The organism is Turicibacter sp. H121 (assembly GCF_001543345.1).
Taxonomy (GTDB): Bacteria; Bacillota_I; Bacilli_A; order MOL361; family Turicibacteraceae; genus Turicibacter; species Turicibacter bilis.
In genome coordinates this window covers 230,687-288,357 of record NZ_CP013476.1, presented here as the reverse complement: position 1 = coordinate 288,357, position 57,671 = coordinate 230,687, and the positions used below count along the sequence as shown (strand labels likewise).

Below are 57,671 nucleotides of genomic sequence, written 5' to 3'. Positions count from 1 at the left end.
ATTCCTATTACGATTGTGGCGTTCTTTAAAAAAGTGGAGTGGCAACCGATTGAACATAGCCGTGCCAAAACATTGGCTGAGATTAAAGAAGGGTAGGCGTAGATGATGATGAGTCAGTTGGGATCATTATTTTTTGCTCCGTTAGATGCTTATCCCGCAGCGGGGATGTTTACAACCCCACATTTAATTTCACTCGTTGTTTGTTTAATCATCCTATTAGTGGCTTTAAAAGCCTCGTTAAAGAAATCATGGGAGCAAGTGATGAAACTGACACGTGTGATAGCCATTGTTGTGACGATTTTAGAAGGGGTGAAAATCGCCTATAACTTCTACTATGGTTATACATGGTTAGATGCGTGGTTTCCATTATCGTTTTGCTCATTATTCATTTATGCCACATGGTTCAGTGGTTTTGGAAAAGGGACTATCAAAAAAGTAGGGGATGCCTTTATTGTGATGGGCTGTTTACTCGGCGGAATTGGTTTCTTATTATTACCAACCACCTCACTGATGCGATATCCAATCTGGCATTTCTTATGTTTATATAGTTTGTTTTTCCATATGCTGATGATTTATCTAAGTGTTTTATACCTTTGGCATCGTTGCGTGCCGATCAATCGTTACACGTATGTTTATTTTAGTGTGTATTTCTTAATTTCAGCTTTAATTTGTATTGGATTAAATACGATTTATGACTCTAATCTCATGATTCTTCGTGAACCTTATAACGTTCCATTTAAATTTATTCAGGAGATTAAAGCTCAAAGTCAAATGGCTTACACGTGTTTAGCCACGTTAGCTTATCTCATCGGACCAGGATTATTTGCATTTGGAATAAGTGCTTGGTTGAAAGCAAAAAAAGTAAAGAACCAAACAAGTGACTTTTCTTATTAAGGAAGTCACTTTTTGAATGGTTTAATTCTTCAGTAAAAATGAAAGGTAATACGTTAGAAGTAGAAGGCATGTCTAGGCTGATCTCATCTTAGTAGAAGCATCTTATGTGGGATATGGATTTGGACTTAGTTGGTGTGAAAATGAGGGATGAGGAGGATTTTTCCTAAATGATGATGGTGAGAGGTCAGAAGAGAAGGAATTAATTGAAGTTCAGATAACACCAAGAATTGTTCAAGGTAGTTGCGCTAAATGGTTATATTTAAAAATCATACGTTTAACGATGAACGAAGAACGCAGAGTAGAAACTGTGACTCGATACTTCATCTTTTAAAGTGGCTGTCTTTTGTGGACAGCCTTTTAGATAGGTGATAAAAAACAATTGATGCGGTTAAAAACAGTATTGTTTACCAAAATTATGCTATAATAAATGTATTAAAAAGAAAATAAAGGGGTAAAATGAATGAAAAAAACAACTACTATTTTAATTGGAGTTTTTGTGATTATTCTATTAATTGCAGGTTATTTTATTTCTAGTTATAACGGAATTGTTGCAGCTGAAGAGGAAGTTGATGCTCAGTTTGCAAAAGTTGAGACACAATTACAACGCCGTTTTGATTTGATTCCTAATTTAGTCAGTGCGACACAAGGTTATATGCAACATGAAAAAGATGTATTCACAGCTATTGCTGATGCGCGTTCAAAATTAGCAGGAGCGACAACTGTCAATGATAAAGTTGAAGCGTCTAATGAATTAGAAGGAGCGTTATCTCGTTTATTAGTGGTAGTAGAAAATTATCCAGAATTAAAAGCTGATAAGCAATTTACAGCCCTAATGGATGAACTAGCTGGAACTGAAAATCGTATTGCAACAGAGCGTAATCGATATAATGAATCTGTTCAAACGTTCAATGCAAAAATTCGTAAGTTTCCAACTAGCTTTATTGCAAGTATAATGGGTGTTGAAAAACGCGATTATTTTGAAGCTCAGGCAGGTACAGATCAAGCACCAAGTGTTAATTTTTAAGAAATAAAGGAAAGGGTTGCGAAGTTTGCAGCCTTTTTCAATATTTAAAAGGGTGAAAAGTATGGAACAAGTCATAAAGAAGTGTAGCCGATATAAGAAAATAAAGTTTACGTTGTTACCGAAGTTATTTTTATTGATCGTAACATTAGTTGGTCTTTTTAATCTGAGTTCGTTAGACATACAAGCAGTTGTGAATCCAGATCAAAGTTTTTATGTCACCGATAAAAGTCACGTTTTAACTCATCAAACAAAAGAACATATTTTAGAGATTAACTATGTGTTTGAAAAAACAAAGGAACGGCCACAAATTGCAGTTGTCATCATTCCAACACTGGATGGCAGTGATATTGAAACCTATGCGGTTAAGCAGTTTGAGAAAATGAAAATAGGGAATGAAAAATATGACAATGGGGTTCTTATTTTACTAGCAACGGAAGATAGGGAAATCAGAGTCGAGGTTGGTTATGGACTTGAAGGGGCTTTACCTGATGGAAAAGTTGGCCGAATTCTCGATGCGTCTATGGAAAACTTAGCATCAGGTCATTACTCGCAGGCGATTGAAGATATCTTTAATCAAATTGTTTTAGTTATTCAAGATGAATATGGCTATGAAGATGTCTTTAACGGGACTGTTCCTAAAGTTGAATCCGAAGAAGTAAGTGAGTTACCTATTTTGGGGATGATCATTGGTGTCATTGTTGTTTATTTTATCGTCTGCCGAGTGATTGGGATTAACTCAGTCGATGCGCTAATCTTACTGATTAACCTTCTTTCACAAGGATCAAATCATTCTTCATCATCGCATCGATCAAAAGGTGGAGGCGGTCGCTCTGGAGGTGGCGGTGCCTCACGAAACTTTTAAAAAATAAATTAAAACGAGATTTTTACTTATGAAATGATTAAACAAAGTCAATGAAAGGAGCTATCTTTTACGAAGATAGCCCCTGTTCTATATACAAACAGAAATGTTTTCTACATTTAATACAGCAACCGAAATATGAGATGGTTATGCCGTGCAAGGCAGACTATAGTCCAGCTAAAAGTTTTTACGATGTAAAAAACTTATCTGGACTTATATAGTGACTAAACTAACAAGAATAAATGGAGTGTATTAAAAGGTTGAAGCTTGTTAAAGTCAGCTTTCTTTGACTCCATTAAATGAAAATTATCACAACGTATTCATATCATGCTTCAATTCTGTGTTCTATTTTAATTGATTGATGAGATTGAAGTTCAAAATGGATAAAATTTAAACAAAAATAAGTAAAAAGTGACTTTTCCTATTAGGAAGGTCACTTTTTTGATGAATTAGTTTTCTAACGATGTTTTTAAGATAGATGGACTTTGAGACACGACACATGCTTCTTCGCGTTGTTTCTTCAAGGTCCAGAAAAAGGTTAAGCTAAATGAAACCGTCATTGAAATAATAATACAGATGATCGCATTGATTAGGTTAGATAATCCATCCTCCCCAATGTAAACTGGTAATGATAAAATCCCAGAAGTCGCTGAAACATAAGTTCTGACATTGGTTAATCCAGCCCAAATTCCAGCACAACCTCCACCAATCATAGCCGCAACAAGCGGATATTTTAATCGTAATGTCACGCCATACATGGCAGGCTCTGTAATCCCCATAAAGGCGGTTAAGCTACTAGGTCCAGCAATCGCTTTTAATGAACGATCTTTTGTTTGACAATAAATTGCAAACGTTGCAGCAGCTTGTGCCATATTTGAAGCAAACATTGGTAATCCCATTAACGTTGCATAACCGAGTGTGGCATACTGAGCAAGTTGAATTGGTAGTAAACTGTAGTGCATCCCTGTCATGACAAGTAACGGACAAATCATACCCATCATAATTGGTAAAATCCATCCCACTTTCTGGTCCAAGATTTTAAACAGACTGGCTAATAAATCACCCGCCATCGTTCCCAGTGGACCAATGGCAAGTAAAGCAAGCGGCGCCATCACGAGAAGAACGACCATTGGGACGAAAAAGATTTCAATGGATTTTGGTGTGTAACGTTTGACGGTTTTTTCAACGAAAGACATGACCCATGTAATTAAAATCATCGGAACAACAGATGCCGAATAAGAAGCGAGAACCATTGGGATTCCTAAAAAGGTAACGGCTTCACCTGCTGATTTCAGTTCGACGAGGTGAGGATGAAGTAAGATACCTGCTAATACGACGGCTAGATAGGCATTACATTTAAATTGCTTAGCAGCCGACATCGCGAGTAAAACCGGCATGAAATAAAAGGCCGCATCTCCAATAAAGTTTAAAACATAGTTATTTTGTCCTGTTTTATCAATCAGATTGGCTGCTACTAATAACGCGAGTAACGCTTTAATCATCCCGGCACCAGCAATGGCACCAATCACAGGCGTAAAAATACGAGAAATCGTATCAAGTATTTGAGAAATCAATGATGTTTTACGTTGATGAGAGGAGATGACCATAGACGGAGTAGACTGATCCCGTAAGCGTTCTAATTGTTCATACACTTGTTGAACTTTTGGCCCAATGACAATTTGAATTTTCGTCTGTTGAAGCACTACATTAATCACGCCATCTAATGTTTTTAATTGATTAACCTTCACGACATCCAGATTTTTCACATCTAAACGTAAGCGCGTCATACAATGCGACAAACTGAAAATGTTGCTACTTCCCCCTAACGCCTCTAAAATCATAGAGGCTAAATCATTTGTTTGTATTCTTTTCATTCTATGCTCCCCTTTTAATCTAAATATTATTTTCCATTTTAACACGATAAGGTAAAAATGGAATGTTATGGATAAAAGTGTAAAATAGCGATCGTAATATTAAGATAGGGCTAACGTGAATGAAATAACCGGTGAGAGGGATAAGCGTAAATAGAAGGAAAGAGAGTTCAGATCCAGTGGCATTTCGATAAGTCACGATGAAACTTTTTATTGTGATTTATATATTTATGATTAATAAATGATTGGGGGAGAATAAAAAAATCAATGTAAGAAAGTTTGGAGAAGTTAAGAGAAGAAATAAAAGATTAAAGGGACTATCTCGTATCGAGATAGTCCCTTTAACTATAGGTTAGCTTTAAATCAAATTAAAAGTATTTCATCAGACTTAACGTATTTAAGAATGGGGGGAAAGTTAAGTTGAATGGTGGTGTATAACGGGATATAACGCTAATTCTTTTAGTTATCGAATATTTAAAAAATAAAGGAAATCGATTATAATATAAGCATGTAAGCAGAATCGATTTCAGAAGGAGTATCCTATCGTGAAATCAGGTGTTAAATCAGTTAAAGAATTAAATTTAGAGGATGACTTTTTATTTGCAAAAGTCATGACCGATGAGTCTATTTGTAAAATAGTTTTAGAAAAAATACTAGCCATTGAGATTAAAGAAATTAAGATGCCAGAAGAACAAAAAGTAATCAATATTCTTTCTGAAAACAAGGGAATTAGACTTGATATTTATGTAAATGATGATCAAAATATGGTGTACAATATTGAGATGCAAAAAGGTAGAGATACAGAACTTGCAAAGCGAAGTAGATATTATCAAGGAAATATTGATATCAATATGATTACAAAGGGTAGTAAATATTTTGAATTACATAAAAGTTTTATTATCTTTATTTGTACCACATTTGATCCATTTAATGAAGGAAGACACTTATATACGTTTGAGAATCTATGTAACCAAAATCCTTCATTACGTCTAGGCGATGAAACAAGTAAGGTCTTTTTGACAACGTGTGGGACACTCGATGATGTAGATCAAGAAATGTTAGAATTTTTAGCTTATATTAAGAACTCAACTGACAAAGTAGCGTCTGAATCTAAAAGTCAATTGGTTCATAAAATTAATGAGAAAGTACAATCAATCAAAGAAGATAAACGAACGGAGGTAGAATATATGACATTACTTGAGCGTGATGAAAGAAATCGTGAAGAGGGTAGAAATGAGGAAAGGCGCTCTGTTGCTAAAAATTTACTTCAAAGAGGTTTGGACGATGAATTTGTTTTTGAAACAACTAACTTATCTCTGGATGAGATTAAGAAATTAAGACAGGAATTGGAGCTTAATTAATAGAAGAAATTTAAGTTCAGAAGGTAAACGAACGGAGGTAGAATATATGACGTTACTTGAGCGTGATGAAAAGAACCGTGAGGAGGCGAGAAATGAAGAGCGTATTCGCTTCGCTCAAAAGTTAATTAAACGTGGTTGTGATGATGATTTTATTTTAGAAACAACAGAGCTATCAGTAGAAGTAATTAAAACATTAAGAAGTGAATTAGGTATGTAATTAATAAAGATAAAAGTCTTCTTACAGCTTTGTTTACTAAGGAGATTTTTTTATGTGATAACATTTTGGGGTAATAAAAAGTATTTAAGCTATTTCAGAAGTACGTGTTGCATTTGTATGGGAAATTTGTTATACATAGTAAAAAATCAAAGCAGCCATTGTATGAGATGGCCTATGATGATATCAAAGTATTATATCAAACAGAGTACTTACAACTAAGAGAGTTGAGCAACCACTTAATGAAGCAGTTAAAGAAAGAGGGAATTTAGATGAGTATTGCCTTACAAATATTATTAAATGATGAAGAAATCGATGGAAAAAAGACGGTCTATGTAGCCAACCGTGACATTCGTTGTGAGTATGTTCCAAGACACAAAGTCTCAACGTTTAAATCTGATTATGTCGCTGTTTATTTATTAATAGGAAGTGATGAGGAACAAGGAGATCTCATTTATGTAGGAGAGACAGAAGAAGCAGCAATACGCTTACTGAATCATGATAAGAAAAAAGAGTTTTGGGATTATGCTTATTTCTTCTTTAGTAATACCCATAACCTGAATAAAGCAGATGTTAAGTTTTTAGAAGCTAAAATTTATCAAGCAATTAAAGAAGCGGGTCGTTATAAACTAGAAAATGCAAGTATTCCAAAAGAAAGCCATGTTCATGACATTCGTCAAAGTGAACTGATGGATATGTTTAAAACGATTGAATTTATTTTAGGGGGAGCCTTTAACCTATTGCCGTTTAAAAAAGTTGATCTTCAATTAGAAGTTAATGAGACAAAAGAGAAAATTAATCATCTACAGCAACAACTTGATGAACTTGAAAAGGAAACATTTTATATGACCCAAAAAGGAGCAGACGCCAAAGGATATCTACTTGGAGAAGGAAAAAAGTTTGTTGTGTTAAAAGGTTCAAAAACAGCCTCTATTGAAAAAGCGGCAAATAGTTTTAAAGAGATAAGTGCAGCTACAAACTTAGAACGCTTAAAGAAACAAGGAGTGTTACAAGAAATTGATGGATACTATCAATTTAATGAAACTCACATCTTTAATAGCCCCTCAGGAGCATCCGATCTTATCTATTTAGGAGCTACAAATGGATGGAAAGAATGGAAAAATAAAGAGGGAGAAAGTCTAGAGAAATTAAGAGAATAGATTGAAAAGGTGGTTCGAAGAGAACCACCTTTTTAAATGAAAATATCCATACAAAACTAAAAAGGGTTAAGTACAATATCCACTTAACCCTTCAAGTATAAGTCTCAAAACTTATATCCCGCTTCTGTAATTATACAATAAATTGACAATATGCAATATTTTTATGAAAAATAAGTTTAATTAATTGAAGTAGAGGGTGTCCCAAGCGGACTTAAAAATTGATTGATAAGTTCTTATATTTGATTTTTAGGTATTTCTAGCTTAATTAGGTCCAAGAAACAAGAATAATATAATCTACGATTGATTTGAAAATTTTTTAACAATCCTCAATGAAACGAGGATTGGTAGCTATTTTTGTATTCTTATCCTCCGATTTCTCACGTATTTTTATTTGAATAATTTCATACAAGTCTTTTTTCTTCTCAGCTGGTAGAGATAGGTTGCTAGCGTTTAATTTTAAGGATGCTAGTAGTTTTTGATATTTCCAGGTTTCAAAAGTTATCTCTAAGGCTGAAAAAGCACCTAATTTCTCAATTAAGGAAATAACTTTGTCGTAAGGATAAACAGTATTTTTAATTTCTTCGATAAGCTTTTGATGTTCATGGGGATAAAACCAATTTTCTTTTAATTGATCGCATTCAATAATTTCTGAGAAACGTTCATAGCGTTTAATTTTAGTGTTCAAGAGACTTAGTAATTTACTGTCATTCAGGGTTGGCCGCATATCTAAAATATCATTCATGATAAAACGTTGCTCTTCTACAGAAGTATTCTTTTTAATACTTTGGATTTCATCTAATTCAAAAGAGATATTGCAAATTGTTTCTAATATTTTAGCGTCTAGTTTTAAATTAGCTGATTCAAAAAAAATATTTTCTAAATAATTAAGCATCTCTACAGGATTAGGTGATAGTGTGACGAGATGATTACGTGATACTGTCTTTAGTGAATCATGAGTTTGGAGTGTTTGATACAAAGTATCTAGTAGCATGTTAATTTTTTGCTTTTGAAGTTCTTCAAAGTCTACCTCTTGTTCATGATTAGTTCCTGTTATGTCTATTCCGTCAAAAGTATCTAACAGGTCATGATCCCAAATTAAGAGATCACTTTCGACATTAAATTTATAATTTTTATATATGTCCTGATATTCAGCATAAGCGGGTGCTGTTAAGTTGCTACTACCTATGATAGCTATTACTGGAGTTTTATTAGTAAGTTTCATTGCGATTTTGGCGTGCCAATTTGGATTTTTAGGCTTGTAGTAAGTCACTTTATAGCCTAAATAAATTAAATATTTTATAAACCCCTCAAATTGATATTGATTCTTTAAATTAGAATCAAACATTCCACCAATGATAATGATTTCGGTATAGGGAAAATTTTTAAATCCGTCATTGATGGCATTAAAAAAATCATCGTGATTGTAATCATTAAATAAACTGCTACTAATATAACCTGTACTTAGAATAAGTGTTTCGCCACGAGTAGACATGAGTTGATTTAATGCCCTTCTAAAATTAGACCTATGTTGGTCTGATCGTAAGAAAAACTGCATCCCCATCTAAAGCTCCCCCTATTGAGTAAATGTCTATTAACTATACGAGGAGAAGTTTTTTAATAGAATGGAACGGCAATTGTTTTCAAAACTAGATTAATAATCAAAAAAATCTGGTTAATTTATAATTTATCGATTGTTATTATATGGCTGTTCTTGTAATGGGTTCAAACTAGTTTTAAAATATTGTTATAAAGTATCAGTCTTAGGAGGAAAAGAGAATGGCTACAATTGGTTTTGAAGAGAAGCTGTGGCAGGCAGCAGATAAATTACGTAATAATATGAATCCATCGGAGTATCAGCACGTGGTACTTGGATTGATTTTCTTAAAATATGTGTCAGATACATTTAATGAGCGTTATGTGGAGTTATTAGCAGATGATCCAGAGTTTGCTGAAGATCGTGACGAATATATTTCTGAAGGTGTATTCTGGGTTCCAGAACATGCGCGTTGGAGTTATATTTCTGACCATTCTAAACAACCTGAAATCGGTCAGATAGTGGATCAGGCTCTTGATTCAATTGAAAAAGAGAATGACTCATTACGTGGGGTGCTTCCTAAAAATTATTCACGCCCAGAACTTGATAAACGTATTTTAGGTGAAATCATCGACTTATTTACCAATATTAATGTGGGTGGTGAAGACGCTCGTGATAAAGACGTCTTAGGTCGTGTTTATGAATATTTCTTAGGGAAATTCGGAGCGAATGAAGGTGGAGAATTCTATACGCCAAAATCTGTCGTTAAATTAATGGTTGAAATGATTCAGCCGTATAAAGGTAAAGTTTATGATCCGGCTTGTGGGAGCGGGGGAATGTTTGTTCAATCGTATAAATTTGTCAAAGAGCATAGTGGAAATACGTTTGATATTTCCGTTTATGGACAAGAGTGGAACCCAACGACTTGGAAGTTAGCGAAGATGAATTTAGCGATTCGTGGAATTGAAAATAACTTAGGGTCTAAAAATGCGGATACGTTTGGCGAAGATTTACATCCAACGTTAAAAGCAGATTATGTGTTAGCCAACCCTCCATTTAATGATAGTGATTGGGGAGGAGCTTTACTTGAGAATGATGCGCGTTGGAAATGGGGTGTTCCACCAGCTGGAAATGCCAACTATGCTTGGTTATCACACATGGTTGATAAGTTAAATCAAAATGGAATTGCAGCAACGGTTCTTGCGAATGGATCTCTTTCAAGTAATACATCAAATGAAGGGGTCATCCGTCAAAATATGATTACGGCTGATTTAGTAGACTGTATTGTGGCTTTACCAGATAAATTATTCTATTCAACGGGAATTCCAGTTTGTATTTGGATTATGAACAGAAATAAATCTCATAAAGGGAAAACGTTGTTTATTGATGGTCGTAAACTTGGTACGATGGTGACACGTCGTTTACGAGAATTAACAGACGAAGAAATTAGAAAAATTGCCGATACGTATATCAACTACAAAAATGATGAGAACTATGAAGATATTCAAGGATTCTGTAAAGCTGCAACTCTTGATGAAATTAGAGAACATGACTACATTTTAACACCAGGTCGCTACGTTGGGATTGAAGAGGCAGACGATGATGGAGAACCATTCGAAGAAAAAATGGAACGTTTAACACAACAACTAGCTGAGCAATTCCAAAAATCTAAAGAGTTGGAAGAGGAAATCAGAAAACAACTTAATAAAATAGGAATTTCTATCTAAGGGAGGGCTATCTATGAATAAACAAACATTTTTATGGGGTAGTATTCCTTCTGAATGGACTATTCAAAATCTAAATGAATTAACTACATATATATCGAGGGGAAAACAACCTAAGTATGTAGACTATAGTGAAATTAGAGCCTTGAATCAAAAAGCAATTAGATGGGGATTTATAGACAATTCAGTATTGAAGTATCATAACCCAGAGGTAAAAGTAGATGAAAAACATTTTATTAAAAAAGGTGATGTTGTAATAAACTCTACTGGGACGGGAACAGTAGGGAGAACTTACTATTTTGGTTATAGTCCAGAACAAATATTTGCTGATTCACATGTTACATTGGTTAGGACAAATTCAGAGGTCTTAAATCCTCAATTCCTAATGTATCAATTATCTACTAAAGCTTATCAACATTTTATTGAAGGATCATTTTTAGCAGGAAGTACCGGACAAGTAGAGTTTAATAAGTCTAAGGTACAACAGTTGCCTATATTACTTCCAACAATTTCAGAACAAAATTCTATTGCTAATATTCTTTCTTCTTTAGATGAGAAGATTGAGTTGAATAATCAGATGAATGAGACGCTTGAAGAGATAGCGGAGGGGTTATTTAAGCGATGGTTTGTTGACTTTGAATTTCCAAATGAAGAAGGCCAACCCTACAAATCAAGTGGTGGAGAAATGGTCGAAAGCGAATTAGGAATGATTCCTTATAATTGGAAATCAGGGGTATTAGGTGATTTGATTTATGTACAAAATGGTTATGCTTTTAAAGGTAAGGATTTAATGGAACATGGTGAAGTTGGGATAATAAAAATTAAAAATATTAGTAGTAACACAGTGGATATTATTAATACTCAATACATTTCTGAAATATTAGCTAGTAAAGTAGATACTAAATTTAAATTGTGTGGAACAAATTTACTAATTGCTATGACAGGTGCAGAGGTTGGGAAAATAGGATTAGTTCCACTTAATAAAAAAGAATTATATTTAAATCAACGTGTCGGTTGTATTAAAGAGCTAGTTCCAGGTGGAGAGAGTTATGCTTATAATTATTTGCTAAGACCTGAGGCACAAGAAATGATACAGGCTAAAGCCGTAGGTAGTGCACAACCTAATATTTCAGGAGGGTGTAAGATAAAGTGTGTAAACTCTTAGAACAGTTACCATAATAAGTTAACTATTTCAAAGGAGTTTATTATTTATGACAAGAAAAGCTACGATGAACCAATTATTTAATCTCCTCCAAGATGAATACAACATTAAATCTGCTAGTGATATTGAAGCTGTTTTATTAGACATGTTTGGAGGCTTTATTGAACAAGCATTAGAAGCTGAATTAGATCAACATCTAGGATATAGCCGATATGATTTTCGTAATAAATCAACTTCAAATGCACGAAATGGACGTCAATCTAAAACCATTCAAACGCGTCTTGGTGAAACAACGATTCAGACTCCTAGAGATAGAGAAGGATCATTTGAACCTCAAATCGTGCCTAAACGTCAAACCAATGTCATCGGAATTGAAGAAAAGATTCTATCGCTTTATGCTAAAGGTTTATCAACGCGTGATATTTCTAAAACATTAGCAGAGATTTATGGCTTTGAAACGTCACATGAAACGATCTCTGCTGTAACTGATAAAGTGATTCCACTGATTCAAGATTGGCAACAACGGCCTTTAGAGCCTGTTTATCCTATCATTTATTTAGATGCGCTTCATGTCAAAGTGCGTGATGGAATGAGTGCCTCAAACAAAGCAGTTTACTGTATCATAGGTGTGTCTTTAGATGGTCGCAAAGATGTTTTAAGCCTCTCTATCGGAGAAGCAGAAAGTGCCTCTTATTGGATGAGTTTATTAGATGAATTAAAGGCTCGCGGAGTGCAAGATATTTGTATTGCCTGTGTGGATGGTTTAAGTGGCTTTAAACAGGCCATTCAAGCTGTTTTTCCTCATGCCCTCGTTCAACGTTGTTTAGTTCATTTAATCCGACAATCAACGAAATTTGTTTCTTATCAAGATAGAAAATCATTCTGTTATGATTTAAAACAAATCTATCAAGCGATTAATCGATCAGTAGCAGAACAAGCCTTTGAGACCTTTAAAAATAAATGGAGTCCCCTGGTACCTTTAGCCGTTAGAGTGTGGGAAAATAACATCGAAGAAGTTTATCAACTCTTTAATTTTCCTAAAGAAATTCGAAAAATGATTTATACGACAAATGCCATTGAAAGCTACAATAGCCAATTAAGAAAAGTTCTAAAAGGAAAAGGAGCTTTTCCAAATGAAACATCGGTGATGAAATTAATCTATCTTCAAACCATGGAAGTTACTAAGAAGTGGCGACGTCAACTTTCAAATTGGAGTCAAATATTAAATCAATTATTAATCTTATACCCAGATCGTTTAACACCCTATCTATAATTTTTAAAAATTAGTTTACACACTTAACTTGACAAGGTCTATTTCAGCGAGTGGAATTGAAGAATTAAAAGTAGTAATCCCTTCAAATCATATTTTAAAAGCCTTTCAAAATATATGCGGTAGTTTATTGTATAATATGTGTCAACTAATAGAGGAGAATTATTTATTAATAGAGCTACGCGATACATTACTACCTAAATTGATGTCTGGTGAGATTCGTGTGAGTGATTTATGTTAGCCCTGAACCTAAAAAGGACTAGCAACTAAGAATAATTTTGAAAACATAGATAATTTCTCTGTTTTTAGATAGAGAGTTAGGAGGGAGAAGCGTTGTTTACGGAGACGAGTTTTGAGAATGTCGTGATCGACTATTTAAAAGAGTTAGGATATGAGTATGCTCATGGAAGTGAACTAGTCAAAGAAGATAAAGAAGTTTTATTGCTGGAGCGTTTAAAACAAGCGTTAATTCGTTTAAATCCGAATGTACCTATTTCAAGTCTTTCAGAAGCGATTCGTGTGATGAAAAACTTTGATACGAATGATGTGTTTACGAATAATAAAACCTTCCATCAGTATTTAACGGAAGGCATTGAAATTAGTGATTTTATTGATGGAGAAACAAAATATTATCGTGTCAACTTAATAGATTATGACAATCCTTGTAATAATGACTTTTTAGTCGTGAATCAGCTTGAAATTACGGAAGATGGGAGCAAAAAGATTCCAGATGTGTTCGTGTATATCAATGGAATTCCACTGATTGTCATGGAGCTTAAAAGCACCTCGCGCGAAGAAGTTACGATAGAAGATGCGTATAAGCAACTGATGAATTATAAAAATGTTCATATCCCTTCATTATTTTACTATAACGCCTTTTTAGTGATTAGTGATGGCGTGGAAACGAAAGCGGGGACGATTACTGCTTCATTTGATCGCTTCATGAGTTGGAAGAAAGTCAATCCTGAAGATGATAGTGTCATGTATCAAAATCGTTGGCTTGAAAGTTTAATGTTTGGTCTATTTCATCAACCAAGACTTCTGGATGTCATAAAAAACTTCATCTTATTCACGCCAAAAGCTAAGATTATGGCACAGTACCATCAATATTATGGAATGAAAAAAGCAATTTCAAGTTGTGAAAAAGCGGTTCATGGTGATGGACGAGCAGGCGTGGTATGGCATACACAAGGAAGTGGAAAAAGCTTTTCCATGACCTTCTTAGCAGGAAATTTAGTAAAAAGTCAGGTTTTAAATAACCCGACGCTATTAGTGATTACCGATCGTAATGACTTAGATGGTCAATTATTTGAGACCTTTAAATCAGCGAGTGATTTCTTACGTCAAACACCCGTCCGAATGGATTCCCGTCAAGAAGTGAAAGACTTTTTAGGAAATCGTCAAACCGGAGGAATTGTCTTTTCAACGATTCAAAAGTTTGTTGAAGAAACAGGGTTATTATCCGAACGACATAATATCGTCGTGATGGTTGATGAAGCGCATCGAACTCAATATGGAATCGATGGAAAGTTTGACTTAGACAAAGGGGAAACGAAATACGGATACGCTAAGTATTTACGTGAAGCCTTACCAAATGCGACTTATATAGCATTCACTGGAACGCCAATTGAAACAACGGATAAATCAACGTATGGTGTCTTTGGTGATTTAATTGATGTGTATGATATGACACAAGCCGTTGATGATGGGGCCACTGTTAAAATTTATTACGAATCACGTTTAGCAAAAGTTCAACTGGATGAACGAAAACTTCAAGAAATTGACGATGAATACTGGAGTATGCAAGTCAATGAAGGGGTCGAAGACTATGTTGTTGAACAAAGTCAAAAACAAATGAGCCGTATGGAACAAATTATTACCCATCCTCAGCGTATTCATGAAGTAGTGAGTGATTTAATTGAACACTATGAACAGCGCCAAGACTTAGTCGCTGGAAAAGCGATGATTGTTGCCTACTCACGAAAAGCGGCGTGGGCGATGTATCAAGAAATCATGGCTCAACGACCAGAGTGGAAAAACAAAGTACGCATGGTGATGACATCAAATAATCAAGATGAAGAAGAAATGGCGAAACTCATTGGAAACAAAAATACGCAAAAACAATACGAAGCTGAGTTTCGTGATGTGAACTCAGATTTTAAAATTGTGATTGTCGTGGATATGTGGTTGACTGGATTTGATGTGCCATCACTAGATACGATGTATATCGATAAACCGATGAAAGCTCACAACTTAATGCAGGCGATTGCGCGTGTCAATCGTGTGTATGAAGGGAAAACAGGTGGTTTAGTCGTCGATTACATCGGGTTGAAAAAAGAATTATTTGATGCCCTTAAAACGTATACGAATCGTGACCAAGATAAAATTCAAGAAAACGAAGAAGCGAAACGCTTAGCGCTTGATTATATCGAAGTGTTACGTAATATGTTCCACTACTTCGATTACAGTGACTTCTTCACAGAAAATGATCGCCGTCGTTATGAACTGATTCGTGATGGAGCCGAATATGTGCAACTCAATGAAAAACGAAAAGCACAGTTTATGGACACGACGAAACGTTTAAAAGATGTGTTTAAAATCTGTACAAGCTTGCTAGAAAAAGAAATGAAACAAGAAATTTCATACTTTATTGCGGTGCGCTCGTTTATCATGAAAACAAATAAAACAGGAACACCGGATTTAAAAGAAGTGAATAACCGTATTTCAAAAATGCTAGAAGAAGCGATTTTAGGTGATGAAGTCTTAGTGCTTTCTGAAGCGGGAAGTTCAGATAATTTTGATTTATTAACGGAAGAAAACCTTCAAAAACTTCAAGCGATGCCACAAAAAAATATTGCCGCTAATATCTTGATGCGTGTTATGAAAGAAAAGGTCGATAGCTTAAAGAAAGTTAACTTAGTCAAAAGTAAAGAATTCTCAGAAAAGCTACAACGCATCTTAGAGCAATACAATAATCGTCATGATGAAGAAGATGTGTATCTCGTATTAGAAGAATTAATTAAATTAAAAGATGCCATTTTAATTTCCATTGAAGAAGGAACTCAACTCGATTTAACTTATGAAGAAAAGGCCTTCTTTGATGTCTTAACAGAAGATTTAGAAATTTTAGAAACAATGGATCGTGAGGTACTATTAATGATTGCTAAAGACTTAGCTAAAGTCATTAATGATACCATCAAAGAAACAGGAGATGAATGGTACAAAAGTGAACGTGCGCAAGCCAAAATGCGTACCAAAATCAAACGCCTCCTAAGAAAATATGACTACCCGCCAAACAAAAGTGAACAAGCCATCAACCACGTCCTCGAACAAGCCGAACTTCAATGCATGAGTATGAGATAATTTTGGAATTTTAGTGAAGATAAAATAGTCATACTTAATAATAAAAAGTCCTTCTATAATTTAGTAAGAACTAAAATATAGGAGGACTTTTACTATGAGTATGCAGGCTTTTTTTAATAGACCAGGGACGGAAAGTAACATTAAGAATTAATTACTACATGATATTAGGCATGTGAAAGATAGCATACTTGGAGCAGTAGATGATATTTCTGATATAGATTTAATTCTTGTCAAAGTGAGAACGATGCAGTAAAAAAGGAAACTTAAATAAGGCCGCGTAAATCATATTGAAAATATGATACGAGGTGATTAATGTGAAGTGGAAAGTGAGTCCATTTAATGATTTTATTTTTAAAAAGCTATTCGGAACAGTTGGAAATGAAGAGTTATTAAAGGCATTTTTAAATGCAGTCATGAAGGATAAAAATCTTCCTCTAATTGAAGAAGTAACAATTATTGAGAAATTAGAACTCGAGAAAAATCATTTTGAAGAAAAGCTAGGAATTATTGATGTGCATGCTAAAACCGATAAAGGTGAAGTAATAAATATTGAGGTCCAACTTTGTAATGAGTATAATATAGATAAACGAACATTATTTTATTGGAGTAAATTATATTCTTCAAATATTAAGAAGGGGCAAAACTATGAGGTGCTCCCTAAAGTGATTACGATTAATATTTTGAATTTTAATTATTATCATGAAAAATGGGTTCATTTATTTTTTACTCCAACGGCTGATGTAGATTCAAATCTTAAGATGAATGAGCTCGAAGTTCATTTCATCCAGTTACCAGCGTTTCGCAAGAGACATGAGAAAAACTTTAAAACTCATGAGTTAGAACGTTGGTTAACATTTTTGACCCAATCAGCCAATGAGGAAGAGTTGGAGGAAATCGTTGCCATGGATCAAGAGATTTTTAAAGTATATGAAGAAATTAAGCATTTATTAAGTGATGAAGAAGTTTTAGCAGTAGCTGAAGCCAGAGAAAAACAATTTTTAGATTATAACAGCGCTATTAATCACGCCGAAGCCCGAGGAAGACAAGAAGGTGTGGAGCTAGGCATAGAACAAGGGGAATTTAATAAGTCTATTGAAATCGCTAAAAATTCCATTGAAAATGGTTTAGATGATGAACTGATTGTAAAAATAACAGGTTTATCTATAGAAGAAATTAAACGACTCCGAAATGAATTAAATAAGTAGTTGGTTTCAATGATTTTATAATATTGGGTGTTGCTAAATAAGCAACGCTTTTTTATATGATGAATGGTCAATACAAATTATAGTTATTTAATAAAAAAGTAGGATTATCGTCCAATGTCACTTAACTAAATGACGTTGAGACTTAACCGAGTTCTTTTTACTGTTCATCAATTAAAAACACTGTTAAATCATCTGTTGCGCGGGTTAGAGCTGTATATACACGTGCTTTTTGAAATTGATCGAAATCATCTGTATAAGGAAGTGGGATAATGACACTGAAAAATTCGAGTCCTTTAACATAGTCGATGGATGTTAGGGTGATTCGTTTCGGGTGAATCGTACCTGTACCATCAAAGACATCGATTAATTCTTTATTGCTATCATTGTTCATAAGCGGTTTTAGTAGTAGTTTTAAGAAGCTGAGTTGTGTTTTATTTAAGGCAATAATGGCACATGATTTTCCATCAGGTAAGAAGTTAATTTTTTCTAATAACCATTCTTTATTCAATATGTTACTTAATTCTTCTAATGAACTTACTCTTTGTTCGTGTGTTGGATATCCTGAGATAATACCTAAGTTTTTGTAATCGTAGTTGGTCATGAACTGATGAGCCTCTTTTACAATCGGTTTAGTTGAGCGCCAGTTATATTGTAATTCATAAAACTTTGCCTTGTACAAGCTACAAACATTATCCCAATTTGTTAAGTTATTATATCCAAAAATATTTTGATTTACATCTCCCACAAGAGTGATAAATTTTGAATTAATATGATGGAATAAATGAAGTTCGAAGAGTGAAAGATCTTGCGCTTCATCAATAAAGAAATAAGTCTGTTGATATTTTTCCTTTACACTTGGGAATAGCATAAAATAAAAATGAATCCAAAGTAAAATATTATTTTGATCAAGCTGACGTGACTGAGTTTTAAAGAATGAAGTTGGTGTTAACAGATTGACATTATCAATAAACTCAGCAATCATAGTCTGGAATGTGCTTATTTGTGATTGTGACAGAATAAACTCAGGGTTCAGCGATATGAATTGTTGTTGTTCATTTTGTAGTGTCTCTTGAATGATTGTGATTTTGTTTTGTAGGTTTTTTTTACCGATTTTAGAAGTGTTAAGTGCTTCGTTAATAGCAGTTAATTCTTTTGTTAGGGTGTTAACTTGTTCGGTTAGTTGTTGATGAAGGAAATCTGCTTTATCAAATTGTTCTTTTAAATTTTCAACTAAAGTAGTACATACATCAAGTAATTGAGTAGAAAGCTCAAATTGTTTTTTTACTCCAGAAGAAAAGAGGCTATTTAATTTAGAACTGATTTCATTGTGATTAATTTGAAAGTTTGATAGTTGATTAGAGTAATACATGTATTTCTTTTTAATAGGGAAAAACTGTTCTTCACTTTGTTTGAGTTTTTCATTTAATGCATCAAGATTTGCACTTTTTGAATGACTTTCACTTATGTTTAGTGTAATCTGTTCTAGCATTTCTTCATACTCAGTGGTAAGCATTTTAAGCTGTAGCTCGTGTGTTTGTATCGTTTCTTTAAGCCGATAGTATTGGATATTCGTATCTATTAATTTAAGCAATTGTTCTAAAGAGTTTAGTAAATCTTCTATTGATTGAATACTTGTTGTCTTTTTGAAATTGAGTAAAGATTCAATTTGATTTAATTGTTGTAAAAGTTTATCCCACGACATAAAAGTATGTAAATTTTTTGTTAATTTTTTGAAATTTTTAGTTGTATTTGTTAGAGAAGGTGAATTATTCGGTAATGAGTGACTTAAAAGAAGGGGATTTAAATTTGATTTCATTAAAAGCTCGTTAATAGTAGTTGTTTTTTCTATTATAGTTGATTGAATCTCTTTATAGTAACGAATATAAAATTCAAGCCGAGATAAAGTTTCAATATTATACTCACTTTGTATTCCTATATTACTAAGAGAATCTTCAAGAAAATGTGAAAAATGTTCATTTGGACCTAGAGCAATCGCATGTTTAATTAGTTTATTATAAAATAAGTACGATAGTCTATGAACTCCAACTGACGTTTTTCCTGTCCCTGCACCACCTTGAATAATAAGGGGGGTATCGACTTCTTCACGTATAATTTGAAATTGTGTCCCAGTCATGCTCCAAAAAATTTCTTGGAGTTCTTGGCTATTTGTCTTTAATCGTGTTTGATAGAGTTCATCTTGAGATAGTGTGTCGATAAGATATCTATCCATGTTTTCTAGTGTCATCTGAGTTAGCACATGATCAAATTTAACTTCAGTAACATTTATAACTGAATTTTTAGATGCTCCATTGAACTTGACATCACGTCGGCTTGTTATATAGTATATTTCATCATTAATTTCAATTTCGCTTTGACCTAAACGATTCTTCATTAGTAACTCCCCATAAATAGGCGAGTTAAGGGAATGAATGATAATATTAGTTCCCTCAATTTCGATTGAATAGGTACCTAGTCGAATATCGATTTCATTTGCCTCGTGTGTATAATAAAGATGGTATTTAAACGGGTCACTAAGGATTTTTTTATACTCACTTTTTTTTCGGTTAATACTTTCAACTGACTCAAAAGCTACTAGCTCATAGTACCTATCACGTTGATAGAATGTTTTATCTAAATCATCGAGCTTTTGCTGATAGCTGTTTATAATTTGATCCGCACACGCTTGTTCTTCCGCTTCCAGTGTGTCATAACTTTTAGCTTTTGATTGAACTGATTTTTTATGTTCCACCGCACTCGCTTTATCCGACATGAAGTAGGTTAAGCCTATTTTCTCTTTATGAACACTGACATCATGTGATTTATTAGGAAATTTAATTAATAAATAATCGTGGTCAATAATGTTCGTAATTTGACCAAATTTTTTTTCTCCATTTTCAAGCGTATAAACATAATCTCCAATATTCATAACGTTCCCCCAAGTAAATCTAATTTAAAACTATATATTGTAAAAATATGCATCAGAAAAGTAAATAAGAAGAGGATAGATAATTTTTTCATGGAAAATCAAGTAAAAGAACGTTTAAATTTATGATAATGTTTCTTAATTTTATTTATTAGATGGATATAATCTTTATTGTACGTATCTGAAGTATATGAATACGATAGAGTTCATCAATGAGAGTCTTAGAAAAGGAGCTATCTTCATCACCAAATGAGGATAGCTCCTTAATCAATTTAATATAAGTTATCGATAATGTGTTTAGAATCGAAATCATATAAGACAAAACACATATGACCAACAGTGGATTTCACGATCTTGGGGTTATTATAATGAATGGATTCTCGGCATCCTTTCGTGTTTTGAATACTAGTATTAATTTAATTTATTGTCTTCTAAAGAATGACGAATCTAAAAAACGTGCTTAAAAGATGCACGTTTGCCGTTTCCCAGGCGTATTTTAAAGTAGATGCTGATTGGTGGGGTGAAACGATGAAAAAGGTAGAGGAATGTAAGTTTTTGAGTGGAAGTTTTGTGGAGGATAGAATTAGGGAAGCGTTTAAGAAAAATGAGTATTGTCAGCTTTTTGAGCTGAGTTGTAAGTATCCAAAAGAGGCTGTTCAGTTTGCGCCATATCAGACGTTAAAGACGCGTTTAAAAGAACGAATTAAAGAAGACATGCGTTATCAAATACTAGATCGATTTAAAGTTGAAACGATCGAACATCTTCCATATAAATATGTAGAGGAGCTTGAAAACTTTATCAATCATGAGTATTGTCCATCAAAAGGACTAGTCAAAGAAATTTATAATTTAAGTTTATTTTATGATTCTGTTCGTCTAAGAACGGGTTTAAGGTTAGATGAAACAAGTGTGAAAGGAAATTATAAGCGTGAGCTAACCTTCTCTGAAGATTTAAGACGAATTATTGATGCAGAATTTTAAAGGCGTTAGATCGTAGGTCTAACGCTTTTTCGACGTTTAAAATTCCAATTTTATGTCATCACACACGCGAGGTTACTTGATTTGTCATAAGATAATATTACTCAAAGACACTAATAGTAAAAAATTCTCGAGGTGAAGCAGTATGGAAAGCAGTAGTCAATTAACTGAGTCTAAAATGATGCAAGTCTTAGAGTGGGGGTATGAAAAAGCAATTCAAGGACTTCCAGGTATGGAGTCGGCAGAAGAGTTAGCTAAACGTTATCTTGAAAAGTATGACACCGTTGATGAAGCCATTGATACCTTCATAAATTGGCAGTGTGCAAAATGTGCAACCAGTGGATTTATCACTGGATTAGGGGGACTATTAACATTACCAGTTGCCATTCCAGCTAACATTAGTTCCGTTATTTTTGTTCAAATTCGAATGATTGCAACTATTGCAAAAATGCGAGGATATAACCTCAAAGATGATCAGGTTAAAACATTAGTTTTTGTCGCTTTAACGGGTCAAGCTGCGACAGATATTTTAAAACAAGCAGGGATTACGATTGGCTCAAAAGTTGGGATAAATTTAATTAAAAAAATGCCAATGAAAGTCATTTACCAGATTAATAAAAAAGTCGGCTTTCGCTTAGTAACGAAATTTGGTCAAAAAGGGATCATTAATTTAGGAAAATTAGTCCCTATTGTTGGTGGTGTTATCGGTGGAACCGTTGACACCGTTGGAACCTTAACTGTCGGAAAAACAGCTAAAAAACTCTTTATTTAACTATTCAGCCCCCGTAATATGTAAAAAAATGACGCCTTGCGTCATTTTTTTTGTTTAATATTCGGTCATTTTAACGGATACAATCTGTTCATTTTCATTAATATCATTAAATAGTGTTGTAGCATCCAGTGTTTTACGAAGTTTTTTGGTTGAGAAATTGAAGGATATTTCAGTGATATCGTCATGTAAACCAAGAAGTTCTAAATCAAGAATATGCGCATGATACTTTTTTGCCGTAGCATTTAAATGCTGTAAGGTTTCATTTAATTGATGACATTGAAGATTAATCGAAAAGCGGCGATATTTTCCGAAGGGAATGAACGTGGAAGCATGTTCAAAAATGGTGAGCGTTAAGATGACAGATACAAATCCAATAACGGAGATAGCATAGGCTCCTGATCCAACGGCGAGTCCTAAACAGGCAACTACCCAAAGACTAGCGGCTGTTGTTAATCCTTTAATGGTAGTTCCTTCTTTCATAATGGTTCCCGCTCCTAAAAAACCGATGCCAGAAATGACTTGAGCACCTAAACGAGAGGGATCAACGTTAAATTCGGCTCCAATATGAGTAGCATTAAATGATCCAAGTTGCATGATGGCACAGGAACCCACCGCAACAAGCATATGAGTTCGTAATCCGGCGGGACGATGCGTACTTTCTCGTTCCCATCCGATGAGACCACCAATAAACATGGCTAGTAAAGTGCGAAAAGTAATATTGATTAAAAGTTGATAGTTCATTAGTGTTCCCCCCACATTTAAAACGGTTTATGTTTTACGATATGAAAAATTAAAGTCAAATAGAACGTGCAAGTGTTTGAAGTGATGATTTAGATAATATCTCAGATGTTTTTTTGCTTGATGAAATCAAGTATAGTTTCTTGATTCTGCTCCACACTACTTTTGAAAGGAGTGTTGTTATGCAAAATCAAACCCAAGTGGTGAATTTAAATTTTTTAAATGATCGTAAAGAAATCGTGACTTCTAATGAAAAGTATAAATGCGTCTATTTTAATTTTGAGGTCGGAGATGGTTTAGCTAAACATCGTCATGAGGGATATGCGACAGTGTTAGTGCTAAAAGGTGCGGTGAAGATGACATTTGAAACGGAGAATCTTCCACTGGCACCTGAAAATATTTTTGAATTAAGCGAGAATATGATGTTATCGTTTGATGCGCGTGTCGTTCATGACTTAGTGGCACAAGCACCGTCACAAGTACTAGTCACAATTTCAGAACGTCTAAGTTAAGAAGTGAGAGTTCTCACTTCTTTTTTTATGTATGAAGATCCGACAAAATACCACATAATAAGTGTATCTAAGCTATGGCGAGGTGGGATCATGAATTTATATAATTTTATGAATGAGATTGATGAAACCATTTTAAATCGAGGGCTTCTTTATTTTAAAGATGGTCATGTGCTAGGAACAAAAGTGTTATCAAATGGATGGGTGGAAGTGTTGGTGGTAGGGCATGATGACTATACGGTCAGCGTTCAACTAGCAGACGACGGTACCATCTTAAAGGCAAATTGTGCATGTCCGTACCGAGGAGGTCCGATTTGTAAGCATGAAGTAGCTGCTTTTTATTCCCTCTCTCATTCCTTTACTCCAAAAGAAAGTCCTTTAGCCAGTCTTTTAAAAAGTTTATCGATCGAAACATTGGTGGCAGAGCTTTTAAAAGTGGCAGATGAAAATCCAATGATTTATGAACGGTTGATGGCCTATCAGCAACCACAGGATCAATTAGCAACGTTTGAAAGACAGTTAGAGGAACTGGTGGCTAAACATATTCAGTTCGGTCATGAGATTTCAGGAAAAGCGGTACAACGCTTCGTTGATGATTTATATGAGTTGCTAGGGCAGATAAAAGAGCAAGCGTCTGTTCAATTAAAGGTCGAAATGATGCTTTTATGTCGAGAGGAATGTGAGGGAGTCGATAATCAAATTGATGATTCAGATGCCATTTTTTCTGAGTTTTTAGGGGAGTTACATGCTCAGTTGCAAAGCCTTATTTTTGCGACCATCGATTATCATCAAGACATGGATGAGGTTTATTCATTATTGATGAGTCGATTACAAAAAAATGCTACATGGGTTGATTTTGAACTCCTTGATTTATTGTCGGAGTATGGGCGAGACCCACAATACTTACAACAGATGATTGAGTATATTGAAACGATGGTTGAAGTGGTTGAAGATAAGGTGAAAGGGTCTTTGTATAAAGTGTGGTATGAATTACTGGCGAAGTATCAGGAAGAAAGTTTAGATGCGTTCCTCGAATGTCATGCCGATGTGCCAGTCTTAACAGAATTTCGAGTGGAACAATTCGTTTTGCAATCAAGGTATGAGGAAGCCATTCCGTTGATTTTAGAGCTTGAATCGTTTGAAGAAAATCGATTTGATGCGACATGGAAACTGTATCGATATACGATTTATGAAAAAATGAAAGATATAGAGGCGATGAAAAAACTGGCGTATGAGCTCTTTGTTGGAGGGAATTTTGATTACTATGCGAAATTAAAAAAACTTTATGGGGAGGCGTTTCCTTTCATTTATGAATCCCTAAAATTAGAGATGCGACGATTAGATAAGCAGGAGCTTTATTTGAAAATGATTGAAACAGAAAAAGATCAAGAGGCACTGCTGGCTTATGTGAAAGAGGACTTACGTTACATTGAAAGGTTTGCAAGTTTACTTTGGGACACATTTGAAACAGAGGTGCACCATTTATATGAGCAGTATATTAAACAGGAACTCATGAAGGTTAGTCATCGAAGTGGTTATCGTCGAATCTGTGCCATTTTCAGACGATACCGTCCCTTTACAACCGATGAGGCGTATGAGACACTTATTCATCAATTAATCGCGATGTACCCCCGACGACGAGCCTTGATTGAGGAATTACAGTGTTTACTTCACGAATTAGAGGAAGAAAGCTCAAATCAGCATGTCGAGCAACTATCAATAGATATCGCTTAAAAAAAGATGACCTGAAAAGGTCATCTTCTTTTAGTTATTCATGGTCATATAGTTAATCACAAAACTATGAACTAGCTCGTCTTCACTGGCAAATGAGGTTTTATAGTAAGTATGATAGTTAAAGGATTGAATGTAAACATTCGGGTTATCTTTCAGCCAGTTGTTGACGGTCTTCACCAAAATCTCTTCTCCTGCTGTGCTTGAAAAGATTTTAATCATAGGGACTCCTCCTTTAACAAATGAGATAATACATTATATGTGTCAAAAGTCCAAAAAATGCTTCATCTTTTGTATGAAAATGATGGATTTAGGATTATAATAGAATAATTAGTTAGAAATGAGGCGTTAGTATGAAGAAGTGGATTTGGATATTGAGTGGTTTAGTGCTATTGATCATTGGGGGTGTTTATGTTAATCGTCATCTTCCCGAATGGATGATTAAAGGTGGACTCGCGTATGTACAGAAAACGGATTATGCGTTAATTTTAGAGTCAGATAAGGTTTCGCTGAATACGGACCAAAAGGCTGTGGCCAAAGACGTGTTGCAAACAATGACCTATGATGTGAAAGGGACCCGTCTTTTAGGCGATGAAGCGTTTGTGACTGTTGAGGTGACGCTTGTTGATTTAATTCAGCTCATAGATAATGAAAAAGAAGCGATTTTTAAAAATACATTATCAGATTGGAAACAAACACTAAATGATTTATTTAATCAGCGAATAGAAGGGGTTGTCATTCGACAGTTAGCGCTTGTTTTAGAGCAGACAAGGGAGAAGCCGATGACAACTGTCACGATTGAGGTTCCGTTTGTTCGAGAATATCTATGGTGGAAACCTGTGATGACGAAAGAATGGATTGAATCCATCGTACACGATTATTTAACGCACGAATAGGGAGCGGATGTGTCGCATATGCTTTTTTAGAGGAGCGTGATGCGCATGAAATTAAGTCGCACCGATTTATTTTGGGGAATTGCACTCATAGTGATAGGAATTGGGTTTGGTGGAGAAGCGTTAGGATTATGGAATTTTGAAGTGTTTTTTAATGGCTGGTGGACGTTATTTATTATTGTGCCTTGTCTAACCAGTATGTTTGAATCAGGAATTAAGCGATCAAATACCATTGGTTTGACGATCGGTAGTTTGTTGTTATTATCGAGTTGGAATGTGGTACCAGAGGAGTTAGTTGTTCCTCTTTTATTAGTTGTCATTGGGGGTGTTTTAATTTTTATCCGTCCCTGGTCTGACAGAAATGATTAATCATTTCTGTCTTTTTTAGTTGCTTTTTAGGGACAAGGGGAGTAAGATAAACATATATTAATTAAAAATAGACACCGGTTGAAACTTTATAGAAGAGTTTCCCTATGGGAACACCGAAGGAGTCATACTCTCAGGTACTTGTTAGCAAGTGAGGACTGTAAAGTGGACGGAACTCTGGAGAGACCTATTGATTAGGCGCCGAAGGGGCAAGGCAGTGATGCTCAATCTCTCAGGCAAAAGGACAGGGATATTATCGACTTTTTTGAGACGCTTTTTTTAGCTGCCTCAATTTTTCGTTAATGCTAACTCCAGAGTCATCTTTTTAGGATGGCTCTTTTTTGTTAGTTAGGTGAATAAAAGTGCTCTTGAAAAAGAAACATCCCTTCTTTTTTAGGCAACCCTTCGGGTGTGGAAAAAAGGAGACGATCGTATGATTCAATTTTTAGACCAGTTAGATAATTTTATTTGGGGGCCCCCTCTACTTGTGTTATTAGTCGGAACAGGAATCATGTTAACCATTCGTTTAGGATTGATTCAGGTGACTAAACTTCCTCAAGCCTTAAAGCTGATTTTTAAATCTGATCATTCAGGTGAAGGTGATATTTCTTCATTTGGTGCGTTGTGTACCGCTTTAGCGGCAACGGTTGGAACTGGAAATATTATTGGTGTGGCCACAGCTTTAGCAGCAGGAGGACCAGGTGCATTATTTTGGATGTGGTTCGCGGCTTTCTTTGGAATGGCAACGAAGTATGCTGAAGGTGTTTTAGCGATTAAATATCGTCAGCTTGATGAGAATGGTCAGGTAGCGGGTGGCCCAATGTATTATATTACAAACGGAATGGGTGAAAAATTCAAACCGTTAGCGATTTTCTTTGCGTTTAGTGGGGGCTTAGTCGCGTTATTTGGAATGGGGACATTCACGCAAGTGAATGCCATTACGAGTAGTATTGAAAATACGTTACATCTTCCAGCTGAGGGAGTGGGGATCGTGTTAGCACTATTAGTGGGGATTATCACTTTTAGAGGCATTAACTCGATTTCAAAGGTGGCAGAAAAAGTGGTACCTGTTATGGCAGCCTGTTATCTTATCATCTGTGTCACCATTTTAGTGATCAATCACGCTTCACTTCTCCCAGCTTTTGAACTGATTTTTAAAAGTGCATTGACCCCAACAGCAGCGGTTGGTGGATTTACGGGAGCAACGGTAGCGATGGCCATTCGAAATGGAGTTGCGCGCGGGGTCTTCTCAAATGAGTCCGGACTTGGAAGTGCACCGATTGCAGCGGCGGCAGCGAAAACAGAGTGGGCAGCTGAGCAAGGATTAATTTCCATGACAGGAACATTTATTGATAGTTTAATTATTTGTACGTTAACTGGATTAACACTCATGGTCACAGGCGTTTGGCAAATGTCTGATGTTGCCACAGGAGCGTTAACAGAAACCGCGTTCAATACGGTTTTACCAACGATTGGAGGACTTCCATTAGGATCCGTATTATTAATGGTTTGTTTATCATTATTTGCTTTTACCACAATTTTAGGTTGGAACTATTATGGAGAGCGTTGTTGTGAGTTCTTATTCGGCGTGAAAAGTATTACACCGTATCGTTTGATTTTTGTTTTAATGGTAGGACTTGGGGCTTTTCTACAACTGGAAGCTGTGTGGTTAATTGCTGATATCGTTAATGGATTAATGGCACTACCAAATTTAATTGCGATTGTCGCTTTAAGTGGAGTCGTTGTTGCCGAGACAAAAGCTTACTATGAACATCTTCAACAATCCAAATTACAATCAGTGGAAGCTATCCAAGCGATGGAAGATTAATTTTATCATTTAATAAATAAAATCAGGTGTAGGAGTGAAAAGAACCGGATCACATTTATTAAATGTTGAGAAAGGCCTTATAAAATAAGACAAAATGACTATAAAATTTTTATGTTTGTAAAAAAAACTTGAATTTTCAAATTTATTTGCGATAATAATATCAATATTCAAAAGAGAAAAAGGAGGATGAAAGTATGAAAAAGTTACCGTTAATTGCACGCATTGCGATTTGGCTTTTAATCGGGATTAGTCTGGGGGTGATCTGTCGCACCACGGCGTTTGAACTACCGATTGCTATGACGGCAACCTTTCGTACTTTGTTTGGAGCCTTCTTATCTTTTGTTATACCGTTAATTATTCTTGGACTGATTATTCCTGGAATTGCTTCCCTTGGACGTCAGTCAGGTAAAGGATTATTATTAACAACTGGGTTAGCCTATGTGTCAACGATTTGTGCAGGATTAACTGCTTTTATGATTGGGAAGATTTTTTTACCAATGTTTACAAGTGATCTAGGCTTATTACCGAGTGAGGGTTCTTCGGTGTCACCTATCTTTACCATTGATATTCCAGTACTAATGAGTGTCATGAGTGCTTTAGTCCTCGCTTTTATTTTAGGAATTGGATTAGCTGCTAAGAAAGATAGTGTGTTATTAAAAGTTTGTCAAGATTTCAGTGAGATTATGATGGGGGTGATCAGTAAGGTGATTGTTCCTATCGTGCCACTTTATATCGGTTCCGTTTTTTCAGAATTAAGTTATAGTGGAGAAATTTTTGTAACCATCAAATCATTCTTAATGGTTTATGTTGTTTTATTCTTATTACAAGTTGGTTATTTACTAATTTTATATAGTGTGGCTGGAGGGATTAAACGTAAAAATCCATTTGCTTTATTAAAGAAAATGTTACCTGCTTATTTGACAGCTATTGGAACACAATCTTCGGCTGCAACGATTCCTGTAACACTTGAATGTACAAAATCAAATGAAGTAGATGAGGAAATTTGTGAGTTTGTCATTCCGTTATCAGCCACGATTCATATTGCAGGTGATACGATGACACTTGTGCTCACATCTATGGCGATCTTCTTTATGAATGGTCAAGTGCCAACGCTAGCACAATATATCCCGTTTATTTTCATGCTGGGTGTGATTATGATTGCTGCCCCAGGAGTACCAGGTGGAGGTGTCATGGCTGCTTTAGGTTTATTAGAGTCAATGCTTGGATTTGGAGCACTTGAAACCCCATTAATGATTGCCTTACATGCGGCACAAGATAGCTTCGGAACAGCGACAAATGTCACAGGAGATGGAGCTATTGCCATTTTTGTTGAGAAATTGATGAAACGCTCAAAAGAAAAGTCAACTCAAACGGTTGGCGTTGAACCAGTTATTCACGATTAGTGATTAAACCAGTTACGAAAAGTAACTGGTTTTTTTATGTTTAATAGATATATTTTCCTTCTTTTTCGACCATACTACGATGGAATCAATAGGAAAGGGTGGTAGGGTATGGACTTATCGAATTATGAGTCTTTACGTGCATGCTCAGCTGATGAGGTGCTTCATCAATTAAGGCAAGCAAATCAAAAGTTAGAAATTTATGCTGCGGAGATTAATCCTGAACTTTTTGTCAATTTACAATTACCAACATTTCCAAAAGCAGATGTCATCATGTCTAAAGAAGTCTTAAGCGTTTCAGATGATGAGTTTTTAGCGTTATTTCATCGTGTTTTTTATGAATCTTTACAGGTTGAAATCGATTTGAAAGAAGAGAAACGAATTAAATACTTAAAAGGTTGGTGCCTGTTAGCGATTGTTTGTGTTTCCATTTTATTTATTAGTTTTAGTCAAAACCAGGAACTCAAAGTTTTAATGTTTATCATCGTCATGGCACTTTGTGGGTGTTTATATGAGTTACTTAAACATAAAACGAAGTTATTTGTCTCAGATATTAAACGACGAACAAATTTTAAAGTGATGGCGGATAGCTTCCTTGGATTTTTACCAACCGTTTATATTATTGATCAACAGATGTACATTGGAGCTAATTTGTTAAAACGTCCATGTAGTATGGAGTTTTATTCTGTTGAATCTGAAGCTGAGCAACAGCAGCTAAAATCAATCTATGAGCATTATGTGATGGCTAATAGACGTATTCAAGATGAGTTTATTATTGGTCAATATTTCGAACGAATGCATTCGGATGAGCTGTCTAGTATGAGTTGGCAAGATTAGATTATCTAAGACCTTAAGCTACGTTGATATATAAGTCCAGATAAGTTTTTTACATCGTAAAAACTTTTAGCTGGACTATAGTCTGCCTTGAACGGCATGATCATCCCATATTTCGGTTGCTGTATTAAACGTAGAAAACATTTCTGTTTGTATATAGGCAATCTAATCAGAGACTTTTTTGATCATTAGTTTTTGTTTAAGAGGTTATTTTTGAGCGATTCATGTTTAGTATTTGCTATATTAGAATACTTTTTTGAGGAGTCGAATTAATTTATGAAAGTATTAGGTTATAAAAACTAATTATCAAATTGAATAGAAGTAAATCATTAATGAGGAAAGTAATTAAATCTATTGTTGAAAAAATAAATCCATATTTTTTATATAATGTTGAAAAAAGTCGAAATAATGTAAAGGATTAAAGGAATGAATTTAGATACTCATGTGAGGAATAAAAACAAATCGCTTGTAAAATGATATCAAATTGAGTAAACTATTATTATTTGATAAAATATATTGGAGGTTATTGCGACTCATGCAAAGTACATTTTTTACAGATTTTTTATATTTAACAGATATTAAGACGATTCTTTTTATCGTTGTGTTATTTGCTTTATTCTTTGTAATGAAGCAAATGGAGAAAAAGAAAGTTAAATTTTCAACGCGTATGTTATCTGCAACTGGAATCGGATTGGTCTTAGGACTTTTAATTCAAGTAGTCGGGGGATTCCCAGATGCACCACTTGAGGTGCCATTCATTGCAGAAATTAATAAATGGTATGGACTATTTGCTAATGGATTTATGGATTTATTAAAAATGTTAGTTATTCCATTAATTTTCGTCTCAATCATGCGTGTTATTATTAACATGAAACAAGGTGAAAATTTAGGGAAATTAACAGCTCGTACGTTAGGTCTTTTAGTTGGAACGACTGCTATTGCAGCGATTATTGGATTAGTGGTCGGTAACTTATTCCAATTAGGTGTGAATTCACACTTAGTAGCTGGAGAGGCAACGATTCGTGAAGTAAGTTCACTTGTCGATACGTTACGTGGATTATTGCCATCTAACCCAATCTCAGCGATGGCTGATGGTAATGTTGTTGCTGTTGTGATCTTTGCAGCCTTCTTAGGACTTGCTACAAAGCGTCAAACGAAAAAATATTACGATATTGTCAAGCCATTCATTGATTTAGTTGAAGCTTTCTATAAAATAATTTTAAGTGTTGCGATGACAATCATTAAATGGATGCCATATGCTGTTATTGCCTTACTTGCGAATACGATTGCAGGGCGTGGAATGGCTGCTATTGGTGAAGCTATAGACTTTATTTTAGCTACATATATAGGTGTCGCCTTAATGTTTGTCGTGCATTTAATTTTAATTGCCTTAAGTGGATTAAATCCATTCCGTTATGTGAAAAATGTTTTAGATGCCTTAGTTTTAGCTTTTACGTCACGTTCATCACTTGGAACATTACCAGTAAGTATTGAAAAGTTAACTGATAATGTGGGACTAGATAATGGGACAGCAACGTTTGTTGGAAGTTTAGGTTCAAATGCCGGAATGAACGGATGTGCTGGAATTTATCCAGCTTTAGTGGCCATTACAGTAGCCAATATGACAGGAACACCAATTGATATGACATTTATCATTATGTTAGTTATTGTCATTGCCTTAGCTTCATTTGGTATTGCTGGTTTACCAGGTTCTGCGACAATGGCTATTTCAGTTGTTTTATCAGGAATGGGAATGGGAGAATACTTCCCATTAATTGCAGGGATTATTGCGATTGATCCAATCTTAGATATGGGACGCACGATGTTAAATGTTAATGGAACATTAACAACGGCAGTTTTAGTTGGAAAATCATTCAACAAAATTGATCAGGATGTTTACTACGGACGTAAACAAGTTGAGATTTAAAATAAAGGCCATGTTTTAAAATAAAAGTCTCTCATAACCGAGAGACTTTTATTTTAATTTATTTGCTAAAAATTGTGTGTCTTTTCTTTATCTATAGGGAAGAAAAGACTTAATTTAACATTTGATAAATATAAGCGTCAAGTGATATAATCTCCTTACAAATCAATTGGAGGATAAAAACATGAATAAAGAGCTTTTTGAGTGTTCTCTTTGTAGTGAATTATATGAAGCTTGGGCAGATGCCTTTAATGAAACAGAAAGTCGCTCTGAACATGAGGACAAAGAAAATCTTAAGGATCCAGGTCATGATGGTGATAATAACTAATAACCTTTCACTTTTTAAGTCAGTGAGAGATAAAGGATAAATAACTAGATACTAAGTAGGACTATAAAAAAAGGGTTAAAATCGAGGGGGGTCCTTAGTTTTCCCTACTGATTAGTATTTTTCAAAACAAAAAGACGGATCGTTTCATTTGAAATGTTCCGTCTTTTTAGTTTCTTAGGCTTTCATTTCTGTAATTCCCATATCCAGTAATTGAAGTTTAATGGATCCAATTTTTGAATCTTTAGCTACTTCATACTTTGTTGGTTCAATGGGTTCTAAAGCACCAACGATATCGATAATCTCATGGTTATCTGATAATCCTTGTGTCGTAATCACTTTGTAGCAGGCAATGATTTCTTTATCTTCTTGATGTTCAATTTTAGTGTATTCCGTATAGCTATTGGCTGAGACTTCATTCCATGCGTGGAAGAATTCGATATTAAAGTTTAAAGCTTTTAAATGCTCACGAAAAATATCGATGCGTTCAATTAGATAGGCATCTTTTAAATCGTCTAATTCAATCGTCATTAAGTCATTTAAAAAGGTTTGTTGTTCTTCCTTTGTTGCTAAACGTGTTTGATTATCTTCATCCATCGTTAATTGTTGTTGATAACAACCATATACTTTCGTATTTAATTGGATTTTCCATTCTGCTTGCATTGGTTTAACTCCTACATCTATTAGTTTTTCTGATTGTATTTTACTATATTTTTGGTTAAATGAGTAGGGAATGTTAGTTATGAATGATGATTATGGTGATTAGTTTCTATTTAGTCATAAAATTGTGATAGGTATCCTACAAAAGTCAGTCATTTTATAGGGGGAAAGAAGTGATAGTAGATAATGATCTACTTTTATGAGTGTTTTAGAATTTTATTAAATGATATTAAAAACATCGAAACTTTAGGATTTCGATGTTTTTAATTGGTCAATGAAATTAAAGAAGCTTTGTAAGCTTGAAAGATGATGGGTTTCTGTAATTCGTCCTTTTAATCCATTGATAAATGCTTCGGTGTACATAATCGGAGCGGGACGCGACTTACTGTATCGGTATCCATTTTCTTGCATCATGCATCGTAAATAACGTTCGTGATAAAGAGATGAGGTCGATACGAGACGACGACTTAGATCATTTTCCATATATTCAGGATCACTGGAAGAGACGTTGTAATGTGTTAAAAATGGTAAAAACTTTTCACTAGGTTGCGCTGGGAAAAAGTCACGATTTCCAAGTAACCAGGTTTCGAGACACTTATTTTGAACAAAGATGACAAATGGGCAAGTTAGAGGTTTCGGATAATTTTTGATTTTTTGGGTGACGATTTCGGTTCGCCTTTCTGTGCCCTCCTCATCACCATCTAAGAAAATTAAGAGGTAGTCAATTTTTTGAGTGTCATTAATCGTCTCAATCGTTTGTCCGAGGACATTTTTTGAAGGGGACGTTGCATCGGTTCCAAGTATTCGCGGATAGCCGAGTCCACTAAAAATAACATATTGATTTTCTGTCATCTCATCGATCGTCGGTGCCCGAGTGATAGAGGGAAGTAAGAGTGGAATCCAGTGATCAATAATTTTATGGCCGGATTTTCCATCTTCAACGAGAATGTAGAGATTCATGTTATAAGACCCCCTCAAATTCTAATCGATTCATTAATTCAAAAAAGGCATCATATCTCGTTTTTCCGATTCCGAATTCTTCAGCTGATTGGGCATGGATTGTCGATTGTTCTCTTGTGATAATCTGCCATGATTCACTCGGAATATTATTGATGATATATGGATGATGACTACTTAAAATCAGTTGAAGATCTTCACGTGCGACTATTTGTTCGAGTAAAGGTCCCATACAGTTTAACCCGAGTCCATTTTCAAATTCATCAATCAAGAGTAAAGATCCAGATTCGCTTAAAATCACTTCAGTTAAATAATAAAAAGTTTTAAGCATTCCATCTGATAGAGTTTCGATGCTTAACCATTCACCACTTTTTTCTTTGAAGAAAAGGTGAAGAGCAGATTGAGGGGTACATTGGACTTGAATATCTTCAATCGAATCAAAGATAAGTTGAAAAATTGAGAGAATCTCTTCTTTTTGCTCGTTACTTGCAAGGATAAACCGTTTGGTGAATGAATTCGTTTGTCTGATTTGATTGATAGGTTTCATCAAGTTAATAGAAGGAAGTTGGGTGATTAAATCTGAGGGAGCATCTAATAATGCTTCATTGCACCAAAGTCGAATGATAACCGGATGATGATCTTCTATATAAACTAAGTAATGATAGTGTTGATGGTTTAACTCAAAGCGTAATTCATACTCTCCATCTTCAAGGTCGGATGAAGATTGCCCCATTAAAAGTTTAAAAAGGCTATCGATATAGGTCAAAACTTGACTTTTTCCAGAACCTGAGACTCCGACTAATAACGTGAGCGGATGAAATGATGAAAGATTAACACAAAGTCCCGTTGCACTACTCGCACGCAATGACTCCAATCGCACAGTGATCGCCCCCATTTTATTTTTACTTAGTATAAGATATGAAAAAATGAGTTAAAGTGTGAATTGCCCGTATTTCTTAAGATTTTCTTAATCAAGAGGCAACTGACAAAAAAATTCAAAAATCTACAAATTTGAATGTTATAATTAAGGAAAAAATTAGGAGGAATCGAGGAATGGGGAAAAAAATAAAGTAAAAATCACGCTTATAACTCTCATTGTTGTGGTAATCGGGGTTGCAGGATTTTTTATGTGGAAGAGTAGACCATCTAACAATGGATTAACCGCCTATGTAGATTCAGTTTCAATGATTACAGATCTTGGGAGTGGAACTGGATTAACTAATCGATATAGTGGGGTAGTAGAGCCACAGGAAACGATTGAAATTAATCGTAATCAAGAGCGACAAGTCAAGGAATTGTTTGTTAAAATCGGTGATAAAGTTGAGGAAGGTACAGAACTTTTTGCTTATGATACAGATGAAATAAGTTTAAGTTTAAGTCAAGCCGAATTAGAGTTAGAGCGCTTGGGGCATCTATTATAAGTTTAAATGAGCAAATTAAATTATTAAACTCACAAAAAGCTTCAGCACCCGAAGATCAAAAATTAGACTATACGTCACAGATTTTAAATACTGAAAATGACTTAAAACGCGCAGAGTATGATAAAAAAAGTAAAGAAGTTGAAGTTGCGCAATTAAAAGCGTCACTAGAAAATTCAGTCGTGAAAAGTACCGTTTCAGGAGTGGTGAAATCAATTAGTGAAAATGGATATGATATGTATGGTCAGAATGAAGCATATATTACGTTATTATCAACGAAAGATTATCGAATTAAGGGAAAAGTGAGTGAGCAAAATATTTGGCAATTACAAGCTGAGCAACCGGTTATTATTCGTTCGCGTGTGGATGAAACACAAACATGGAGTGGTATGATTACGCATGTCGATTTAGAAAATACAAAGTCTAACAACAATAATAATTACTATGATAGTAATGGTGAGAGTGGAAGCACTTATCCGTTTTACATTGAGCTTGACTCAGCGAGCGGTTTAATTTTAGGACAACATGTTTATATTGAATTAGACAATGGACAAGATGAGGTGAAAGAAGGCGTTTGGTTATATGACTATTATCTTGTCCATGAAGAAGATGGAGATTATGTTTGGGTTGCCACAGAAAATGATAAATTAGAAAAACGTAAAGTTACACTGGGTGAGCTAGATGAAGAATGGATGCGATATGAAATTTTAGATGGTTTAACAGTAGATGATTACATTGCTTTTCCAGATGACCGTTTAAGTGAAGGAATGTCTTGTGAGCGAATGCTAGGATCAGGAGGATATTTATCAATGGAGGAGTCAGATTTCGAAGAAGGATTTGAAGGAGATTTTAAAGAAGACTTCAATGAAGAAGTTGAAGGGGAGTTTAATGAAGGTATTGAATCTGAGATTATAGAAGAAACTGAGAATACAACCATTTCACCGTCTTCAACAACAAGTCAAAGTATTAGTAAACAATAGGGGGGAGGTTGAACCATGATTTTACAGTTAGAAAATATTAATAAACATTATTTACAAGATAAACTTGAAGTCCCTGTCCTGAAAAATATTACGTTTGAAGTGGAAGCGGGAGAATATGTCGCCATCATGGGACCATCAGGATCAGGAAAGTCAACCTTAATGAATATTTTAGGCTGCTTAGACCTCCCTTCATCAGGAAGTTATCATCTTAATGGATTAGATGTTTCAAAATTAAATGATGCACAGTTATCAGATTTAAGATTAAAAGAAATTGGATTTGTTTTTCAAAGCTTTCAATTGTTATCACGCCAAAGTGCGCTTGAGAATGTAGAGTTACCATTGACTTACGCTGGTGTTTCAAAACAGGAACGTCGTCAACGAGCGACGTTGGCTTTAGAGCGTGTTGGATTAGGTGAACGATTACACTTTAAACCGACTCAGCTTTCAGGGGGACAAAAACAACGTGTTGCGATTGCAAGGGCGATGGTAAATAATCCAAGCATTTTACTAGCGGATGAACCGACAGGTGCATTGGATAGCAAGTCTGGTGCGCAAATTATGTCACTTTTTAAGAAGCTAAATGAAGAAGGCGTCACAATTGTAATGATTACTCACGATCGTGCAATTGCAGACCAAGCTCAGCGAAAGATAGAAATTTTAGATGGAGAGATTGTTTATCATCCAGAGAGAGGGGGCGTGGATCGATGAAAAAAGCACCTTTAATAATTGGCGCTTCGTTGCTTTCATTTGGTTTGATTGGTGGAGGAGTTTATGCTTATCAGCAACTGAGTGGCGGCTCAGCGATTGAGGTACAACCTGTTGCGTACATTAGTACGTCATGGTGGGGCGACGTGAATGAATCAGATGGTTATGTTACATCGGATATGACACAAGAGGTCATGCTTCAAGATCGCAAGGTAATCAAAGAGGTACTGGTTCAAGAAGGACAACAAGTATCGATTAACGATCCATTGTTAGTTTATGATAGTACGTTAGTTGAGTTGGAACTTGAAATGCAGCGACTAACTATCGAAAGTTTAAAAGTAAACATTGATTCAGCTAAACGTCAGTTACAAAAATTAAATTCAACTCAACCGATTGCAAAAAGTGAAGGAAACCCAGTGACCACAATGCCCGTGTCATTAACAAGAACACGAACAACAGAAGGAGAACAAGAAGAAGTTTTAACCTATGCCACAGCGTTAACACCTCTTGAGGATGGAACTTATTCTTTAGAAGTTAAAGCTTCAGCCAAGTTAAATGTGTCATTCTTATATCGTTTAAAGGGGTTAGATGAAGTGGGACAAACTCAAATTTCACAACCGATTCAGTTAAGTTTGACTCTTTTATCGGATGATGGATCACAACCAATGATTAAAGTATTAGATGGATCAAGCTTAGAAATTCCAGCAGAGTTTATTGAAATAACAGTTAGTGACTATTTTAAAGAAAGTATACCTGATGAACCTGAACAAAACCAACCAGATCATGAGGAGAAGCCTGATCAAAAACCAGAAGAAGAACCAGAACAACCGACCTGTCCGGAGCAGCCGGTTTGCCCCGAACAGCCAATATATCCAGATCAGGAGCCTGAAGAGGAACCTGATATCTCACCAGATCTCCCTGATTTACCCCAAGAAGGGTATACTAAAGAGGAGTTAGCACAATTAATTCAGGAAAAAAAGACAGAGATTCAAACATTAGAACTTGATTATAAAGAGGCACTTCTAAAAGAAGAGAAGATTAAAAAAGAAATTGAAAATTTAACGGTTCGTAGTAGTGTTAACGGAGTGGTCAAAAAAGTTGGCGATCCAAGTGTCGGTTCGATTGAAGGATCAGCATTTATTGTTGTTAGTAGTGATAGTGGCCTTTATTTAAAAGGAACGTTAACAGAATACCAATTAAATGAGGTGGAACCTGGACAAATGGTAGAGGTGATGTCATGGGATACAGGAAATAGTTATATTGCTTCTATCACAGAGATATATCCATACCCAGTCGATGATCCGTATTCGTATGGGAATCAAAATGTTTCTAAGTATCCTTTTGTCGCTTATATTGAAGATGCCACCGATTTAAAAAATAATATGTCTGTTTCGGTTCGAGTTCAAGAAAACGTTGAAAATTCAAATGCTTTATATTTAGACATGGCTTACATTGGTGATGAAAATGGACGCAAGTTTGTCTATAAAGTTGATGAAGACTTCCGTCTGAAAAAGGAATACATTCAAACAGGGAAAGTCATTTATGGTTCGTATATGGAGATTCTTTCAGGTGTTAATGAAGATGATCAAGTGGCCTTCCCATATACTAAAAATATTAAAGATGGTGTCAAAGCTAAAGAGATGACAAATATATGGGGGACTAGATATGATAGAAAATATTCAACTATCGTTAAAAGGAATCTGGTCCCATAAAATGCGTTCATTTTTAACTATGCTCGGGATTATTATTGGGATTGCTGCGATTATCGCTATTGTCTCAACGATTAAGGGAACGAATGAACAAATTAAGCAAAATTTAATTGGATCAGGAAATAATGTAGTAAATGTAAAATTAAGCCAAGATGGTTATGAAGTCGATGCAGGACAAGTGCCTTATGGAACTCCTGTGATGACGAGTGATATTTTAGAGGAAGTTAAAGCGATTGAAAATGTAGAAAATGCTTCGTTCTATGTGAGTCGAAGCTATGCTGATAGTATTTATTATCAAAATACGGTATTAGATGGGGCATCAGTGAAAGGAATTGATGAGCATTATTTCCAAACGACAGGATATTTGATTAAACAGGGACGTTCATTTATTCCATCAGATTATGAAGAGTTTCGTAAGGTCGTTATTTTAGATCAAAATGCGGCAACAAGTATCTTCCAAGGAACTGATGCCATTGGAAAAACAATTGAGATTATGGGGGAACCATTTATTGTTGTTGGTGTTGTTTCACTACCAAGTAGCTTCTCACCTGTGATTCATTCGATTGAAGATTATTATATGTATCATCAAGATAACGGTGGAGCCCTTTATATTCCAAATGCTGCTTGGCCAATCGTTTATAGTTATGATGAGCCGCAACATTTAGTTGTTAAGGCAACTGATACGGATGCGATGGGACAAGTCGGGCGAGAAAGTGCAGATTTATTAAATATGTATTTAGGAGACAATAATGTACAATATAAAGCAACCGATGTTTTAGAACAGGCTAAACAATTACAAGAATTAAGTGCCGCAACGAATCAACAGTTGATTTGGATTGCAAGTATTTCTTTACTTGTTGGTGGAATTGGTGTGATGAATATTATGCTCGTTTCTGTTACAGAACGTACGAGTGAAATTGGATTGAAAAAAGCCATTGGAGCCCGAAAAAGTGTGATTCTCACACAGTTTTTAACTGAAGCCGCAGTATTAACAAGTTTAGGTGGTGTCATTGGGGTATTAGTCGGTGTTGGACTGGCTCAAGTCATTTCTCGAATTTCTCAAACGCCAGTGGCCATTAGTGTACCGGCTATCGTTTTATCAGTCATCTTCTCAATGATTATCGGAATTGTCTTTGGGTTATTACCATCCGTTAAAGCAGCAAACTTAAATCCAATTGATGCCTTACGGTATGAATAGTTAGTTCTAAAAGGTACTCAAATATTTATTTATTAGAATAAATTCATTCATAATAAAACACTAAAAAGCCTTAGAGAAACGAGCTGAATCGCTGTGTTTTCTAAGGCTTTTTAGTTATTTATCTTTTCTTTTTACCTAGCTTTATTTTTTCAGTCCTTCTTTTATCGTTAGTCATCGATTAAAAGGAGAAGTGAAATAAGATAGTCTGGTTATACAGTGCGTTATCAGTGGGACAACTAGCCGTTATTGAAGATAATCTTAGGACATGGAGTTAGAATAACATGACGGTAGGATACAGAAATCCTCTTTTAAGTATAGCTTAATTTATTGTTTAAAGTTTTTGATATGAGTTCTATATATAAACAGAAATGTTTTCTACATTTAATACAGCAACCGAAATATGGAATAGCTATGCCGTGCAAGGCAGACTATAGTCCAGCTAAAAGTTTTTACGATGTAAAAAACTTATCTGGACTTATATATATAAATAGATAAGTAGTCTACCTCTCAAGTAGCAAATAAAAAATACTGATCTGTTTTACCAATCAAGGCAGCCTATCGTTCAGGGGTTCCCTGGCAGTTTCACTTGTGAAACAATCCACCATTGCTAGGGAATGGGTTGCCTGGCATTTTTGGAGAGAATGTATCTACCTCTAGTATGGCTTAAAAGTTTTTATCATCTGAAAAACTGATTTGGACTTATATAGACTAGAGCCACAGTTGGTATATAATCTTGATTAAAAGAATTTTGTCTTTTCTTATATTTAAAGATAGTGAGAGGCGTGAAACGTTACTAATAAAATGATTGTTTTTTATGAGCTAGACAGGAAAATGAAAAACCACCATCTAATATGGTGGTTTAGTTGAACGCCCTGTTTAAGGGAGTTTTATTTATTCGGTTAAAGCTAACTCTTCTTCGTGAATTTTATCAATGGGTTCATCTTGTTGAACGCTATTTTCAATTTCACGGTAATGATCCATCTTTACACGAAATAATTCTCCATTTGTTGGGGGGTATAGGTAATAGCATTTGCTCCCGCTGCAATGGTTTCAAGAATTGATTCATCTGTTGGTCCGCCAGTTGCGATAATCGGAATGGTTGGGTATTGTTGGCGAATTTTACGCACAATGCTAGCTGTTTTAGAACCACCACTGACATTTAAGATATCAGCTCCAGCATCAATACGAGATTGAACATCTGTATGTTCAGAAACAACCGTCACGACGACAGGAATATCAATCGTTTCTTTAACGTATTCAATGGTTTCACGAGGTGTGGGTGCATTTAAAACGACGGCAATAGCACCTTGGAATTCGGCATGTAAGGCAATGTTTGCTGAACGCGTTCCATGTGTTAGTCCTCCACCAACACCACAAATAACAGGAATGTCTGAAACGGACATGATCGCTTGAGTAATCGTTGGTTGTGGAGTGAATGGATAGACGGCAATGACGGCATCTGCATTTGTATTTTTAATAATTGCTACGTCTGTTGTAAAGATAAATGATTTTAATCGTTTACCAAAGATACGGATTCCACTTGCATTTCGAATCACATCTGGGACACGAACGAAATTTTTACGCAAGTTACTCGTTACCTCAGGTACAAGTTTTTCGGGAATATTTACTTTATTCAAACTGTCACATCCTTTCGTAATGTCCCTAATTACAATATATTCATTATATCGAAATTGTCTGAAAAAGTTAATGATATCCGATTTTTTTTTTATAATTCTCATAGGAATTTCTCGAAATTTACGCTTTTTATAAAAATTTCGCACTCGTTTCCATTATATTTGTCGACAGGTGAAAAAACTTACGTCTGAAGGTGGTCAATTCTAATGATTAGTAGTATACTTGAAAAGGAAAAGAATCCTGTTATATTTCTTTAAAGGGTGCAAAGACTAAGTTTAATACTAGTTTTTGTTCTTTTACTATGTTTATGAGACAGTTGGAGGTGACATCAAGTGGAAGATTCCATTCCCATACGGACAATTAAATTAATCACATGGATGTCACCAAGTGTCGATGACATCGTGTGAGACTATAAGAGGTGATTCGATGAGAAGTGAAGTGAATTTCATTAATTCACTAACAAGTGGCGGGTTTGAGTGGGTTAACTTAATTAATCCCACCCATCAAGAAGTAGAAACATTATGTAAAGCACATGACTTAGAGTATGAAACAGTTATTACAGCACTTGATGAAGAAGAGCGTTCACGTGTTCAAATTGAAGATAACTTTACGATGATTATCGTCGACGTTCCTGTCTCATTTGAGTCTGATACGTATTACTCAACTGTCCCACTTGGGATTGTTAAAACAGATCGCATGCTTTTAACATTATGTACACAAGAGTTAAATGTATTTAGCAAACGCTTAAAAGTCACAACAACAAGTATCAATGCACATATTTATCAAATTTTATATACGATCTCGATTCAATACTTAGGTTATTTACGTGTTATTGAACGTAAGAGTAGCCAAGTTGAGCGTGCCTTACGTCACTCACCACAAAATGAAGATTTAATCGAAATGTTGGACTTACAAAAAAGTTTAGTTTACATGTCTTCATCCCTTCGTTCAAACCAAATCGTATTAGAACGTTTAGTCAAGCTTGAAAAAAATGATACACCGGAAGCTGAAATGTTAGAAGATGTTATCATTGAAAATAAACAGGCGATTGACATGTCAAAAATTTATGGAAACATCTTAAGTAGCAACTTAAATGTCTTTGAAACAATTATTTCAAATAACTTGAATATGGTCATGAAATTTTTAACGGTCGTCTCAGTGATTATTGCGGTTCCAACCGTCGTTTCAAGTTTCTGGGGAATGAATGTTCCCGTCCCATTCCAAGAGAATAAATACGGGTTTTTAATTGTTTCTATTATTTCAGTTATTATTACGATCTTAGCCGGTCTTTACATTAATCGTAAAGAAAACCGACGTTATAAAAATAAATAGAGGAGCCCATCTGCCTTGCAGAGGGTTTTTTCTTTCTTGAGGTGATCACATGAACTTAAATGAACAATTACAACGACAAAAATCTTATTTACATCACCACGGACCCATCTCCATTCAACAACGACTCAAGGCATTAATGCAATTAAAGCAAGCAATTAAACAGTACGAAACAGAGTTAGAAGAGGCACTGAAAAAAGATTTAGGAAAGTCTTCTTTTGAAGCTTACACCTCAGAGATTGGTTTCATTTATTCGTCCATTGATTATACGATAAAGCATTTAAAGAAATGGGCACGTCCTCGTCGTGTGAAGAGCGATATAGCCCAATTAATCGGAACATCTTCGGTTTATCCATCCGCCTACGGCGTCGTTTTAATTATTGGACCATTTAATTATCCCGTTCAACTTTTATTAGAACCATTAGTAGGAGCCATTGCAGGTGGAAATGGCGCCATTTTAAAACCTTCAGAGCTTACCCCAACCGTTGAAAAAGTATTAGTTTCATTAATAGAAACAGCCTTTAGTAATGAGTATGTTTCTATTGTAACTGGTGGAGTTGAGATTAATCAGGAGCTGCTTGATTTACCATTTGATTATATTTTCTTTACCGGGAGTGTACGAGTTGGTAAAATTGTCATGCAAAAAGCGAGTCAACATTTGACTCCAATCACACTCGAACTGGGAGGAAAGTCTCCGGTGATCATTGATGAGACAGCGAATTTGAAGCGGGCAGCTGAGCGTTTAGCTTGGGGAAAATTTATGAATAACGGTCAGACGTGTGTGGCGCCAGATTATGTCCTTGTTCATCATCAAATTTATGAAGCTTTTTTAGAGGAACTGATTCAAGTGTTGATGAGATTTTATGGTGAGAATCCATATTTAAGTGAGGACTATGGTCACATCGTAACGCTCCAGCATACGAAGCGCTTAGCTCAGCTCATTGAAGAGAACCGCGAAAAGGTCATTATTGGAGGTGAGGTAAGACTTGATGAGAGATATGTGTCTCCAACCATTTTTAAAGATGTTTCGCTAGATGATTCTTTAATGGAAGAAGAGTTATTTGGACCTTTATTACCGACGATGAGTTATCGAACGCTTGATGAGATTGATCAGTGTCTAGCTTTGCATCCTAAGCCACTTGCTTTTTATGTTTTTTCTGAAAATCAGACCTTTGCGAATCATTTGATTCAACGTTATGCCTTTGGAGGCGGATGTATTAATGATGTCGTGACACAGGTAGCATCGAATTATTTACCTTTTGGTGGAGTGGGTCCATCTGGTATGGGGCGTTATCATGGAAAAGCAAGTTTTGAGACGTTTACGTATGAAAAAGCGATTGTTAAACGTTCAACGAAGGTTTCTGTTCCACTCGTATTTCCACCTTATCACAATCGTTTACGATGGATTAAAAAAATAATGAAGTAAGTAGTCATGATTTGGCATATTATTTAATAAAGGAGGAGAAAATATGTCGTGTCTTGGAAATTTAATTTGGATGATTTGTGGCGGATTGATTAATGCTCTCATCTGGTGCTTTTTTGGAGTGCTATGGTGTCTCACTATTATTGGGATTCCAGTTGGACTTCAATGTTTTAAACTAGCTAGGTTACAATTTGCACCGTTTGGAAAGGAAGTTGTAACGGTGAATACATCGGGTGGAACTTTTGTTTTAAATATTGTTTGGCTTTTATTTGGTGGTTTAGAATTAGCCCTAGTTAATTTAGTTAGTGCGATTCTTCTAACGGTGACGATTGTTGGGATTCCGTTTGCGCGACAAGCGCTAAAATTAGCCATGTTATCCTTAATGCCATTTGGAAAAGAAGTGTTGTAAACGTCTCATATTGGGGCGTTTTTTTATTTATTTGGTAATTTTTGTTTAAAAATACAGTTCTTTTCTCATACTAAAGTAGGTGATATAATGGAAAAAAGAGTCGTTTATATAGCTTATTTGATTATTGCATTTGTCATTTTTAACTTTTTTTATGGGTTTACCGATTGGGTTGCCTCTTGGCAGATGTGGGATTGGTATCTCGTTATTTTACTGTTAACCATTGTGAGTTTACTCATCATCAAATATAAACAAAACCAACGGAAATTAGCGGTGGAGCAGTATGCAAAAGAGAATGATCGACGACGGATTCAGCTAAGTCAGTTGTTACTGTTTGAACAGTTAGATAAATTGAATGATGAACTCTTCCATGAGTTATTACAGCGTTTTTTTGAGCTTCAAGGATATGAAGAGCTTGAAGTCAGCTCGAATCCAATAACATGTGGTTACGATTTTATGATGTGGAATCAGGGACAAAAAATTATAGTAAAATATTTTAAACGCGTTCCGATGATTGAAAACTTATACACGGATCCTGAAGGATTAGATTTTGCTCTTGGCGAGCTAGTGACTTTAAAAGAAATTCGTGAGTTTTATGGAAGTATGAAAGATTATGACATTCAGGCAGATATAGCTATCGCTTTAAGTACGAGTGATTTTGAAGAAGAGGCGTTATTGTTTGCAAGTCGAAATGGTATCAAGTTGATGAATGGTCATGAATTTTATGAGGCACTTAATGGACTAAAGGAGGAAAAGACAACCATTTCGCCTTCACCACAAGTTTCAGTGTCTTGATTTGCTCCTTTGATGAACTGTTTCATACACTATATAAGAAGCAGTGCTTTTGGACATCAAAAAAAATTTGAATTCTGTCGTCATTTTTTGTGAAAGGAATTAAATGATGTTAATGGTAATGCAGCCAATAAATCTTGTAGTCGAACAAAGTAAAGGATGGTGATTAGATGTTTTGGAGTGGTTTTGTAGTTGGAAGTGCGGTGACCTTTATTGGGTTAACCATCTATAGCTGTTTAGTGGTTGCTTCGCGTGCTGATCAACAAATGGAAGAGGAACTTAACCAGGAAAATAAATAGTTTTAATACCCTTGGATAAACTAACAGTAAATTAAAGAATCCGAGGGTGTTTTTTATGAGAGTTCGATTTGGTTATGTTGCGATTGCGATGCGTTTAGATAAAGTTACAAGTTCATCTCCTGTGACATATAAGAAGTATTCATCTATTGAGTCTGAAAGAGAACGCTTAAGTTTACTTAAACGAGTGACTCAATCGAATCTAATTGATTTAATAAAAATTTTAAAGTATAACATTGAAAATGACATTCATTTTTATCGCCTCACGTCAAAACTTATTCCACTTGCCACCCATCAAGATGTGGTATGGAATTATTCAAAAGTGATTCAGACCGAATGTCAAGAAGTAGCTAAGTTAATCAAACAGTCTAATATGCGAGTCGATGCGCACCCCGATCAGTTTAATGTCTTAAATAGTGTCAATGAATCGGTTATCGAGTCTTCGATTCGTACACTTGAGCATCAATTAGATTTATTTGATTTATTTGACATGGAGCATGGAAAGCTAGTCCTTCATGTGGGAGGAAAAGCGGGTGGAAAAGAGGCGGCACTAGAACGATTTATACATACCTTTGAGCGGCTACCCTCACGTCTTCAACGGGCACTTATTTTAGAAAATGACGATAAGACCTATTCGGCTTCAGATGTTTTAGGTCTTTGTCAACGACTGCATGTACCAATGGTATTAGATATTCATCATCATCGTTGCTATAATGAAGGAGAATCATTAGAGTCAATGGTAGAATCTATTTTTAAGACGTGGGAAGCCGATTATTGGCCACCTAAAATTCATGTGTCAAGTCCGAAGGAGTTTGAGACTGATCGTCGTCATGCTGATTTTATTGAAGTAGACGATATGCTACGCTTTTTAGATTTAATTAAACCGTTAAATCAAGATATTGATGTTATGATTGAAGCCAAGCAAAAAGATTTAGCTCTCCACCGATTAGTTCATGAGATTAAACAAGCACGGCCAAAGTGGCAGTGGCTTGATCATACGACCATTGAAATTTAATAAACCACATAAAAAACAGATTGCTTATTCATGAAGTAGTCTGTTTTTTAATACAGTTTAATAAAGAGATTGAATAGAACTAAAGGAGCGAATAAATAGATGAGAAACTTAGTTAAACAAGATTTTAAAGGGGTTATTTCAATTGAGGAGCATGGAAAATGGGTTTTTAAACAAGCGTATGGAGAGGCTGATCTTGCCAATCAACGCCTCAATCGATTAGAAACAAAATTTCCTATGGCATCAGGAAGCAAAGTATTTATTGCAGTGGCCATTTTACAACTTATTGAGGGGAAGTTTATTTCTTTTGATAGCACACTTGGCCAACTCTTACCCTTTGATTGGCATCATATTGATAAAAATATTACGGTTCGTCAATTATTGACACATACGTCAGGATTACCTGATTATTTTGATGAGTCGCTTTGTACGGACTATGCGAAGTTATGGGAGAATTATCCGAATTACCGAATTCGAACGTCTCAAGATTTACTTCCCTTATTTCTTCATAAACGCATGGCATTTCCGAAGGGGCAAAAGTTTCAGTACAATAACGCCGGGTATGTAGTCTTAGGGTTAATCATTGAAGCTGTCACTAAATTACCGTTTGATCGTTATTTAGAAAAAATCATTTTTACTCCTTGTGAAATGGAGGATACTGGCTATTATGAGCTTGATCGATTACCACTTCACTGTGCAACGGGTTATTGTCTAGATGAAGAGACACAAACTTATTATAGCAATATTTATAGCCTTGATGTGAAAGGAAGCGGAGCAGGAGGAGCCTATACAACAGCAAAAGATATGGATCGGTTTTGGACCTGTTTGATGAAAGGAAGATTAATTTCTCAACCGATGGTGAATGAAATGTTATCTCCTCAAGTGAAGGAAGATTGGTATGGTTACGGCGTATGGCTTAAATCGTTAGATGATGGTCACTATCTTCCGTTTATACAAGGGAGTGATCCAGGAATTAGTTTTATTAGTTCTTATGATCGACAGAAGTGTCGAACTATGACAATGATGAGTAATTTTGCTCAAGATGTTTGGACCTTACACGGGAATTTTTATAAGGCTTTAAACAACTAAGTCTTATTTTAACCAGACGTTGGAATTTAGGATAGAACTAATGTTTGAACTCATGCGTTGTCCCTTTATTTTACGACAAACATTCGGTATAATAATAAAGTTAAGAATGTAGATAAAGGATGAAACGTATGTATTTAAAAAGAATTGAGACAATTGGTTTTAAATCCTTTGCAGATAAAACTGTCGTTGAATTTGAACAAGGTGTCACTGCCGTCGTTGGACCGAATGGATCGGGAAAAAGTAATATTTCCGATGCGATTCGTTGGGTACTAGGTGAGCAGTCAGCTAAGAGTTTACGTGGGGGGAAGATGGAAGATATTATCTTCGCCGGAACATCAACTCGTAAACCATTAAACTTTGCTGAAGTGACGCTTGTTTTAGATAACAGTTGTGGAAGTTTACCAATTGATTATGAAGAAGTCAGTATTACGCGCCGTGTTTATCGTACGGGAGATAGTGAATATTTAATTAATAAACAAAAAGTGCGTTTAAAAGATGTTGTCGATTTAATTATGGATACAGGGATTGGTCATGACTCTTTATCCATCATCTCTCAGGATAAGGTTAAGGCAATCGTTGAGGCGCGCGTTGAAGACCGCCGTGTAATTATTGAAGAAGCGGCTGGTGTATTAAAATATAAAATGCGTAAAAAAGAAGCGACTCGAAAGCTTGAATCAACAAGTGATAACTTAAGTCGTGTACAAGATATTATTTTTGAGCTTGAGGACCAGGTTGAACCGCTTCGTAAGCAATCAGAACAAGCTGAGAAGTACATGGTCTTAAAGCAAGAATGTAGTGATTCTGAAATTAGTGTGTTAGCTTATGACATTAAAACTTTAAATGATCAAATGGAGCGTTCAAAAAAGGAACGTAAAGATGTTGAATTTGAGCATGTCAGTATTAATGCCAAAATTGCTAATGATGAACGTCGTCGTGATACGTTAAAGCAAAATCAGCAAGCACAAGAGCGCCAGTTAGAGCAATTACAAGCTGATTTAGTTGAAACATCAGAATGGATTCAAAAGCTTCAAGGTCAACGCGATGTTTTAAAAGAACGTCATAAAAATGCGTCATCTAATAAAGAAGAATTAGCAGAACAACAAGCACAACTTGAATCACGTTTAGAAACTTCACAAGTCGAGTTAAAAACAGCTGAAGAGGCCATGACAAAGACGAAGACATTGTTAGAAACGAAGCAATCACAGTTACAGAAGGTCTCTGAAGAGTATCAACATTTAGAAGAAAACTTAAAGATTCAATTAGATACGACGCGTGACGCTTATTTTGAGGATGTGAATCGGTTAGCGAGCGTTAAAAATCAATATATTGCGATTAATCAGCAGATTAAGCGAACAGAGACCACGCTTGAGCGCATCAATGAGGATGAGGAAAAAGCGTTACTTGATCGTGACGCATTAGTTCAAGAGCAAGAGACATTTAAAGCGCAGTATGGAAAGTTTGAGACATCGTTAAAAGAAAAACGAGATTTATATCAACAATTATATAAAGAACATCAACAACGCTTAAAGCAGGCAGAGATGGAAACAAATCGTCATCGTCATTTAACCCATCAGTTAGATAAGATGAATAACCGTTTGCAATGGCTTGAAGATGCTCAAAAAGATTTCTCTGGATTTAATGAAGGGGTTAAAAAGATTTTAAAAGCTCGTGAACAGGGACAAGTCTCTGGGATTGAAGGGGCTGTTGCTGAGTTAGTTACGGTTCCAAAAGAGTTAGAATTAGCGATGGATGTCGTCTTAGGGCCAGTCATGCAACAGATCGTCACGACCAATGATGATTCTGCTAAAAAAGCCATTGATTTTTTAAAGAAACATCACGCAGGACGTGCCACGTTCTTACCATTAAACGTTATTAAATCACGTCTTTTACCACTGGATGTTCAAAATCGTATTCAAGGAAATCAAGATGTGGTAGGTGTAGCTTCACAATTAGTTGGGTATGATCAGCGTTATCGACAAATTGTTGAAAATATTTTAGGAAATATTATTGTAACCAAGGATTTAAATGTGGCGAAAAATTTAGCGAAACAGCTGAATTATCGTTATCGTATCGTAACGTTAGAAGGTGACGTGATTAATGCTGGAGGGGCGATGACCGGAGGGGCCGTGAAGCGTCAAGGTTCATCTTTACTTCGTCAAAAAAATGAAATTGAAGATTGCCAACGTCAAATTCAGCAATTAACGGATGAGTTAGAACAGTCAAAAGTCCTTCAAGAAGAATGGGCACAGACCGTGAAGCAATCTGAAAAAGAATTGCAAAAGGTACAACTTGCTGGTGAACGCTTAAAAGAGAAGATGTCTGAAGTGAATCAACAGAAGTTAGCGTTTGAATATCGTGAAAAATCACAAAATGAACGTGAGCAACTACTTCGTATTGAACGCCGTGAGCATGAAGCCGAATTAAAACAATTAGTTGAGAAGAATAATCAGTTAGCAGAAGATCGTTTAGTTCTAGAACAGCGTATTGAAGAGGCAAAAGCAACAATTGAGACGTTAGAAGAACAACTCGAGCAACAAGAAGAATTAAAATCTCAATTATTACAACAGATGACTGAATTAAAAGTCGATGTGGCAAAACTTGAAACGGCATTACATAATGAGTGTGCGACGTTTGAGCGTTTAAAAGGTGAAACTGAACAAGTTAGAACGCGATTAAAAGAATTATTAGATAAAATTGCTGAAAGTGAACAAGCATTACTTGGAAATGATGATGAAGTGGTTCAATTAGAAGCAAACTTAGCTGAGAAGAAAGAAAAACGTGAAGGCATCATTGAACAGATTCAAGATCAACGTGTCACGTTAACAAAAGTCAGCCAAGAATTAGAGACACTTGAACGTGAAGTTCGAGAAAGTCATAAAGTGCAACAAAAGATGGCTGAATCATTAAATCAATTAGATGTTTCAATTGGGAAAGTCGATGTTGAGATGGATATCATGATTAAAAAGTTAGAGGAAGAGTATCAGATGACGTTTGATCATGCAAATGAAAATTATCCATTGAAGGGCTCAATTGAAGAAATTAAATCACGTATCCGTAGTATTAAAGGTCAAATCGCTGCACTGGGTGAAATTAACGTTGGAGCGATTCAGGAATATCAACGTGTTAAAGAACGTTATGATTTCTTGACGACACAGCGTGATGATTTAATCGAAGCGAAAGCCACGTTAGAAGAGACCATTAATGAAATGGATCAAGAGATGACGGTGAAGTTTAAAGAAACGTTTGATCTGGTTCGTGAACAATATATGGAGATCTTTAAAAAATTATTCGGTGGTGGAAGTGCGGATTTAGTGTTGACGGATCCTCATGATTTACTTCATACAGGGGTAGAAATTATTGCTCAACCACCAGGAACGAAGTTAAAGACTTCGAATTTATTATCAGGTGGTCAAAAGGCATTAACATCAATCGCGTTATTATTTGCTATCTTAAAAGTTCGTACGGTTCCGTTTTGTGTGCTCGATGAGGTTGAAGCCGCACTCGATGAAGCGAACGTCGCACGCTATGCCAACTATTTAAAGGCGTTTAGTAATGAGACGCAATTCATTGTCATTACTCACCGTAAAGGAACGATGGAAAAAGCCGATGTTTTATATGGGGTGACGATGCAAGAGCGTGGAGTGACGAAATTAGTTTCAGTCCGCATGGATAATGTCTCAGACTATATGGATGACGAAAAATAATAGTCAGATGGCTAAAAATGTGATAGAGTAACAATAAGTAGTAGTTAACTATAATACAATATGATGATTGAGGTGGCATCTATGGGTTTATTTGATCGTTTGAAATCGATCGTTCTTGGAAAGAAAGAAGTGTCTGAGACAGAATTACGTGCTCAGCAACATTATAAAGAAGGTATGAAGAAAACACGTGGGAACTTGTTAAAACAATTACAATCAGTGTTTTCAAGTTATACAGATGTGAATGAAGAATTATTTGAAGAATTAGAAGATATCTTCATTATGGCAGATATCGGGGTTTCAACGGTTGTTGAATTCATTGATCAATTAAAAGAAACTGTTCGTGAGCATAATGTAACAGATCCAAAAGAGTTACAACGTATCATGGTTGATAAGTTATTTGAAATTTACGTCAAGGGTGAGATTGTTAACTCAAACTTACGTATGAATAAAGAAGGTTTAACAGTTATTTTATTTGTTGGGGTTAACGGTGTTGGAAAAACGACATCAATTGCTAAAATTGCTCATCAATTAAAAGCTAAAGGAAAATCAGTATTATTGGCAGCGGGAGATACGTTCCGTGCGGGTGCCATTGAACAGTTAGAAGTTTGGGGAGACCGCATTGGTGTAGATGTTGTTTCTTTAAAAGAAGGTTCAGACCCATCAGCGGTTATGTTCGATGCTATTAAAGAAGCGAAGGCTCGTAATGTGGATGTTTTATTATGCGATACAGCGGGACGTTTACAAAATAAAGTTAACTTAATGAAAGAGCTTGAAAAAATTAAACGTGTCATTGAACGTGAAGTACCAGGTGCGCCTCACGATACGTTATTAGTTATTGATGCAACAACAGGTCAAAATGGAATGAGTCAAGCAAAAGCATTCTTAGAGGCAACAGATGTTTCTGGAATTGTTTTAACTAAATTAGATGGAACAGCTAAAGGTGGAATTGTTTTAGCAATCCGTAACGAAATTGGAATTCCAATTAAGTATGTTGGTTTAGGTGAAAAAGCAGAAGATTTAGTTCATTTTGATATTGAACAATATATTTATGGTCTGTTTGCAGACTTATTTGAAGGTGACGAGAACTAATCGATGTTACGTTTGATTTTAAAATAAGTCGGTAGGCATGATAGATTGGACTGGGGGCAAAACGATGCTAGAGAAAGTCAATCGAATGAATGAGCTATATGATACTTATCAAGAGTTATTAACGTCTAAGCAAAAGGTGTATTTCGAACTTTATTATCAAGATGACTTATCACTCAGTGAGATTGCAGAGCAGTTTGAGGTAAGCCGAAATGCAGTATTTGATAATATTAAGCGCACAGGTAAGTTGCTTGAAGATTATGAAGATAAGTTACAGTTATTAAATAAGCGTGAAGCACGCGAAAAGATTATTGATCAGATGATGTTGCATACATCGGATGAACAGTTAGTGAAATGGATGAATGAGTTACAATCACTTGACTAAAAAAGAATAAGTTAAATTTACAGTGCGAAATTAACTTATTCTATTGTTAGACTGGGTGAATGATGTTTTTATATAGAAACAAAAATGTATTTCATATTTTTAGGATGAGTCATAGTTTCACAAACCCTTTGGGACTAAGACATCCTATCGTCGCGGGGTAACCTAGCGATTTCTGAAAGAAATCTATTCCACCACCGCTAGGGATTAAAAGTTTTTCAATTAGCAAAAACTTATCGCGACTTGTAGATATAGGAGGTTTATAAAATGGTATTTGAAACATTATCAGAACGCTTGCAGTCAGCACTAAAAAGTGTTACACGTAAAGGAAAGTTAACGGAAAAAGATGTTGACGTGATGATGCGTGAAGTGCGCTTAGCGCTACTTGAAGCCGACGTAAATATTAAAGTCGTACGTGAATTTATTAAAGAAGTAAAAGAGAAAGCCATTGGGGAGACTGTTTTAAAAAGTTTAACACCAGGGCAACAAGTTATTAAAATCGTTAATGAAGAGTTAACGAAATTAATGGGTGAAAATGCAGCTGAATTAAACTTTGGACATACGAAGCCAGCTGTGTTTATGATGGTCGGATTACAAGGGGCCGGAAAAACAACTCATACAGGGAAATTATCAACTTACTTACGTAAGAAAGAGAAAAAGAATCCGTTATTAGTCGCTTGTGACGTGTATCGTCCAGCAGCGGTTGATCAGTTAAAAACAATTGGGAAACAATTAAATATTCCAGTTTTTGAAAAAGGAACATCAATGAATCCGGTCGATATTGCCAACGAAGCAATGGCATATGCGCGTGAAAATGGTCACGACTTAGTGATTATCGATACAGCCGGACGTTTGCATATCGATGAGCAATTAATGGATGAGTTAAAAGATATTAAAGCGTTAGTTAAACCACAAGAAATCTTATTAGTTGTTGATGCCATGACAGGACAAGATGCGGTAAATGTAGCACAGTCATTCCATGAGCAATTAGATTTAACAGGGGTTATTTTAACAAAATTAGATGGGGACACTCGTGGTGGTGCGGCTTTATCAATCCGTAAAATTACAAATGTTCCAATCAAATTCATGGGGATGGGAGAAAAACTTGATACATTAGAAGTATTCCACCCTGAACGTATGGCATCTCGTATTTTAGGTATGGGAGATGTTATGACATTAATTGAGCGCGCTCAAGAGAATTTTGATGAAGAAGAAAGTATGAAGTTAGCAGATAAAATGATGAATGCAACATATGACTTCAATGACTTCTTAAAGCAAATGAAGCAAATGAAAAAACTGGGTGCATTTGAAGATATCTTAAAACTGATTCCTGGAGTAGGGAATCAATTGAAAGATATTAATATTGATCCAAAACAAATGGCTCGTGTGGAAGCGATCATTTACTCAATGACAGAACAAGAACGTAAAAACCCAGATTTAATTAATGCAAGTCGTAAAAACCGTATTGCTAAAGGGTGTGGATGTGATATTGCTGAAGTTAATCGTTTAATTAAGCAATTTACAGACATGCGTAAAATGATGAAGAAATTCTCAAACATGGATCCACGTCAAATGGAACGTATGGCAGCCGCTATGCAACGTGGTGGAGGAAATCCAATGGCTGGCCTTGGTGGCATGATGGGACAAGGTAAAAAAGGAAAAGGTAAAGGACGTGGAGGATTCCGCTTCTAATAAAGAAGATCGCTAAATAGGCGATCTTTTTTTTGTGATAAAAAATGAATAGTTAACAAAAATTTTTTCCGCAAAAAGGTGAGACATTTGAAATTATTCTGAAAGATGAAATGATATTAATAAAAATTTGGTTGCATTTGTCATAAAAAAGAGTCTTTTACAACAAAATAAGGAGGAAAAGATTACTGTAATAAAGTTAATGCATAGAAGATAAAAAGGATCTTTATATTTTTCTAAGTATGTTGAGAATTCCATGAACTATTTGCTTGTATGGAACTATTAGAAATAAGGATTAAGAAAAAAAGAGTGAACTAAACCATTTGGAAACATCAAATGATATGCTATATATTAACTGTTTCTTCACAAAATTAACATACAATTTATGGATAAAGTATCTAATAATGGTTAAAATGAGGTTGTTGATGAACGATACAGATTAATAATAAACAGGTGGAGGGACTTATAATGTTCAAAAAATGGTTAAGTGTTATCTTATCAGTAGCAGGTGTATTAGCCTTTATAACAGGATGTTCGACAAATGAAATAGATAGAGGTGAAACATCACAAGAACCGAAAGTGACAGCAGAAGCTAAAGAAGGTGAAATGGCAACCAAAGTTCCTAAATATGTGTTTATGTTTATTGGGGATGGAATGTCTCAAGTTCAAGTGAACTCAGCACAAGTTTACGAAGGGAGTAATGTATATGGAGACGTTAGGACATCAAATTTAAGCTTTACACAATTTCCTGTTACAGGCTTAGTTACAACCCAAAATTCTAGTTCTTTTGTTCCAGATTCAGCCTCAACGGCAACATCCTTGTCATCAGGGGTTAAGACGCATAGTGGAGTTATTGGTCTAAATGTTGATAAGACAGAAGCGACGAAAACTATTGCTGAGCAAATGAAAGAATCTGGTAAAAAAGTTGGGATTGTATCATCCGTCACTTTAAATCATGCGACACCAGCTGCCTATTACGCTCATGTTGAATCACGTGGAATGTATTATGAAATTGCTAATCAATTAGCAGAATCTAACTTTGACTACTTCGGAGGAGGATCCTTATCTCAACCAACAGGAAAAGATAACAATCAAAAAGATGCTTTCGAAATTATTAAAGAAAATGGATATACGATTGCCAATACAAAAGAGGATATTTTAGCTCTAGATGAGAATTCAGGGAAAGTTTATGCGGTAAGTCCAGTTTTACAAGATGGTGGGTCACTGCCATATTATATCGATACAAAAAAGGGAGATTTAACACTAGCTGACTTCGTTCAAAAAGGAATTGATGTATTAGATAATGATGAAGGGTTCTTTATGATGGTTGAATCAGGGAAAGTTGACTGGTCATGCCATGCTAATGACGCGATGACAGCCATTCAAGAAGTTTTAGGGTTTGAATCAGCAATCGATGTGGCGATTGCCTTTGCTAATGAGCACCCAGAGGAAACATTAATTGTCGTTACGGGAGATCATGAAACAGGTGGTATGAGTATCGGATTTGCGGCAACTGGTTATGATACAGCATTCAATTTATTAGACGCACAAAAAATGTCTTATGTAGCATTTGATGAATTAGTTAAAGCGAAAAAAGAAGAAAATCCAAACTTAACATTTGAAGAGATGTTACCAATGATTAAAGAAAACTTTGGCTTATTAACAGCTGATGATGAAGCTGCAGCAGTTAAAGAAAATCAAGCCTTCGTTTTAAGTGACTATGAATTAGCAAAATTACAAGCTGGATTTGAAGAATCAATGAAAGCAGTAGAAGATCGTACATCAAGTGAGGAAAATGACTTATTATACGGTGGATATGATCCATTATCTGTGAGCTTAACACATATTTTAAATAATAAGGCGGGAATTGGATGGACTTCATATGCACATACCGGAACACCAGTAGCTGTGTATGCCATGGGAGTAGGATCTGAAAAATTTAGTGGATTTTATGACAATACAGATGTTTATCATAAATTAGTTGAAGTAACAGGTTTAAAAGAATAATCCATATTGAGATAAAACTAGTTAAGTTAAATAATTAACAAGACTGGTGAAAACCAGTCCTCTATCATTTTGAAGGAGTCGTTTGTTTTGACGTGGTTAAAGAATAAAATCAATCGAAAAGAATGTGTTATGATTGGAGTTTTTATCGTTTTACTTGCTCTTTTATGGTGGATTCCAACGGGGTTTCAAAAACAAATTTATGTTAATTCAGAAGGTGTGAAAGCAAAAGTCGTTGAAGTAAATAATAAGGGTGTTTATTCCACGGGGATGATTCAACAAGGGGACCAACGTTGCACAATTGAAATTTTAGAAGGTGAACACAAAGGACAACA

51 protein-coding genes and 1 riboswitch (2 of these 52 running past the window's edge) are annotated in these 57,671 nt (G+C 35.3%); of the genes, 42 read left to right on the top strand and 9 right to left on the bottom strand.

Annotation, left to right across the window (positions count from 1 at the left end; translation table 11 throughout):
- From AT726_RS01250 to AT726_RS01235, 4 genes are all read left to right on the top strand, one after another.
- Positions 1-96: the 3' end of a glycosyltransferase family 2 protein gene (locus AT726_RS01250; protein WP_068758859.1), read on the top strand. The gene continues 1,146 nt to the left of window position 1, outside the view; only the last 96 of its 1,242 coding nucleotides appear in the window; its start codon lies off the left edge, out of view; the stop codon is at positions 94-96.
- Between the two features lie 12 nt (positions 97-108).
- A complete protein-coding gene (locus AT726_RS01245) occupies positions 109-894 on the top strand; it encodes a TMEM164 family acyltransferase (RefSeq protein ID WP_237297158.1) in 786 nt (261 codons plus the stop codon).
- A gap of 460 nt (positions 895-1,354) precedes the next feature.
- Complete coding sequence (locus tag AT726_RS01240; RefSeq protein WP_055274874.1) at positions 1,355-1,918, top strand: LemA family protein; 564 nt, start codon at positions 1,355-1,357, stop codon at positions 1,916-1,918.
- Between the two features lie 61 nt (positions 1,919-1,979).
- Positions 1,980-2,780 (top strand): TPM domain-containing protein, encoded by an 801-nt coding sequence (locus AT726_RS01235; RefSeq protein WP_055274876.1) that lies wholly within the window; start codon positions 1,980-1,982, stop codon positions 2,778-2,780.
- Between the two features lie 446 nt (positions 2,781-3,226).
- Here the strand turns inward: AT726_RS01235 and AT726_RS01230 are convergent, their stop codons facing one another.
- Entirely contained in the window at positions 3,227-4,651 is a 1,425-nt protein-coding gene (locus AT726_RS01230; protein ID WP_068758858.1) for a PTS transporter subunit EIIC, read from the bottom strand.
- 542 nt (positions 4,652-5,193) lie between these two features.
- On the opposite strand from AT726_RS01230, the gene AT726_RS01225 reads away from it, so the two are divergent.
- The 3 genes from AT726_RS01225 (at position 5,194) to AT726_RS01220 (ending at position 7,383) form a co-directional block, all read left to right on the top strand.
- Positions 5,194-6,009 carry an Rpn family recombination-promoting nuclease/putative transposase gene (locus AT726_RS01225; RefSeq protein WP_201023066.1) on the top strand — a complete coding sequence of 272 codons (816 nt, stop codon included), beginning with the start codon at positions 5,194-5,196 and terminating at the stop codon, positions 6,007-6,009.
- 46 nt (positions 6,010-6,055) lie between these two features.
- Positions 6,056-6,226 (top strand): hypothetical protein, encoded by a 171-nt coding sequence (locus AT726_RS12800; RefSeq protein ID WP_156343967.1) that lies wholly within the window; start codon positions 6,056-6,058, stop codon positions 6,224-6,226.
- A gap of 269 nt (positions 6,227-6,495) precedes the next feature.
- Positions 6,496-7,383: a GIY-YIG nuclease family protein gene (locus AT726_RS01220; RefSeq protein WP_068758856.1), complete on the top strand. Its 888-nt coding sequence runs from the start codon at positions 6,496-6,498 to the stop codon at positions 7,381-7,383.
- A 316-nt stretch (positions 7,384-7,699) separates the two neighbouring features.
- Here the strand turns inward: AT726_RS01220 and AT726_RS01215 are convergent, their stop codons facing one another.
- Positions 7,700-8,944, bottom strand: a complete 1,245-nt coding sequence (locus AT726_RS01215; RefSeq protein ID WP_068758855.1) for a hypothetical protein — start codon at positions 8,942-8,944, stop codon at positions 7,700-7,702.
- Between the two features lie 215 nt (positions 8,945-9,159).
- On the opposite strand from AT726_RS01215, the gene AT726_RS01210 reads away from it, so the two are divergent.
- The 6 genes from AT726_RS01210 (at position 9,160) to AT726_RS01190 (ending at position 17,641) form a co-directional block, all read left to right on the top strand.
- The gene (locus AT726_RS01210; protein WP_068758854.1) at positions 9,160-10,644 is read left to right on the top strand and encodes a type I restriction-modification system subunit M; all 1,485 of its coding nucleotides are present in this window, start codon (positions 9,160-9,162) and stop codon (positions 10,642-10,644) included.
- A 13-nt stretch (positions 10,645-10,657) separates the two neighbouring features.
- The gene (locus AT726_RS01205; protein ID WP_068758853.1) at positions 10,658-11,806 is read left to right on the top strand and encodes a restriction endonuclease subunit S; all 1,149 of its coding nucleotides are present in this window, start codon (positions 10,658-10,660) and stop codon (positions 11,804-11,806) included.
- 46 nt (positions 11,807-11,852) lie between these two features.
- Positions 11,853-13,076: an IS256 family transposase gene (locus AT726_RS01200; RefSeq protein ID WP_201023043.1), complete on the top strand. Its 1,224-nt coding sequence runs from the start codon at positions 11,853-11,855 to the stop codon at positions 13,074-13,076.
- A gap of 28 nt (positions 13,077-13,104) precedes the next feature.
- Positions 13,105-13,314: a hypothetical protein gene (locus tag AT726_RS12795; RefSeq protein WP_158508531.1), complete on the top strand. Its 210-nt coding sequence runs from the start codon at positions 13,105-13,107 to the stop codon at positions 13,312-13,314.
- Positions 13,315-13,406: 92 nt separating this feature from the next.
- On the top strand, positions 13,407-16,436 hold the full coding sequence (locus AT726_RS01195; protein ID WP_068758852.1) for a type I restriction endonuclease subunit R: 3,030 nt from the start codon (positions 13,407-13,409) through the stop codon (positions 16,434-16,436).
- A 314-nt stretch (positions 16,437-16,750) separates the two neighbouring features.
- Positions 16,751-17,641 (top strand): Rpn family recombination-promoting nuclease/putative transposase, encoded by an 891-nt coding sequence (locus AT726_RS01190; RefSeq protein ID WP_055274886.1) that lies wholly within the window; start codon positions 16,751-16,753, stop codon positions 17,639-17,641.
- A gap of 157 nt (positions 17,642-17,798) precedes the next feature.
- On the opposite strand, the gene AT726_RS01185 is transcribed toward AT726_RS01190, so the two are convergent.
- On the bottom strand, positions 17,799-20,567 hold the full coding sequence (locus AT726_RS01185) for a hypothetical protein (protein WP_068758851.1): 2,769 nt from the start codon (positions 20,565-20,567) through the stop codon (positions 17,799-17,801).
- A gap of 453 nt (positions 20,568-21,020) precedes the next feature.
- Here AT726_RS01185 and AT726_RS01180 point away from each other — a divergent pair, with 453 nt between their 5' ends.
- Both AT726_RS01180 and AT726_RS01175 read left to right on the top strand, forming a co-directional pair.
- On the top strand, positions 21,021-21,545 hold the full coding sequence (locus AT726_RS01180) for a hypothetical protein (protein ID WP_158508530.1): 525 nt from the start codon (positions 21,021-21,023) through the stop codon (positions 21,543-21,545).
- Between the two features lie 142 nt (positions 21,546-21,687).
- Positions 21,688-22,314, top strand: coding sequence for an EcsC family protein (locus AT726_RS01175; protein ID WP_055274889.1), 627 nt, complete (start codon positions 21,688-21,690; stop codon positions 22,312-22,314).
- A gap of 54 nt (positions 22,315-22,368) precedes the next feature.
- Here the strand turns inward: AT726_RS01175 and AT726_RS01170 are convergent, their stop codons facing one another.
- Positions 22,369-23,055 (bottom strand): MgtC/SapB family protein, encoded by a 687-nt coding sequence (locus AT726_RS01170; protein ID WP_068758849.1) that lies wholly within the window; start codon positions 23,053-23,055, stop codon positions 22,369-22,371.
- A gap of 179 nt (positions 23,056-23,234) precedes the next feature.
- On the opposite strand from AT726_RS01170, the gene AT726_RS01165 reads away from it, so the two are divergent.
- Both AT726_RS01165 and AT726_RS01160 read left to right on the top strand, forming a co-directional pair.
- On the top strand, positions 23,235-23,564 hold the full coding sequence (locus AT726_RS01165; protein WP_068758848.1) for a hypothetical protein: 330 nt from the start codon (positions 23,235-23,237) through the stop codon (positions 23,562-23,564).
- Between the two features lie 90 nt (positions 23,565-23,654).
- Positions 23,655-25,295, top strand: coding sequence for an SWIM zinc finger family protein (locus AT726_RS01160; protein ID WP_068758847.1), 1,641 nt, complete (start codon positions 23,655-23,657; stop codon positions 25,293-25,295).
- Between the two features lie 30 nt (positions 25,296-25,325).
- Here AT726_RS01160 and AT726_RS01155 read toward each other — a convergent pair whose 3' ends face one another.
- Positions 25,326-25,514, bottom strand: coding sequence for a hypothetical protein (locus AT726_RS01155; RefSeq protein WP_055241556.1), 189 nt, complete (start codon positions 25,512-25,514; stop codon positions 25,326-25,328).
- 131 nt (positions 25,515-25,645) lie between these two features.
- Here AT726_RS01155 and AT726_RS01150 point away from each other — a divergent pair, with 131 nt between their 5' ends.
- The 7 genes from AT726_RS01150 (at position 25,646) to AT726_RS12790 (ending at position 32,865) form a co-directional block, all read left to right on the top strand.
- Complete coding sequence (locus AT726_RS01150) at positions 25,646-26,188, top strand: hypothetical protein (RefSeq protein ID WP_068758846.1); 543 nt, start codon at positions 25,646-25,648, stop codon at positions 26,186-26,188.
- Between the two features lie 45 nt (positions 26,189-26,233).
- Positions 26,234-26,554, top strand: a complete 321-nt coding sequence (locus tag AT726_RS01145; RefSeq protein ID WP_055274897.1) for a LiaF transmembrane domain-containing protein — start codon at positions 26,234-26,236, stop codon at positions 26,552-26,554.
- Between the two features lie 164 nt (positions 26,555-26,718).
- Positions 26,719-26,809: riboswitch (glycine riboswitch) on the top strand.
- Between the two features lie 175 nt (positions 26,810-26,984).
- Positions 26,985-28,379 carry an alanine/glycine:cation symporter family protein gene (locus AT726_RS01140; protein WP_068758845.1) on the top strand — a complete coding sequence of 465 codons (1,395 nt, stop codon included), beginning with the start codon at positions 26,985-26,987 and terminating at the stop codon, positions 28,377-28,379.
- 194 nt (positions 28,380-28,573) lie between these two features.
- Positions 28,574-29,782 carry a dicarboxylate/amino acid:cation symporter gene (locus tag AT726_RS01135; protein WP_068758844.1) on the top strand — a complete coding sequence of 403 codons (1,209 nt, stop codon included), beginning with the start codon at positions 28,574-28,576 and terminating at the stop codon, positions 29,780-29,782.
- A 108-nt stretch (positions 29,783-29,890) separates the two neighbouring features.
- Positions 29,891-30,616, top strand: coding sequence for a hypothetical protein (locus AT726_RS01130; RefSeq protein ID WP_055274905.1), 726 nt, complete (start codon positions 29,891-29,893; stop codon positions 30,614-30,616).
- Between the two features lie 532 nt (positions 30,617-31,148).
- Entirely contained in the window at positions 31,149-32,540 is a 1,392-nt protein-coding gene (locus AT726_RS01125; protein ID WP_068758843.1) for a cation:dicarboxylate symporter family transporter, read from the top strand.
- A 181-nt stretch (positions 32,541-32,721) separates the two neighbouring features.
- Positions 32,722-32,865, top strand: a complete 144-nt coding sequence (locus tag AT726_RS12790; RefSeq protein ID WP_156344918.1) for a hypothetical protein — start codon at positions 32,722-32,724, stop codon at positions 32,863-32,865.
- A 174-nt stretch (positions 32,866-33,039) separates the two neighbouring features.
- Here AT726_RS12790 and AT726_RS01120 read toward each other — a convergent pair whose 3' ends face one another.
- The 3 genes from AT726_RS01120 to AT726_RS01110 form a co-directional block, all read right to left on the bottom strand.
- On the bottom strand, positions 33,040-33,525 hold the full coding sequence (locus AT726_RS01120; protein WP_055274909.1) for a hypothetical protein: 486 nt from the start codon (positions 33,523-33,525) through the stop codon (positions 33,040-33,042).
- A 243-nt stretch (positions 33,526-33,768) separates the two neighbouring features.
- Positions 33,769-34,482, bottom strand: a complete 714-nt coding sequence (locus tag AT726_RS01115; RefSeq protein WP_055241541.1) for a hypothetical protein — start codon at positions 34,480-34,482, stop codon at positions 33,769-33,771.
- A 1-nt stretch (position 34,483) separates the two neighbouring features.
- The gene (locus tag AT726_RS01110) at positions 34,484-35,359 is read right to left on the bottom strand and encodes an AAA family ATPase (protein WP_055241539.1); all 876 of its coding nucleotides are present in this window, start codon (positions 35,357-35,359) and stop codon (positions 34,484-34,486) included.
- A gap of 247 nt (positions 35,360-35,606) precedes the next feature.
- On the opposite strand from AT726_RS01110, the gene AT726_RS01105 reads away from it, so the two are divergent.
- The 5 genes from AT726_RS01105 (at position 35,607) to AT726_RS01085 (ending at position 40,489) form a co-directional block, all read left to right on the top strand.
- Positions 35,607-35,900: an efflux RND transporter periplasmic adaptor subunit gene (locus tag AT726_RS01105; protein ID WP_068758842.1), complete on the top strand. Its 294-nt coding sequence runs from the start codon at positions 35,607-35,609 to the stop codon at positions 35,898-35,900.
- Between the two features lie 203 nt (positions 35,901-36,103).
- On the top strand, positions 36,104-36,877 hold the full coding sequence (locus AT726_RS01100; protein WP_068758841.1) for a hypothetical protein: 774 nt from the start codon (positions 36,104-36,106) through the stop codon (positions 36,875-36,877).
- A gap of 15 nt (positions 36,878-36,892) precedes the next feature.
- On the top strand, positions 36,893-37,585 hold the full coding sequence (locus AT726_RS01095; RefSeq protein WP_055241534.1) for an ABC transporter ATP-binding protein: 693 nt from the start codon (positions 36,893-36,895) through the stop codon (positions 37,583-37,585).
- Positions 37,582-39,294, top strand: a complete 1,713-nt coding sequence (locus tag AT726_RS01090; RefSeq protein WP_068758840.1) for a hypothetical protein — start codon at positions 37,582-37,584, stop codon at positions 39,292-39,294. The genes AT726_RS01095 and AT726_RS01090 overlap by 4 nt, the downstream gene beginning before the upstream one ends.
- Positions 39,248-40,489: an ABC transporter permease gene (locus tag AT726_RS01085; RefSeq protein ID WP_055274917.1), complete on the top strand. Its 1,242-nt coding sequence runs from the start codon at positions 39,248-39,250 to the stop codon at positions 40,487-40,489. The genes AT726_RS01090 and AT726_RS01085 overlap by 47 nt, the downstream gene beginning before the upstream one ends.
- Positions 40,490-41,472: 983 nt before the next feature.
- On the opposite strand, the gene AT726_RS01080 is transcribed toward AT726_RS01085, so the two are convergent.
- A complete protein-coding gene (locus tag AT726_RS01080; protein WP_335338310.1) occupies positions 41,473-42,126 on the bottom strand; it encodes a hydrolase in 654 nt (217 codons plus the stop codon).
- 424 nt (positions 42,127-42,550) lie between these two features.
- Between AT726_RS01080 and AT726_RS01075 the strand changes: the two genes are divergently transcribed.
- The 13 genes from AT726_RS01075 to AT726_RS01020 form a co-directional block, all read left to right on the top strand.
- A complete protein-coding gene (locus AT726_RS01075; RefSeq protein WP_055241527.1) occupies positions 42,551-43,456 on the top strand; it encodes a magnesium transporter CorA family protein in 906 nt (301 codons plus the stop codon).
- 49 nt (positions 43,457-43,505) lie between these two features.
- Positions 43,506-44,879, top strand: a complete 1,374-nt coding sequence (locus tag AT726_RS01070) for an aldehyde dehydrogenase (RefSeq protein ID WP_068758839.1) — start codon at positions 43,506-43,508, stop codon at positions 44,877-44,879.
- Positions 44,880-44,922: 43 nt separating this feature from the next.
- Positions 44,923-45,285, top strand: a complete 363-nt coding sequence (locus tag AT726_RS01065) for a YccF domain-containing protein (RefSeq protein ID WP_055274923.1) — start codon at positions 44,923-44,925, stop codon at positions 45,283-45,285.
- Positions 45,286-45,372: 87 nt separating this feature from the next.
- Entirely contained in the window at positions 45,373-46,077 is a 705-nt protein-coding gene (locus AT726_RS01060; RefSeq protein WP_068758838.1) for a restriction endonuclease, read from the top strand.
- A 167-nt stretch (positions 46,078-46,244) separates the two neighbouring features.
- Positions 46,245-46,373, top strand: a complete 129-nt coding sequence (locus tag AT726_RS13405; RefSeq protein ID WP_256637927.1) for a hypothetical protein — start codon at positions 46,245-46,247, stop codon at positions 46,371-46,373.
- A gap of 55 nt (positions 46,374-46,428) precedes the next feature.
- Positions 46,429-47,385, top strand: coding sequence for a UV DNA damage repair endonuclease UvsE (gene uvsE, locus AT726_RS01055; RefSeq protein WP_068758837.1), 957 nt, complete (start codon positions 46,429-46,431; stop codon positions 47,383-47,385).
- Between the two features lie 99 nt (positions 47,386-47,484).
- On the top strand, positions 47,485-48,471 hold the full coding sequence (locus AT726_RS01050; protein WP_055241514.1) for a serine hydrolase domain-containing protein: 987 nt from the start codon (positions 47,485-47,487) through the stop codon (positions 48,469-48,471).
- Positions 48,472-48,599: 128 nt separating this feature from the next.
- The gene (gene smc, locus AT726_RS01045) at positions 48,600-52,175 is read left to right on the top strand and encodes a chromosome segregation protein SMC (protein WP_068758836.1); all 3,576 of its coding nucleotides are present in this window, start codon (positions 48,600-48,602) and stop codon (positions 52,173-52,175) included.
- An 81-nt stretch (positions 52,176-52,256) separates the two neighbouring features.
- Positions 52,257-53,264 (top strand): signal recognition particle-docking protein FtsY, encoded by a 1,008-nt coding sequence (gene ftsY / locus AT726_RS01040; RefSeq protein ID WP_055241510.1) that lies wholly within the window; start codon positions 52,257-52,259, stop codon positions 53,262-53,264.
- Positions 53,265-53,328: 64 nt separating this feature from the next.
- Positions 53,329-53,646 carry a putative DNA-binding protein gene (locus tag AT726_RS01035; protein ID WP_055241507.1) on the top strand — a complete coding sequence of 106 codons (318 nt, stop codon included), beginning with the start codon at positions 53,329-53,331 and terminating at the stop codon, positions 53,644-53,646.
- A gap of 264 nt (positions 53,647-53,910) precedes the next feature.
- Complete coding sequence (gene ffh / locus AT726_RS01030; protein WP_068758835.1) at positions 53,911-55,335, top strand: signal recognition particle protein; 1,425 nt, start codon at positions 53,911-53,913, stop codon at positions 55,333-55,335.
- A gap of 465 nt (positions 55,336-55,800) precedes the next feature.
- Positions 55,801-57,339: an alkaline phosphatase gene (locus tag AT726_RS01025; RefSeq protein ID WP_055241503.1), complete on the top strand. Its 1,539-nt coding sequence runs from the start codon at positions 55,801-55,803 to the stop codon at positions 57,337-57,339.
- 87 nt (positions 57,340-57,426) lie between these two features.
- Positions 57,427-57,671 carry the 5' end (the start) of a YibE/F family protein gene (locus tag AT726_RS01020; RefSeq protein ID WP_237297156.1) on the top strand. The gene runs 934 nt beyond the window's last position, so the window shows 245 of its 1,179 coding nt (coding positions 1-245); the start codon lies at positions 57,427-57,429; its stop codon lies off the right edge, out of view.

What these genes read in the sequence shown, in the direction of transcription:
- AT726_RS01240 (WP_055274874.1), top strand. Translation starts at nt 1,355, where the DNA reads ATGAAAAAAACAACTACTATTTTAATTGGAGTTTTTGTGATTATTCTA.
- AT726_RS01065 (WP_055274923.1), top strand. Translation starts at nt 44,923, where the DNA reads ATGTCGTGTCTTGGAAATTTAATTTGGATGATTTGTGGCGGATTGATT.
- AT726_RS01125 (WP_068758843.1), top strand. Translation starts at nt 31,149, where the DNA reads ATGCAAAGTACATTTTTTACAGATTTTTTATATTTAACAGATATTAAG.
- AT726_RS01245 (WP_237297158.1), top strand. Translation starts at nt 109, where the DNA reads ATGAGTCAGTTGGGATCATTATTTTTTGCTCCGTTAGATGCTTATCCC.
- AT726_RS01130 (WP_055274905.1), top strand. Translation starts at nt 29,891, where the DNA reads ATGGACTTATCGAATTATGAGTCTTTACGTGCATGCTCAGCTGATGAG.
- AT726_RS01175 (WP_055274889.1), top strand. Translation starts at nt 21,688, where the DNA reads ATGGAAAGCAGTAGTCAATTAACTGAGTCTAAAATGATGCAAGTCTTA.
- AT726_RS01140 (WP_068758845.1), top strand. Translation starts at nt 26,985, where the DNA reads ATGATTCAATTTTTAGACCAGTTAGATAATTTTATTTGGGGGCCCCCT.
- AT726_RS01220 (WP_068758856.1), top strand. Translation starts at nt 6,496, where the DNA reads ATGAGTATTGCCTTACAAATATTATTAAATGATGAAGAAATCGATGGA.
- smc (WP_068758836.1), top strand. Translation starts at nt 48,600, where the DNA reads ATGTATTTAAAAAGAATTGAGACAATTGGTTTTAAATCCTTTGCAGAT.
- AT726_RS12790 (WP_156344918.1), top strand. Translation starts at nt 32,722, where the DNA reads ATGAATAAAGAGCTTTTTGAGTGTTCTCTTTGTAGTGAATTATATGAA.
- AT726_RS01060 (WP_068758838.1), top strand. Translation starts at nt 45,373, where the DNA reads ATGGAAAAAAGAGTCGTTTATATAGCTTATTTGATTATTGCATTTGTC.
- AT726_RS01025 (WP_055241503.1), top strand. Translation starts at nt 55,801, where the DNA reads ATGTTCAAAAAATGGTTAAGTGTTATCTTATCAGTAGCAGGTGTATTA.
- AT726_RS01085 (WP_055274917.1), top strand. Translation starts at nt 39,248, where the DNA reads ATGATAGAAAATATTCAACTATCGTTAAAAGGAATCTGGTCCCATAAA.
- AT726_RS01120 (WP_055274909.1), bottom strand. Translation starts at nt 33,525, where the DNA reads ATGCAAGCAGAATGGAAAATCCAATTAAATACGAAAGTATATGGTTGT.
- AT726_RS01235 (WP_055274876.1), top strand. Translation starts at nt 1,980, where the DNA reads ATGGAACAAGTCATAAAGAAGTGTAGCCGATATAAGAAAATAAAGTTT.
- AT726_RS01165 (WP_068758848.1), top strand. Translation starts at nt 23,235, where the DNA reads ATGCAAAATCAAACCCAAGTGGTGAATTTAAATTTTTTAAATGATCGT.
- AT726_RS01105 (WP_068758842.1), top strand. Translation starts at nt 35,607, where the DNA reads ATGTGGAAGAGTAGACCATCTAACAATGGATTAACCGCCTATGTAGAT.
- AT726_RS01230 (WP_068758858.1), bottom strand. Translation starts at nt 4,651, where the DNA reads ATGAAAAGAATACAAACAAATGATTTAGCCTCTATGATTTTAGAGGCG.
- AT726_RS01135 (WP_068758844.1), top strand. Translation starts at nt 28,574, where the DNA reads ATGAAAAAGTTACCGTTAATTGCACGCATTGCGATTTGGCTTTTAATC.
- ffh (WP_068758835.1), top strand. Translation starts at nt 53,911, where the DNA reads ATGGTATTTGAAACATTATCAGAACGCTTGCAGTCAGCACTAAAAAGT.
- AT726_RS01200 (WP_201023043.1), top strand. Translation starts at nt 11,853, where the DNA reads ATGACAAGAAAAGCTACGATGAACCAATTATTTAATCTCCTCCAAGAT.
- AT726_RS01095 (WP_055241534.1), top strand. Translation starts at nt 36,893, where the DNA reads ATGATTTTACAGTTAGAAAATATTAATAAACATTATTTACAAGATAAA.
- AT726_RS01215 (WP_068758855.1), bottom strand. Translation starts at nt 8,944, where the DNA reads ATGGGGATGCAGTTTTTCTTACGATCAGACCAACATAGGTCTAATTTT.
- AT726_RS01170 (WP_068758849.1), bottom strand. Translation starts at nt 23,055, where the DNA reads ATGAACTATCAACTTTTAATCAATATTACTTTTCGCACTTTACTAGCC.
- AT726_RS01210 (WP_068758854.1), top strand. Translation starts at nt 9,160, where the DNA reads ATGGCTACAATTGGTTTTGAAGAGAAGCTGTGGCAGGCAGCAGATAAA.
- AT726_RS01145 (WP_055274897.1), top strand. Translation starts at nt 26,234, where the DNA reads ATGAAATTAAGTCGCACCGATTTATTTTGGGGAATTGCACTCATAGTG.
- ftsY (WP_055241510.1), top strand. Translation starts at nt 52,257, where the DNA reads ATGGGTTTATTTGATCGTTTGAAATCGATCGTTCTTGGAAAGAAAGAA.
- AT726_RS13405 (WP_256637927.1), top strand. Translation starts at nt 46,245, where the DNA reads ATGTTTTGGAGTGGTTTTGTAGTTGGAAGTGCGGTGACCTTTATTGGG.
- AT726_RS01050 (WP_055241514.1), top strand. Translation starts at nt 47,485, where the DNA reads ATGAGAAACTTAGTTAAACAAGATTTTAAAGGGGTTATTTCAATTGAG.
- AT726_RS01035 (WP_055241507.1), top strand. Translation starts at nt 53,329, where the DNA reads ATGCTAGAGAAAGTCAATCGAATGAATGAGCTATATGATACTTATCAA.
- AT726_RS01075 (WP_055241527.1), top strand. Translation starts at nt 42,551, where the DNA reads ATGAGAAGTGAAGTGAATTTCATTAATTCACTAACAAGTGGCGGGTTT.
- AT726_RS01090 (WP_068758840.1), top strand. Translation starts at nt 37,582, where the DNA reads ATGAAAAAAGCACCTTTAATAATTGGCGCTTCGTTGCTTTCATTTGGT.
- AT726_RS01150 (WP_068758846.1), top strand. Translation starts at nt 25,646, where the DNA reads ATGAAGAAGTGGATTTGGATATTGAGTGGTTTAGTGCTATTGATCATT.
- AT726_RS01205 (WP_068758853.1), top strand. Translation starts at nt 10,658, where the DNA reads ATGAATAAACAAACATTTTTATGGGGTAGTATTCCTTCTGAATGGACT.
- AT726_RS01155 (WP_055241556.1), bottom strand. Translation starts at nt 25,514, where the DNA reads ATGATTAAAATCTTTTCAAGCACAGCAGGAGAAGAGATTTTGGTGAAG.
- AT726_RS01185 (WP_068758851.1), bottom strand. Translation starts at nt 20,567, where the DNA reads ATGAATATTGGAGATTATGTTTATACGCTTGAAAATGGAGAAAAAAAA.
- uvsE (WP_068758837.1), top strand. Translation starts at nt 46,429, where the DNA reads ATGAGAGTTCGATTTGGTTATGTTGCGATTGCGATGCGTTTAGATAAA.
- AT726_RS12800 (WP_156343967.1), top strand. Translation starts at nt 6,056, where the DNA reads ATGACGTTACTTGAGCGTGATGAAAAGAACCGTGAGGAGGCGAGAAAT.
- AT726_RS01070 (WP_068758839.1), top strand. Translation starts at nt 43,506, where the DNA reads ATGAACTTAAATGAACAATTACAACGACAAAAATCTTATTTACATCAC.
- AT726_RS01160 (WP_068758847.1), top strand. Translation starts at nt 23,655, where the DNA reads ATGAATTTATATAATTTTATGAATGAGATTGATGAAACCATTTTAAAT.
- AT726_RS01115 (WP_055241541.1), bottom strand. Translation starts at nt 34,482, where the DNA reads ATGAATCTCTACATTCTCGTTGAAGATGGAAAATCCGGCCATAAAATT.